The sequence below is a fragment of the Pseudoalteromonas sp. S2721 genome, from assembly GCF_005887425.1.
Taxonomy (GTDB): Bacteria; Pseudomonadota; Gammaproteobacteria; order Enterobacterales; family Alteromonadaceae; genus Pseudoalteromonas; species Pseudoalteromonas simplex.
This window is the reverse complement of the sequence record NZ_PNCZ01000035.1, coordinates 1-57,671: the sequence shown is the minus strand read 5'-3', so window position 1 is coordinate 57,671 and position 57,671 is coordinate 1. Positions and strand designations below refer to the sequence as shown.

At 41.3% G+C, this 57,671-nt stretch carries 55 protein-coding genes (1 of these 55 running past the window's edge); 23 read left to right on the top strand and 32 right to left on the bottom strand.

Translation table 11 applies throughout. The features are described 5' to 3' along the window. A protein-coding gene (locus tag CWC02_RS13735; RefSeq protein WP_054554630.1) for a S9 family peptidase crosses the window boundary here: on the top strand, positions 1-846 show its 3' portion. 1,338 nt of this gene lie to the left of the window's left edge; only the last 846 of its 2,184 coding nucleotides appear in the window; its start codon lies beyond the left edge, outside the window; its stop codon occupies positions 844-846. Between the two features lie 21 nt (positions 847-867). On the opposite strand, the gene CWC02_RS13730 is transcribed toward CWC02_RS13735, so the two are convergent. Genes CWC02_RS13730 through CWC02_RS13715 form a run of 4 tightly spaced genes read right to left on the bottom strand, consistent with a single transcriptional unit; the run spans position 868 to position 4,542 of the window. Then, positions 868-2,343 carry a sensor histidine kinase gene (locus CWC02_RS13730; RefSeq protein WP_138618794.1) on the bottom strand — a complete coding sequence of 492 codons (1,476 nt, stop codon included), beginning with the start codon at positions 2,341-2,343 and terminating at the stop codon, positions 868-870. Next, positions 2,343-3,068 (bottom strand): response regulator transcription factor, encoded by a 726-nt coding sequence (locus CWC02_RS13725; protein WP_138618792.1) that lies wholly within the window; start codon positions 3,066-3,068, stop codon positions 2,343-2,345. Before CWC02_RS13725 ends, CWC02_RS13730 begins: the two co-directional genes overlap by 1 nt. A gap of 58 nt (positions 3,069-3,126) precedes the next feature. Beyond that, positions 3,127-3,831, bottom strand: coding sequence for a spondin domain-containing protein (locus tag CWC02_RS13720; RefSeq protein ID WP_138598945.1), 705 nt, complete (start codon positions 3,829-3,831; stop codon positions 3,127-3,129). A gap of 9 nt (positions 3,832-3,840) precedes the next feature. Then, entirely contained in the window at positions 3,841-4,542 is a 702-nt protein-coding gene (locus CWC02_RS13715) for a spondin domain-containing protein (protein ID WP_138618790.1), read from the bottom strand. Positions 4,543-4,746: 204 nt separating this feature from the next. Here CWC02_RS13715 and CWC02_RS13710 point away from each other — a divergent pair, with 204 nt between their 5' ends. Then, positions 4,747-5,118, top strand: coding sequence for a DUF4870 domain-containing protein (locus CWC02_RS13710; protein ID WP_138598947.1), 372 nt, complete (start codon positions 4,747-4,749; stop codon positions 5,116-5,118). A gap of 57 nt (positions 5,119-5,175) precedes the next feature. After that, the gene (locus CWC02_RS13705) at positions 5,176-5,613 is read left to right on the top strand and encodes a YqaA family protein (RefSeq protein ID WP_138618788.1); all 438 of its coding nucleotides are present in this window, start codon (positions 5,176-5,178) and stop codon (positions 5,611-5,613) included. Here CWC02_RS13705 and folX read toward each other — a convergent pair. The 6 genes from folX to CWC02_RS13675 all read right to left on the bottom strand — a co-directional run bounded on the left by folX (position 5,610) and on the right by CWC02_RS13675 (position 12,421). After that, positions 5,610-5,969 carry a dihydroneopterin triphosphate 2'-epimerase gene (gene folX / locus CWC02_RS13700; protein ID WP_054554637.1) on the bottom strand — a complete coding sequence of 120 codons (360 nt, stop codon included), beginning with the start codon at positions 5,967-5,969 and terminating at the stop codon, positions 5,610-5,612. The genes CWC02_RS13705 and folX overlap by 4 nt on opposite strands. 2 nt (positions 5,970-5,971) lie before the next feature. Next, positions 5,972-6,526: a GTP cyclohydrolase I FolE gene (gene folE / locus CWC02_RS13695; protein WP_054554638.1), complete on the bottom strand. Its 555-nt coding sequence runs from the start codon at positions 6,524-6,526 to the stop codon at positions 5,972-5,974. 18 nt (positions 6,527-6,544) lie between these two features. Continuing rightward, positions 6,545-7,264 carry a dihydromonapterin reductase gene (gene folM, locus CWC02_RS13690; RefSeq protein ID WP_138618786.1) on the bottom strand — a complete coding sequence of 240 codons (720 nt, stop codon included), beginning with the start codon at positions 7,262-7,264 and terminating at the stop codon, positions 6,545-6,547. 246 nt (positions 7,265-7,510) lie between these two features. Continuing rightward, positions 7,511-8,347, bottom strand: coding sequence for an NAD(+) synthase (gene nadE, locus CWC02_RS13685; protein ID WP_138618784.1), 837 nt, complete (start codon positions 8,345-8,347; stop codon positions 7,511-7,513). Between the two features lie 67 nt (positions 8,348-8,414). Continuing rightward, complete coding sequence (locus tag CWC02_RS13680) at positions 8,415-9,041, bottom strand: YceH family protein (RefSeq protein ID WP_054554641.1); 627 nt, start codon at positions 9,039-9,041, stop codon at positions 8,415-8,417. 14 nt (positions 9,042-9,055) lie between these two features. Next, the gene (locus tag CWC02_RS13675; protein ID WP_138618782.1) at positions 9,056-12,421 is read right to left on the bottom strand and encodes an ATP-binding protein; all 3,366 of its coding nucleotides are present in this window, start codon (positions 12,419-12,421) and stop codon (positions 9,056-9,058) included. A 178-nt stretch (positions 12,422-12,599) separates the two neighbouring features. Between CWC02_RS13675 and CWC02_RS13670 the strand changes: the two genes are divergently transcribed. Further along, positions 12,600-14,882: a penicillin acylase family protein gene (locus tag CWC02_RS13670; protein WP_138618780.1), complete on the top strand. Its 2,283-nt coding sequence runs from the start codon at positions 12,600-12,602 to the stop codon at positions 14,880-14,882. On the opposite strand, the gene CWC02_RS13665 is transcribed toward CWC02_RS13670, so the two are convergent. Beyond that, a complete protein-coding gene (locus CWC02_RS13665) occupies positions 14,879-15,970 on the bottom strand; it encodes a GGDEF domain-containing protein (protein ID WP_138618778.1) in 1,092 nt (363 codons plus the stop codon). The genes CWC02_RS13670 and CWC02_RS13665 overlap by 4 nt on opposite strands. A gap of 244 nt (positions 15,971-16,214) precedes the next feature. Between CWC02_RS13665 and CWC02_RS13660 the strand changes: the two genes are divergently transcribed. Together CWC02_RS13660 and CWC02_RS13655 are read left to right on the top strand one after the other, a co-directional pair. Next, positions 16,215-17,747 (top strand): carbon-nitrogen hydrolase family protein, encoded by a 1,533-nt coding sequence (locus CWC02_RS13660; RefSeq protein WP_138618776.1) that lies wholly within the window; start codon positions 16,215-16,217, stop codon positions 17,745-17,747. Continuing rightward, positions 17,747-18,064 (top strand): DMT family transporter, encoded by a 318-nt coding sequence (locus CWC02_RS13655; RefSeq protein ID WP_054554646.1) that lies wholly within the window; start codon positions 17,747-17,749, stop codon positions 18,062-18,064. The genes CWC02_RS13660 and CWC02_RS13655 overlap by 1 nt, the downstream gene beginning before the upstream one ends. Positions 18,065-18,104: 40 nt before the next feature. On the opposite strand, the gene CWC02_RS13650 is transcribed toward CWC02_RS13655, so the two are convergent. Next, positions 18,105-18,983 carry a DMT family transporter gene (locus CWC02_RS13650; protein WP_138598955.1) on the bottom strand — a complete coding sequence of 293 codons (879 nt, stop codon included), beginning with the start codon at positions 18,981-18,983 and terminating at the stop codon, positions 18,105-18,107. Between the two features lie 235 nt (positions 18,984-19,218). Here CWC02_RS13650 and CWC02_RS13645 point away from each other — a divergent pair, with 235 nt between their 5' ends. Further along, entirely contained in the window at positions 19,219-19,602 is a 384-nt protein-coding gene (locus CWC02_RS13645) for an MAPEG family protein (RefSeq protein WP_138618774.1), read from the top strand. Positions 19,603-19,680: 78 nt separating this feature from the next. Here the strand turns inward: CWC02_RS13645 and CWC02_RS13640 are convergent, their stop codons facing one another. The 3 genes from CWC02_RS13640 to CWC02_RS13630 form a co-directional block, all read right to left on the bottom strand. Then, positions 19,681-20,886: a M56 family metallopeptidase gene (locus CWC02_RS13640; RefSeq protein ID WP_138618772.1), complete on the bottom strand. Its 1,206-nt coding sequence runs from the start codon at positions 20,884-20,886 to the stop codon at positions 19,681-19,683. 9 nt (positions 20,887-20,895) lie between these two features. After that, the gene (locus CWC02_RS13635) at positions 20,896-21,270 is read right to left on the bottom strand and encodes a BlaI/MecI/CopY family transcriptional regulator (protein ID WP_054554650.1); all 375 of its coding nucleotides are present in this window, start codon (positions 21,268-21,270) and stop codon (positions 20,896-20,898) included. Between the two features lie 68 nt (positions 21,271-21,338). Continuing rightward, a complete protein-coding gene (locus CWC02_RS13630; RefSeq protein ID WP_054554685.1) occupies positions 21,339-22,025 on the bottom strand; it encodes a pseudouridine synthase in 687 nt (228 codons plus the stop codon). Between the two features lie 80 nt (positions 22,026-22,105). Here CWC02_RS13630 and CWC02_RS13625 point away from each other — a divergent pair, with 80 nt between their 5' ends. Together CWC02_RS13625 and CWC02_RS13620 are read left to right on the top strand one after the other, a co-directional pair. Continuing rightward, complete coding sequence (locus CWC02_RS13625) at positions 22,106-22,411, top strand: DUF6482 family protein (protein ID WP_138618770.1); 306 nt, start codon at positions 22,106-22,108, stop codon at positions 22,409-22,411. A gap of 27 nt (positions 22,412-22,438) precedes the next feature. Then, on the top strand, positions 22,439-22,846 hold the full coding sequence (locus CWC02_RS13620) for a GNAT family N-acetyltransferase (protein WP_138618768.1): 408 nt from the start codon (positions 22,439-22,441) through the stop codon (positions 22,844-22,846). Between the two features lie 14 nt (positions 22,847-22,860). On the opposite strand, the gene CWC02_RS13615 is transcribed toward CWC02_RS13620, so the two are convergent. The 8 genes from CWC02_RS13615 to lptM form a co-directional block, all read right to left on the bottom strand. Then, positions 22,861-23,220 carry a HopJ type III effector protein gene (locus tag CWC02_RS13615; RefSeq protein WP_138618766.1) on the bottom strand — a complete coding sequence of 120 codons (360 nt, stop codon included), beginning with the start codon at positions 23,218-23,220 and terminating at the stop codon, positions 22,861-22,863. 9 nt (positions 23,221-23,229) lie between these two features. Then, entirely contained in the window at positions 23,230-24,342 is a 1,113-nt protein-coding gene (locus CWC02_RS13610) for a retropepsin-like aspartic protease (RefSeq protein WP_138618764.1), read from the bottom strand. A 67-nt stretch (positions 24,343-24,409) separates the two neighbouring features. After that, positions 24,410-25,120, bottom strand: a complete 711-nt coding sequence (locus CWC02_RS13605; RefSeq protein ID WP_138618762.1) for an HAD-IA family hydrolase — start codon at positions 25,118-25,120, stop codon at positions 24,410-24,412. Between the two features lie 12 nt (positions 25,121-25,132). Further along, the gene (locus CWC02_RS13600) at positions 25,133-26,086 is read right to left on the bottom strand and encodes a tyrosine recombinase XerC (protein WP_138618760.1); all 954 of its coding nucleotides are present in this window, start codon (positions 26,084-26,086) and stop codon (positions 25,133-25,135) included. After that, positions 26,083-26,694 carry a DUF484 family protein gene (locus CWC02_RS13595; RefSeq protein ID WP_138618758.1) on the bottom strand — a complete coding sequence of 204 codons (612 nt, stop codon included), beginning with the start codon at positions 26,692-26,694 and terminating at the stop codon, positions 26,083-26,085. Before CWC02_RS13595 ends, CWC02_RS13600 begins: the two co-directional genes overlap by 4 nt. Beyond that, entirely contained in the window at positions 26,691-27,521 is an 831-nt protein-coding gene (gene dapF / locus CWC02_RS13590; RefSeq protein ID WP_138618756.1) for a diaminopimelate epimerase, read from the bottom strand. The genes CWC02_RS13595 and dapF overlap by 4 nt, the downstream gene beginning before the upstream one ends. 64 nt (positions 27,522-27,585) lie before the next feature. After that, complete coding sequence (lysA, locus tag CWC02_RS13585) at positions 27,586-28,839, bottom strand: diaminopimelate decarboxylase (protein ID WP_138618754.1); 1,254 nt, start codon at positions 28,837-28,839, stop codon at positions 27,586-27,588. Further along, on the bottom strand, positions 28,840-29,019 hold the full coding sequence (lptM, locus tag CWC02_RS13580; RefSeq protein ID WP_138598962.1) for an LPS translocon maturation chaperone LptM: 180 nt from the start codon (positions 29,017-29,019) through the stop codon (positions 28,840-28,842). A gap of 148 nt (positions 29,020-29,167) precedes the next feature. Here lptM and cyaY point away from each other — a divergent pair, with 148 nt between their 5' ends. The 8 genes from cyaY to add all read left to right on the top strand — a co-directional run bounded on the left by cyaY (position 29,168) and on the right by add (position 38,789). Further along, the gene (cyaY, locus tag CWC02_RS13575; RefSeq protein ID WP_054554661.1) at positions 29,168-29,491 is read left to right on the top strand and encodes an iron donor protein CyaY; all 324 of its coding nucleotides are present in this window, start codon (positions 29,168-29,170) and stop codon (positions 29,489-29,491) included. Then, a complete protein-coding gene (locus tag CWC02_RS13570) occupies positions 29,488-30,144 on the top strand; it encodes an alpha/beta hydrolase (RefSeq protein ID WP_138618752.1) in 657 nt (218 codons plus the stop codon). The genes cyaY and CWC02_RS13570 overlap by 4 nt, the downstream gene beginning before the upstream one ends. Before the next feature lie 22 nt (positions 30,145-30,166). Then, positions 30,167-31,054, top strand: a complete 888-nt coding sequence (locus tag CWC02_RS13565) for a DUF2914 domain-containing protein (protein WP_138618749.1) — start codon at positions 30,167-30,169, stop codon at positions 31,052-31,054. Between the two features lie 36 nt (positions 31,055-31,090). After that, positions 31,091-32,029: a hydroxymethylbilane synthase gene (gene hemC / locus CWC02_RS13560; RefSeq protein WP_054554664.1), complete on the top strand. Its 939-nt coding sequence runs from the start codon at positions 31,091-31,093 to the stop codon at positions 32,027-32,029. Position 32,030: 1 nt separating this feature from the next. Then, positions 32,031-33,851, top strand: a complete 1,821-nt coding sequence (locus tag CWC02_RS13555; protein ID WP_138618747.1) for a uroporphyrinogen-III synthase — start codon at positions 32,031-32,033, stop codon at positions 33,849-33,851. Beyond that, positions 33,848-34,957, top strand: a complete 1,110-nt coding sequence (locus CWC02_RS13550; protein WP_138618745.1) for a heme biosynthesis HemY N-terminal domain-containing protein — start codon at positions 33,848-33,850, stop codon at positions 34,955-34,957. The genes CWC02_RS13555 and CWC02_RS13550 overlap by 4 nt, the downstream gene beginning before the upstream one ends. A 30-nt stretch (positions 34,958-34,987) precedes the next feature. Beyond that, the gene (locus tag CWC02_RS13545) at positions 34,988-37,684 is read left to right on the top strand and encodes a CHASE domain-containing protein (RefSeq protein WP_138618743.1); all 2,697 of its coding nucleotides are present in this window, start codon (positions 34,988-34,990) and stop codon (positions 37,682-37,684) included. A gap of 103 nt (positions 37,685-37,787) precedes the next feature. Continuing rightward, positions 37,788-38,789, top strand: coding sequence for an adenosine deaminase (gene add / locus CWC02_RS13540; RefSeq protein ID WP_138618741.1), 1,002 nt, complete (start codon positions 37,788-37,790; stop codon positions 38,787-38,789). 9 nt (positions 38,790-38,798) lie between these two features. On the opposite strand, the gene CWC02_RS13535 is transcribed toward add, so the two are convergent. From CWC02_RS13535 to CWC02_RS13520, 4 genes are all read right to left on the bottom strand, one after another. Continuing rightward, positions 38,799-39,215: a CBS domain-containing protein gene (locus CWC02_RS13535; RefSeq protein ID WP_054554669.1), complete on the bottom strand. Its 417-nt coding sequence runs from the start codon at positions 39,213-39,215 to the stop codon at positions 38,799-38,801. A gap of 145 nt (positions 39,216-39,360) precedes the next feature. Next, positions 39,361-40,074, bottom strand: coding sequence for an NAD(P)H-flavin reductase (gene fre, locus CWC02_RS13530; RefSeq protein WP_138618739.1), 714 nt, complete (start codon positions 40,072-40,074; stop codon positions 39,361-39,363). Positions 40,075-40,161: 87 nt separating this feature from the next. Beyond that, complete coding sequence (gene ubiD / locus CWC02_RS13525; protein ID WP_138618737.1) at positions 40,162-41,628, bottom strand: 4-hydroxy-3-polyprenylbenzoate decarboxylase; 1,467 nt, start codon at positions 41,626-41,628, stop codon at positions 40,162-40,164. A gap of 85 nt (positions 41,629-41,713) precedes the next feature. Then, positions 41,714-42,001: an MliC family protein gene (locus CWC02_RS13520; RefSeq protein WP_138618735.1), complete on the bottom strand. Its 288-nt coding sequence runs from the start codon at positions 41,999-42,001 to the stop codon at positions 41,714-41,716. A gap of 113 nt (positions 42,002-42,114) precedes the next feature. On the opposite strand from CWC02_RS13520, the gene CWC02_RS13515 reads away from it, so the two are divergent. Both CWC02_RS13515 and CWC02_RS13510 read left to right on the top strand, forming a co-directional pair. Next, positions 42,115-43,020 (top strand): DUF808 domain-containing protein, encoded by a 906-nt coding sequence (locus CWC02_RS13515; protein ID WP_138618733.1) that lies wholly within the window; start codon positions 42,115-42,117, stop codon positions 43,018-43,020. A gap of 76 nt (positions 43,021-43,096) precedes the next feature. Beyond that, complete coding sequence (locus CWC02_RS13510; RefSeq protein WP_138618731.1) at positions 43,097-45,049, top strand: alpha/beta hydrolase family protein; 1,953 nt, start codon at positions 43,097-43,099, stop codon at positions 45,047-45,049. A 311-nt stretch (positions 45,050-45,360) separates the two neighbouring features. Here the strand turns inward: CWC02_RS13510 and CWC02_RS13505 are convergent, their stop codons facing one another. Beyond that, a complete protein-coding gene (locus CWC02_RS13505; protein WP_138618729.1) occupies positions 45,361-46,317 on the bottom strand; it encodes a tetratricopeptide repeat protein in 957 nt (318 codons plus the stop codon). Between the two features lie 187 nt (positions 46,318-46,504). Between CWC02_RS13505 and dbpA the strand changes: the two genes are divergently transcribed. Next, positions 46,505-47,893, top strand: coding sequence for an ATP-dependent RNA helicase DbpA (dbpA, locus tag CWC02_RS13500; protein WP_138618727.1), 1,389 nt, complete (start codon positions 46,505-46,507; stop codon positions 47,891-47,893). A gap of 9 nt (positions 47,894-47,902) precedes the next feature. Here the strand turns inward: dbpA and CWC02_RS13495 are convergent, their stop codons facing one another. Beyond that, the gene (locus CWC02_RS13495; RefSeq protein ID WP_138618725.1) at positions 47,903-48,484 is read right to left on the bottom strand and encodes a DNA-J related domain-containing protein; all 582 of its coding nucleotides are present in this window, start codon (positions 48,482-48,484) and stop codon (positions 47,903-47,905) included. Positions 48,485-48,703: 219 nt separating this feature from the next. Here CWC02_RS13495 and CWC02_RS13490 point away from each other — a divergent pair, with 219 nt between their 5' ends. Beyond that, a complete protein-coding gene (locus CWC02_RS13490) occupies positions 48,704-51,463 on the top strand; it encodes a tetratricopeptide repeat protein (RefSeq protein ID WP_249364110.1) in 2,760 nt (919 codons plus the stop codon). Here the strand turns inward: CWC02_RS13490 and CWC02_RS21075 are convergent. The 3 genes from CWC02_RS21075 to trxA all read right to left on the bottom strand — a co-directional run bounded on the left by CWC02_RS21075 (position 51,436) and on the right by trxA (position 54,616). Next, a complete protein-coding gene (locus CWC02_RS21075) occupies positions 51,436-52,686 on the bottom strand; it encodes a methyl-accepting chemotaxis protein (protein WP_138618721.1) in 1,251 nt (416 codons plus the stop codon). The genes CWC02_RS13490 and CWC02_RS21075 overlap by 28 nt on opposite strands. Positions 52,687-52,848: 162 nt before the next feature. Continuing rightward, positions 52,849-54,108 (bottom strand): transcription termination factor Rho, encoded by a 1,260-nt coding sequence (gene rho / locus CWC02_RS13480; protein WP_054554678.1) that lies wholly within the window; start codon positions 54,106-54,108, stop codon positions 52,849-52,851. Between the two features lie 181 nt (positions 54,109-54,289). Next, complete coding sequence (gene trxA / locus CWC02_RS13475; RefSeq protein ID WP_054554679.1) at positions 54,290-54,616, bottom strand: thioredoxin TrxA; 327 nt, start codon at positions 54,614-54,616, stop codon at positions 54,290-54,292. Between the two features lie 90 nt (positions 54,617-54,706). Here trxA and rhlB point away from each other — a divergent pair, with 90 nt between their 5' ends. Both rhlB and gppA read left to right on the top strand, forming a co-directional pair. Further along, positions 54,707-55,981, top strand: coding sequence for an ATP-dependent RNA helicase RhlB (gene rhlB, locus CWC02_RS13470; RefSeq protein WP_054554680.1), 1,275 nt, complete (start codon positions 54,707-54,709; stop codon positions 55,979-55,981). A gap of 48 nt (positions 55,982-56,029) precedes the next feature. Next, complete coding sequence (gene gppA / locus CWC02_RS13465; RefSeq protein ID WP_054554681.1) at positions 56,030-57,523, top strand: guanosine-5'-triphosphate,3'-diphosphate diphosphatase; 1,494 nt, start codon at positions 56,030-56,032, stop codon at positions 57,521-57,523. Positions 57,524-57,671 lie beyond the last annotated feature (148 nt).

The following is a 57,671-nucleotide window of genomic DNA, read 5'->3' as shown; positions in this document are numbered from 1 at the left end:
AAACAGCGTACAGTATTGGGTGATTTCAACCCGAGCAATTACACATCTGAACGCATATATGTAACTGCGCGAGATGGTGTTGATGTTCCAGTGAGCCTTGTTTATCGAAAAGATAAGTTTAAAAAAGATGGCTCTAATCCGCTTATGCAATATGGCTATGGTTCGTATGGTGCGACCATGGATCCAAGCTTTTCTAGTTCACGATTAAGCTTACTCGATCGTGGTTTTGTATTTGCAATTGCACATATCCGTGGCTCGCAGATGTTGGGTCGTCCTTGGTACGAAGACGGCAAGTTACTTCATAAACAAAACACCTTTAATGACTTTGTTGATGTGACTAAATCATTGGCTGCTCAAAAATATGCAGATAAAGATAATGTTTTTGCCATGGGTGGCAGTGCGGGTGGCTTACTAATGGGGGCTGTTGTAAATCAAGCGCCTGAACTTTATAAAGGAGTGATTGCGGCAGTGCCTTTTGTTGATGTGGTCACGACTATGCTAGATGACAGCTTACCACTAACAACAAATGAGTATGACGAGTGGGGTAACCCGAACGATAAAGTCTATTACGATTATATGCTGTCGTATTCGCCGTACGACCAAGTTAAGAAACAGGCTTACCCAAATATGTTAGTCACCACCGGCTTGCATGACTCTCAAGTTCAGTATTTTGAGCCAGCAAAATGGGTTGCTAAGCTGCGTGAATATAAAACCGATGATAACCTATTGCTTTTTAAAACTGACATGGAAGCAGGTCATGGCGGTGCTTCTGGGCGCTTTAAGAGCTTACAAGACACCGCTTTATATTACGCATTTATGCTAGATTTAGCGGGTATCGAAAAATAATAACAACACAGGCATCCGTGATTAAGCGGGTGCCTGCATTGCTAAATTAAAACGAAACTCACTGCCTTTTCCTAAGGTACTGCTGACGTTTATTTCACTATCCATTAGGGTGAGCAATTGCTTGCAAATAGCCAGTCCTAAGCCTGTTGAGCCTCGTTTTATGCTATTACGGGCCTGATAATGAGGTTCAAAAATAGCATTGAGTTCATCCTCATGAATACCAACCCCAGTATCAGATACTGCCACGTATAACTGATCACTTTGTTGGCTAACCTTGACGGCAATTTCACCGCCACTTGGGGTGTGTCGAATAGCATTCTCAATTAAGTTTGTTAGTACCCGCTCTAATTTTGCAATGTCTGCCGTCACGGTAAAGTCGCAAATTTCTGGGATAACCCTGAGTGAAATTCCTGCGGATTGTGCAGTGAGTGCAAGCTTTGCCACGCAATCATAAATCAACTCGCCTAAATTAAAGGTCTCTGATTGAATTTTTACTTGGCCGCACTCTAAATTAGCAAGTTCAAAAATTTGTTCGATCAGATGTTTTAATTGCTGGCAGTTATCCATTGCAAGGTTGAGGTAATGACGTTGCTCAGGCTCGTTTAAGTGGCTATCCGGTTTATTGATCACCTCAAGAAGGCCGTGCAGTGAAGATAGCGGCGTACGTAAATCATGTGATAAATGTGTAAGTAACTCACGGCGTTGTTTATCGGCTTGCTGTAATGACTGAAACTGCTCATCAATACGTGCGAGCATGGCATTGACGCCTTTGCTTAAATTGCCAATTTCATCATCAGCAGTGTAGCTTGAGTCCAATGACATTTTGGTTAGGCTGTAGTTAGCCGCTTCTATTTTATTAAGCTCTTTATTGAGTTTTTTTAACGGTAAGGTGAAGAATCTAAATAACAGCAACATCGCAATAAAGAGCGCAACTAAGGCGGCTATAAACCACATTGCGGCAAGCCAAAGGTTATCATTGGCTTTAATGTTTTTAAGGGTTGTATCGTAAGCTTGCCCGCCAATTATCACGTACAAATAGCCTTGCAGTTGTTGCTGATTATAAACTGGTGCGGTCGAAAAAATTTTTACGCCATCCTTGCTACGCGGATCATCACCATAAATTGGCGTGGCAGTGGGGTTGTCGAGTAGCTGCTGTATTGGGCTTAAGTTTATTTGTTGCCTAACAACTTGCCCCGGTTTGGCTGAATAAGTCAGTAAATGACCTTCTGGGTCTACAAAATAAAACTCAAAAGCCGGACCAAGTATCATCAGCGTGTGAAATAAGTTCTCCAGTGCGTCATAGTCATACACACCTTGTTTGATCAGTGGGTTGTCGTGCACTAAATGCTCGGCCAATTGGAGGTGCAAGTTTTGCTGAGCATGATGAACAGAGCTTTGCTCTAGCTGCTTACTCCAATTTAAAACGAGTGCGCACATCAGGCTAAAAATAAGCACCAATGACCAAGCGAGTTTTTGATATAGCGTCATTGATTTCATTAGTTTACACTCAATTGGCTAGGGTTTAATTTATAGCCTACGCCCCAGACTGTTTCGATAAAGGTTGTAGGGTGATGCTGCTCAAATTTACTGCGTAAACGGTTTATATGGGAATTAACCGTATGCTCGTAGCCGCTGTGTTGGTAACCCCACACTTGGTCTAGTAACTGTTGGCGGCTAAAAACATGGTTTGGGTGTTTAGCAAAATAGACTAGTAAATCGAATTCGGTGGCGGTTAAGTTAATTGCTTGGTCAGCTAAAAATGCTTGGTGGCTGGCAAATTCAATATGGAGTTCACCAAGTTGAATGACTGCTTGAGCGCTATCTTCATGATGTGATTGGGCTGCCATAAGTTGTGACCTATGCCGTAATTGTGTTTTTATTCGTGCTTGTAACTCTCTGGCGAAGAACGGCTTGCAAATGTAATCATCAGCGCCCATTTCCAGGCCAATCACTCTGTCCATATCGCTACTGAGTGCAGTTAGTAAAATAACGGCAATGCTTGGGTAGTGCTCTTTAATTTTGCGGCATAAGCTCAAGCCATCCATTTGTGGTAGATTGATATCGAGTAGCACCAAGCCGTAACTTGAGCTGGCAAGCTTCTTTATTGCAGCTTCAGCGCTCGAGGCTTCATCAATATGTAGGTTTAGGCAGTGTAATTGTGTGCTGATAAGTTGGCGTATTGCTCTATCATCTTCGACGATTAATAATTTTTCTTGGCGCATTGCTCACTCCAAATCACAGAGGCACATCCTTATGACCTCGGTGTAAGGAGTGCGATTATTATTGCGTCCGCGTTATCGTGAACCGAGCAACCGGGTTATCAAACTTATGCTGACTGGTGAGCACTGAGTTTGTCAGGCCATCATTTTGGCTGACCACACCTGGGTGCATTGCAACACGGTCAATATCGTCGCGCATTTCGTTGTAACCTTCGCCAGAATCAGCAGGGCCGGGGATTGTCCCAGCTGCTTCAGAGTTAGCTTCGGTGCCTGCATCATAGGCAAAACTAGTACGTGACAGTGACTCATTTACCGCTAACGAAGACACGTCTATAGCATTCAGACCGGTAAACGCGTCATTTGTATTCACCAACATGGTCGCTAAGCTGATTTTTAATGAATCAAGCTGCTCAGTACTCAGCATTAAAGTGACTTGCTCACCAGGAAGAAGTGGGCTTTCAGCTGAGCTTGAATTCATATTAAAATCAGCCGCTAATAATTCACTGTTATCTCCTCCTTCAGCCATTAATTCGAGGGCAGCTGAGGCTGGTTCGCCTATTTGCCAAAGCATACCCTCAGTGTGAGCAATGGCTGCAATCGGTGATAAAGGTTGGGCATTGGTTAAGTTTGTAACATGTACGGTAAATTCATAGCTCATAGCGGGCGTTACAGGATCTGTTACTTCCACCTCGTTATTATCTGAATCCCCACAGGCCGCAAGGCCGGCACTTAATGCGAGGATAATTAAGCTTTTTGAAAAGCGCATAATAACCTCCTATTTAACCGTAACTGTTAGCATCGCAACTGGGTTTAACCATCTGTGTACCGTGTTATCAAGGTCACTCATACCTGCTTCTAAATCGTCGTCACCTAAATTACCCGGATGAATATGCACCATCATATTCGTTTCGCTACTAGTGACGCCGCTGCCATTCATACCCGCATTGCCGCCCGGTGCAGCTGGAATACCTGGCGTGCCCGGCATGCCTGAACCCTCAACAACAAGCTCATCATTGGCTTCGGTACCTGCATCATAGGCATTGAGATAAACAGTGTAGGTACCAGCTTCTGTTGGGATCATCCAACTATCTAAACCCACAAAGCCATCATTGGTAGGCAGCAGCATGGCTGTGAGCGATAAGTAATTATTGCCATCGCTGGTAGATAAGCTCGCCATCGTTGAACTTGCTGGCGCCAATAGGCCTTCAGCTGGGTTAGCAACCATGTCACTGTTTGCAGCTGTGGCTTCACTCATTAATGGCTCGAGATTACCACCCTCAGCCATTGTCTGTAGTGCTGTAGAAGCAGGCATAGCAACGCTAAAGAGTTTACTGTCACTGTTGTGAGCCGTAATGAGAATAGGGGTAAAGTGTAAACCTTGCGTGAGGTTAGTCAGTTTTATATCAAGCTCAGCTGCTTGGCTTGTAAGGCTAGTTACTGCGCATGCAGCGAACAAAGTTAAAGGTAAAGCTTTCATGTGAGATTCCTGTTTTTGATGATTCAAAATCAGTATCGAATAGCAATATCCAAAAACCTTCACGAAGTTATCACATTTTTATCACGGCATTGATTACAGCTTTTTTGCTGGTTGAGAGTTTTAAATTTAATCAATTTAGCTAGGGTAAAATGCTATTAAGGTTTATAGTAAAGAGACAAATAGACCCATAACAAGGAATTTAAAATGGATGATAATCAAAAAGTTGAAATAATTGTGGCAGATAAAGACCAGCGCACTTGGGCAATGTTTTGTCACTTAAGTGCCTTAGCTGGTTTACTTTTTCCGTTTGGCTCAGTGATTGGACCTTTGATTGTTTGGCTTGTAAAAAAAGAAGAAATGCCGCTCGTTGCTGAGCATGGTCGCAAGTCATTAAACTTTCAATTAACCATGATGATTGCTTACATTGTCTGCTTTATGCTGATGTTTGTTGTCGTTGGTGTGATTTTGTTGCCATTGGTAGCGTTATTCTCATTGATTATGGTGGTAGTCTCGGCGATTAAAGCCAACGATGGTAAAGAAGTAAATTACCCAATGGCGATTGAATTTATAAAATAAATTGATTGCCATATAATAAAAGCTCAGCCGTTTGCTGAGCTTTTTTATGTGATGTTTATGGCCTACTTATCGTTATTCTTCAGTGCATTTATTGCAGCTACCCTATTACCTAGCTCTTCAGAATTAGTGATGACCGCTATGGTAGCCTGTGGTGATTATCTACTTTGGCTATTATGGCTAAGTGCAACCGTGGGCAATGTGCTTGGGAGCTGTGTTAATTATTGGCTGGGCACACAAGTCATGCGATTTAAAGACTGTAAATGGTTTCCCGTTTCACAAAAGTCGATAGATAAAGCTGAGCAGCAATTTAATAAGTACGGTATTTACAGTTTGATGTTTGCTTGGCTGCCTATTGTCGGCGACCCGTTAACGGTAGTTGGCGGAATTTTTAGGGTTAAGTTTCCAATCTTTTTGTTACTTGTGACCCTAGGCAAAGGCGCACGTTATTTAGCTGTGCTTGCCTTTGCGGTAGGGCTTGATAAATTCTTATTCTAGCTTTTTTGCCAATCAAGAGTCAGTGATACTGAATCTGCAAAGCGCAGCGCGTGCGGTTTATCAACGCGCACTTTGGCATAGTGAACACTTTGATGCTGGTGGCAAATTGCTAAAATCTCAGCAACCAATTTTTCTAACAGCAAAAAGTGGCCTTCCTCTACAAGGCTGATCACTTCTTTGGTGATAGTCTTGTAGTTTAGCGCTTTATCAACCGCATCAGTTTCACAGGCTTGATCTGCAGGGTAGTGGATTTCTAAGTTAATCACTACATCTTGTTTTTTCTCACGTTCCTCAGGATTAAAACCAATAAAGGTTCGTAGCCTGAGGTTAGTGACATTAATAATTGCGTTGGCCATCATTACCCTCTAACTAGTTGTAAAAACTCGTTACGGGTTTTTGGATCGGCTCTGAAGTTACCTAACATAACTGATGTACGCATGCTTGAATTTTGTTTTTCAACGCCGCGCATCATCATACACATGTGTTTTGCTTCAACGATTACGCCAACACCTTTCGCACCAGTTACTTCTTCAACCGCTTTAGCAATTTGATGAGTTAATTGTTCTTGAATTTGAAAACGACGCGCATACATATCAACAATTCGCGCAAACTTCGATAAACCAAGTACTTTGCCGTTAGGAATATAAGCAATATGACAGCGGCCAACAAACGGTAATAAGTGATGTTCACACATAGAGTAAAGCTCAATGTCTTGGATTAAAACCATATCATCGGCGTCTGAAGTGAATACCGCATTGTTGGTGATCTCGTCTAATGTTTGACGATAACCTTTAGTCAGGTACTCCATTGCTTTTGCAGCGCGCTTTGGTGTGTCGAGTAATCCTTCACGAGCAGGATCTTCACCTACCGCAGTAATTATTTGTTGGTAACTGTTTTTTAAATCATCGTGCATAGCTTTCTCAGTAATTCGTTATTTTAAATGTCTGCCACCATCAACAGGCATAGAACGACCTGTGATGTATTGGCTGCTTAGTATTAGTTCTACGCTGTTAATAATCTCGGCGCAGCCGGGCTCAATGCCCATTAGCGATTTCTTTAATGTTTTGGCTTTGTACTCGTCACTATCGTGCTCGTTAAAAATGATCAGCGAGGGAGCGATAGCATTCACTTTAATGGCCGGTGCAAATTTAGCGGCAAATGACTTTGTTAAATTATCAAGCGCCGCTTTACTTGCTGCATAAGCAAGGTGCTTAGGACTGCCTTTTTCAACAACATAGTCAGTTAAATGAATAATATCTGCGGCTTGGCCACTGTTTTGCTGATAATGCAGTAGCAAGTCAGAGGCTGCTAAATTAATTAAATAGGGCGCTTTGGCATGAATACGCATCATGTTATCAAATAGGTCAGCGTAATCGTGATTATTTGCTTCGCAATCCCAGCTAGATGCATTATGAATAATTGCCTTGAGCTGGTTGGTATGCGCTTTTAATTCTTCAATAAAGTGCCCGATAGCTTGGTCACTATTAAAATCTGCATGGATACAAATAGCGCCTTTGCCTGCAAGCACATCAATTGCTGCATGGCGGGTACGATAAGTGACTATGATTTCTTGCCCTTGCGATAATAAGTGCTCGGCCAGAGCGAGTCCAATACGTTGGCCTGCGCCGGTAATTAAGATGGGCGATGACATAAGCTAATATAAAACCTTAGATTTTTGATTTGAAATATAATGTATTTACTGTAACAACTATAAACCAAATTACAGAACTATTTCATCTTTACTGCAATCATGTTGCTAACTTTTACGTCAGGCATGATGTTCCAGATCATTTTGTGAAGCTGATAATCAGTGATTGAAGGTTCTGAATATTGCTAAGGGGGGCGGGAGGAGTAGAAAAGGGCAATTATTATTGCCCTCGCAATGTTTAAACTACCCTTAAAGCTCGTCGTAAACGGTTGGGATTGCTTGGCGTTTATGTTGAGTACGTAAGTAAATTGCTGTTAGCTTTTCTTCGACTTCATTGCTGACGTCTTTACCTTCTAAGAAATCATCAATTTGATCGTAAGTGAGGCCTAGCGCTTCTTCGTCAGTCAGACCTGGGCGATCACACTCTAAATCGGCCGTTGGGGCTTTATTTACCAGTACTGCTGGTGCTCCCAAATGCTCAGCAAGTGCACGAACTTGACGCTTTGATAAACCAAATAACGGCGCTAAATCACATGCACCGTCACCAAACTTGGTGTAAAAACCCGTGATGTTTTCAGCACTGTGATCGGTACCAACCACTAAGCCTTGGCAGAAACCAGCAATTTCATACTGCGCAACCATGCGCTGGCGTGCCTTCACATTGCCTTTGATAAAGTCAATTTTAGCTTGCTCTGGTAATTCAGCACCACCACCAACAACCGCGGCCATTGCTTGTTCATGCATGCCATCGACAGCCGCTTTAATGTTAACCGTCATACGCTTGCTTGGCTTAATAAAATCAACAGCCATTTGTGCTTCATCTTCATCTGCTTGAACACCATAAGGTAAGCGAACTGCAATAAATTGATATTTGTTGGTGTTGTATTCTTGGTTTAATTCATCAACCGCTAATTGGCATAAGCGGCCACAGGTTGATGAATCAACACCGCCACTGATCCCTAATACAAGTGAGCGAGAGTGCGCAGCAGTAAGTCGGCTTTTAAGAAAGTTAACGCGACGGGTGATTTGTGCTTTTACATCAATAGTTGGTTGGACTTTCATTTCCGCCAGAATGTCGGCACGCATGGTAGAGCTCCTATTTTTCGTTGTGGTTGTCAGCGTTTTTTACATTATGTTATGGGCGCGGTTTTTATTAAAGACCTAAATGCGCTTTTATTTCGTTGACTTGCTGCTTAAGATCTTCGATTTCGCTCAGTAATTGTTGCACTTCACTGTTGTTATCCTGCATCGGCTCACTAGCAGCCATATCCTCAGTGATGCTGTCTGGGTCAACAAATAAGTGCATATAGCGGCTCTCTCGTTTGCCTGGCTCTCGTGCTAAGCGTGCAACATGTTCTTGCTCAATGAGTGCATTTAATGCGGCTTCAACTTCATTGACATTGCTAAACTCAGCGAGGCGGTTGCTGCGCGTTCTTAGTTCTCCCGGTGTTTGTGGGCCGCGTAGCAGCAGTAAACAAATAATGGCGCGTTGCTGCTCAGTAAATTGCAAACTGCCAAATTCTGTATTACAAAAGCGGTGAGCATATTTATTAACCCGCCCTGATAACCCTTCATCAAGAGTTACTAAGCGTGATGCAATAAGCTCATCGAGTGTATCTTGTACTTGCGCCTCAGTGAGAGACAGTACCGGTTCACGGTTAGATTTTTGATTACATGCATTAGTGAGGGAGTTTAAAGATAACGGATAATGTTCGGGTGTTGTACTTTGCTTTTCGAGTAAACAGCCAATAACGCGTTGTTGTATCGATGATAATTGCATGATTTTATTTCTCTTTAATGTGCTGCACTTAGCCAAATTGCTAATTTTTTATTTAATGAGTCAAAGTTAAGGGGTTTTGTTAAATAATCATCCATGCCAGCATCTAAACAGCGTTCTTTGTCACCCTGCATTGCATTGGCAGTTAGTGCAACAATATTGACTTTCTGATGTGCTTCGCCAGCTTTTCCTAATCTTATTGCCTTTGTTGCTTGATAGCCGTCCATTTCTGGCATTTGGCAGTCCATTAGCACTAGTTCGTAAGGGGCATCCTCATTATTTGCTAGTTTTGTTATTGCCTCAAGACCATTTTCAGCAATGTCAAAACTAATACCTGCTTGTTTGAGTAAGGCGCCAGCAACCACTTGGTTAACTTTATTGTCTTCGACTAATAAGACGCGAGATGATGTACTCGAAGCTGGTATGGAAATTTTAGCGATGCTTTGTTCTTTATTTACTTGTTGTTGTTCAATGTACTTTTCGTTAGCCAAAGAGTTAAATAAGTCTGAAGGGGTTAAAGGTTTAAATATAATACTTTGCGCTTCTAAAGTTTGTTTAGATTGCTCTTCAGTTAGGCTCATAGGTGCCATTAAAATACATTTACATGCATTGTTATTATAATATTTTTGGAACGCTCGTTGCTCTGATTGTTCTGCTTGCATATAAAGTTGGTAATCTATAAAAACTGCATCGCAAGGTGGCTCTTGAGAGTGGGCTGCACGGTTAATTAAGCTTGGCATATTGCCAATAACTTCAACTTTTGCTCCCCATAATTGCAATTGTTTTTTAGTAATGCTGCTACTGAGCTTGCAGTTGTCAGCAATTAAAATGCGTTTTTTATCAATTAAGTGACTTGGCTCATGCAGCTGCTTTTGGTAGTCAAATTTTACTTTAATTGAGAAATTGAACGTGCTGCCTTCTCCATAAGAACTGACAACATTTACATCGCCGCCCATTAGAGTACAAAGCTGTTTAACAATGGCAAGACCAAGGCCTGTGCCGCCATATTGCCGGGTAGTTGAAGCATCAGCTTGAGTAAAAGAATCAAAAAGAGTTGCTTGTTTTTCTGGTTTTATGCCTAAGCCATTATCAACAACAGAGCAATTCAGATATAACTCGTTATCAGCAGTTTCAAGTTTGGCTATCACGACTATCTCACCGTCTTTTGTGAATTTAACTGCATTACCTATTAGGTTATTGATGATTTGCCTAATACGATTTGGGTCGCTTATGATAAATTCACGTTTGATATGAGTTGCATCTAGTAACAGTTTGGTATTGTTTTGCTCTGCTTTTATAGCAAATGATTCAATGGTATCGCCTAGAAGTTTAGATATATTAAAACTCACGTTTTCGATATCGAGCTTACCAGCTTCAATTTTTGAAAAGTCTAAAATATCATTGATAATATGCAGCAATGACTCTGCTGATGACTGTGCCAATTCAAGATGATGGCTTTGTTGTTTATCTAATTTTGTTTGTTTAATGATATTAAGCATGCCAATAACCCCATTCATCGGGGTGCGGATTTCATGGCTCATACTTGCTAAAAATTCACCTTTTATTTTTACTGCTTGTTCTGCTGCATTTTTCGCTTGAACTAGCTGATGTTCAGTTTCTATACGCTGTTGGCTTGCATGTAAGCTACCAATAAGTGCCGCAACTGCAATTAAAAAGCTTTCCTCGTTTTTACTCCAATGTCGTCTTGATGCGCTGTTCTCTGCGCACACCACTCCCATACTTTTACTCCCAGTCGGAATGATTGCAGTAAGCATGGAGCGAATATCAGCGCGATCAAAATAATTGCTAGCTAACTCCTTGGTAAACGGGTGGTGATATGCATCACTCGCATTTATAACGGCGTTATTGTTAATGGCATCAAAATAGTTAGGGTGTTCTATTTGCTGTAACGACACTGCCCGACTAAAACGCGATTGATTTTGATCATGACTAGCAAACGAGTTAAGCGTTTGTCGGTCTTCGCTAAATAACCAAATGCTTGCTCGATCAACCTCTAGTGCTTGGCATATCGCTTTTACAATTACATGCTTAGATAAGTTTAAATTACCCGTTAAGACGGCTTCGTGAACAGTTAATGAGGCAAGTATTTCGTTGTGCAAGGCAATTTTATTGTTTTCAAGCTCAACACGTTTGCGAGCATCTATGTTTTGTAATGATCCAAATAGTTTGATACAGCGGCCATTCTTATATTCAGATTCGCCATGCGCTAAAACCCAGATAGCTTCGCCTGATACAGTGATTATTTGCACTTGAGTTTCAAAGCTTTCACCTTCTTTTATCGCTTTTTCGATTAAGTGGCGAATTTTGTCACGGCTGTAACCGGGTTTAAAATAGTCGAGATTGGTTGGCCATTGTGGTTGTTTATTGAGTGGCAACTTAAAGATTTGTTTAGTCATATCTGACCAATAAACAGCTTTGGTCTCGAGATTAAATGACCACGCACCTACTTTTGCTAGGCTACTCATTGTTTCGAGCATTCGCTCGCTTTTGTATTGGCGCTCGAGCATTTTTAAAAAGAACACACAAGCACCCGCAAATAATATACATACGATAATTATGGCGATACGTAACGGCCAAATGGCTGATTTTGGTGGATGCCAACCTGCTTTCGGAACAGCATACATACGCCAATTCCCGCCAGGGAAATTAATGCCAAAATTAAGTGGTGTGTCATTTAAAATAGCGCTATTTCCGTAGAAAAACTCCCCCTCAGCACCTAACCCGTTGCGACCCTGTAACGCTATGTCGTAGTGCTTATTTAAAGCTAGAAGCCCCGAATTGTTATAAACTTTATCAATATCGAGTACGACAGAAAGTAATCCCCAAAAGTGCTGTTCTGGTGGTGTAAAAATAGGCATGCGAGCTATTAAGGCTTGACCGCCTTGTACTAGTTCTAAGGGACCTGCCATGACAATTTTGTTTTCATCGCGCGCCTTAATTGCATCGTCTCGCTGCGCGGCGTTTTCTAGAAAATTGAGACCAATTGATTTCTCATTTCCTTTTAGTGGGTAAGTCATCTGAATGATCATGTTTGGTGCAGCGCCGATATTTCTTAATTCTGAAGAGGTTTCGAATAATGGCGTGGCAATTTGAGAAAAGCGGCTTTGATTTAAATTTGGCTCAGCAGCAACTGCGACGGCAAGGCCGCGAACAAGTTGAATATTAGAGATTAGAGTCGCCTCTAACTTTGCACGGTAAGCGCTAACTCGCGCAATCTCCTGAGCACGGAATGCATCTTTTTCTCGGCTATAGTTTAATTGATCGATGATTAAGCCAATTACAATAACTAGCGCAAGTGAAAACCAAAAGGCTAACTTTAGTTTTTGCAGTTTTTTATTATCGGTTTCAGTTGCTAATGGCATGAGAAAGATTGATTTCTAAACTATTTCCCTACTATAGACAATTTCTGAGGCAATTAACAATCATCAGCTAATCAAGAAAACTAAATTTAAATATTTGGATAGCAACACTATTTTTTCACAAAACTCAGGTTAATATAGCAGGTTAATACAGTGTTACTTTAGCGCAAGGGTAAATGGCATGTTCAAGATAATCAAATGGTTATTAATAGGTTTGTTCGTTGTGGTGTTACTCGCAACAGGGCTTGTTTATGGTGTATTAAATCTAAGTTTACCGGCTCTTGATGGCCGGGGTAAAAGCGACGCTATTTCGCAATCAGTGAAGATTGAACGAGACACTTTAGGGCAGGCTGTTATTCATGCCGAAAACCGTTTAGATGTAGCCTATGCTCTTGGTTTTGCGCATGGTCAGGACCGATTCTTTCAAATGGATTTACTGCGCCGTAATGCCGCAGGTGAGCTTAGTGAATTATTTGGTAAAGCTGCTGTTGGGCTTGATAAAAAAATGCGTTTTCATCAGTTACGCAAACGTAGTCAGATTGCTGTTGCGCAGTTACCAGCAAAAGATAAAGCGCTATTAAAAGCTTACGCGAATGGGGTTAATGAGGGTTATGCGCAAGTAGGTTTCGATAGTTTTGAATATTTACTGACTGGCGCTGAAGCAAAACCTTGGCAAAGTGAAGACAGCTTACTAATCATTTTTAGTATGTATTTAGATTTGCAAACGGCTACCTTTGAACGCGACAAAACACTAATCGAAATCGAAGATCTATACGGTAAGGCGATGATCGACTTTATTACTCAGCCTAGCCTTTATCAAGCGGCGCTCGATAACAGCCTATTAGCACCTTATAACGGCGGTATTCCAAATCTCAAAGACGCTCAATGGGCTATGACTGAGATTGCAGAGCGCAAGGAGCTTGGTAGTAATAACTGGGCAGTTACTGGGCAGTTAACTGAAACTGGTGCTGCAATGTTGTCAGACGATATGCACTTATCATTTGCTGTGCCAATCATTTGGTACCGTGCCCAGCTCAATTATCCACTCAATGGTGAAATGCAGCAAATCACCGGTGTGTCATTACCTGGCGCTCCAGCAATTGTAGTTGGCACCAATAATAAAATAGCGTGGGGATTCACCAATGGTTACCTAGATACAGCCGATTGGATAGCCCTTGAGAGTAAAGAGAAAACGTGGCAGATAGATGAACCCATCTTACTCAATGACGGCAGCATTGAAAATTATGCTTTAACTATGAGTGAATATGGCCCAGTAAAAGAAATTAATGGCAAACCATATGCACTAAGTTGGGTTGCTCACCATGAGTATGCGGTTGATATGGAATTACTTAAGCTTGAGCAAGCAAGTACGGTTGATGATGCACTAGCGCTTGCGGCTGAAGTGGGTATTCCTGTCCAAAACTTGATGGTTGTTGATGATCAAGGTAACGCCGCTTGGAAGAATATGGGAGCCGTTCCAGCCCGTAAAGAGCCCCATCAATTAGCGGTGGCTGAGCAAGCGTATCCTGCAGCGTGGCATGAAAACGAAACGCTGCGTCCATTTGTTAAAAACCCAGACAGTGGCCGATTATGGACGGGCAACTCACGCGTTGTTTCCGCAGAGGATGACCAGCGCTTTGGTAATGGTGCTTATGCCATGGGGGCTCGCTCGGCACAAATTCGCGATCGATTATTTGAAAAGCAACAGTTCAACGAACAAGATTTTTATGACTTACAACATGATAATGAAGCTCGATTCTTAACAGCTTGGCATAAACTGCTGGTCAATCAGCTCAGCAACGCAGGCGATAAATATGCGCTGTATTTAAAAGAGCTAAATAATTGGCAGGCGTGTGCTTGTAGCGATTCAATTGGCTATACCTTAGTAAAGCGTTACCGCAGTGAAGTAATTAATGGTTTATTTAGTCCATTAGAGAACAAGCTAAAAGCCCTCAACAGTAGCTTAAAGCCAGTAAAACGAGACTTAGAGCCTGCTGTTTGGCAACTTATCGAAGCGCAGCCTGAAGCATGGTTAAACCCAGAGTATGCAAACTGGAATCAGCAAATGCTAGCTGCATTTGATCGCGTTATCACTAAACTAACCGAGCAGTACGGTAACAACCCGCACAGCTGGGAGTGGGGTAAGGTCAACGAGTTAGTGATTGAGCACCCATTTGCCAAGCAAATACCGGTACTTAAAAGCTTATTGAATATGCCTACGGCGCCTGGGTTTGGTGATACCTTTATGCCTTCAGTACAAGGGCGTAGTTTTGGTGCTTCGCAGCGCTTTATTGTTCAACCAGGGCATTTAGATAAAGCGATTATGGCTATTCCGGGTGGGCAATCTGGGCATCCATTGTCAGAATTTTATCGTGCCGGGTTTAACGATTATGTCAGTAATGGTTTAACGCCATTATTGCCGCAAGAGATTGCACATAGCATTACTATTGAGGCAATTAATTAATCTTCATTTTCAAAAAATGTACTTTGAGCATGCACTATCGTGGTCTTATTACGGCCAGAGTGCTTGCTCTCATACAGCGCTGAATCTGCATACTGCAGCATTTTTTCTATGGGAGTAAGGGGTTGCCATTCGATTAAACCAAAGCTCATAGTTACTTTTAAATCCGGACAGTCAGGGTGAGCTTCCAATGCTGCTATTTTTGTACGCAAAGCTTCAATTTTTGCAAAGGCTTGGCGTTCATTAGATTGAGTAAGTATTAGTAAAAACTCTTCTCCGCCCCAACGAACTGCAATATCATCCTCGCTCATGAATTCACTGATGAGTCGTGAAATATTCACTAAAATAGTATCACCTTTATCATGCCCGTAATTATCATTGATTCTTTTAAACTGATCGATGTCTGCCATGGCCATGCAAAGAGGGGTGTTATTATTTATGCAATTTTTGCGTGCATTCATAATTAGCTTTTTAGCAAAGCGGCGATTGAAAAGTTTTGTAAGAGGATCCCGGGCTGCCATTTCCGTTAACTCTAGTCGTTGTGAAAGAGTAATCTCTCTAATAAAACCCATACCATAAATCATAGGTAAGCCAGCAATAATTATATTAATTATTTTAATATGGGGAAGCAGCTCAGAGTAAGCAAAAGGGTAGTTTGTATTTGAAAAAAACACATACAACAATGCAAAAGCAATGATCATTAACACGCTATACAAAGAAGCTCGCTTTAGAGTTAGTTGATAGTCGATCATTAACAAGCAAGACACAGTCCATAGATAAAATTGAAATCCTGCATCTAAGCCAAGCATTGCACAAACAATGGTTGAGTGAATAACAACTTCAAGACAAAACACACGAAGAGCTAAGGAGGTTAAACCTTGTTTGATTAGAAAAATTCCCCCAGCCCATGCACACACACTTAGAACATTTACTATTGCCAAAGTAGCTGCACCAATGTGAGCGAAAACGGGAATTAGCACAACGTGGACTGCGAGTGCAAAGTAAGCAATCTTCAAAATAATAAGAAACTTAACATGCTCTATTTCTTGTAACTCTGATTGCTTAGGTTGTTTTAAGAGATGTTTTAGCAACCGGACCTCTTAGACAGCTAGGTGTAAAAACTAGTATAGATTAAAATTTAGGCTGTGAAGAATTAAAGAGATTTCTGTTTCTTTAATTCATTTAATTTAATCGGGGTTAAACACCAGTTCACTTCGTTTTTGCTAAGCTTTAAGCTTGGCAGGACTGTGAATTAATGCCACTCTAATCAAACCATCATTGATATCGGCTTGCCGTTTGCCTTGATAATATTTTCGTGCCTAAAAAGGAGTAGTTATGCCGGCGGAAAAAACGCATTTAGAGATTTGTAATCTAACTAAAGAACAGTACCCACAAATAAAGACCCTCATGGATCAAGCTTACCCAGGGCTTGGAGGTGCTTGGCCAAACCATACTATTTTTAGGCTAATAGACCAGTTTCCGGAAGGGCAAATAGGCATTGTAGACGATGGTGTTTTAGTAGGCATCGCCTTGAGTGTACAGGTTGATTACGCGCGCTTTTCTAACCCACATACCTACGAAGATATTGTTGATGGTCACGACCGTGTATTTAGTGATCCTGAAGGTGATGCACTTTATGGTTTAGATGTGGTGATTTCATCAACTCACCGAGGGATGCGACTGGGTCGTCGCTTATACGATGCGCGTAAAGAGCTGTGCCGTCAGTATAACTTGCGCGCTATTTTAGCGGGTGGACGTATTCCGCGCTATTACAATCACAGTGCAGAGATGTCTCCGATGGAGTACATCGAAAAAGTTGACCACAAAGAGCTGTATGATCCGATTTTAAGCTTTCAGCTATCTAATGATTTCCAAGTTAAACGTTTACTTAAAAAATACCTTCCTGAAGATCAGGAGTCAGTTGGTTATGCCACTTTACTAGAGTGGAATAACATTATGTTTGAGCCGACTGATACGGTACTTGAGTCGACCAAATCAATTGTCCGTGTCGGTGCCGTACAATGGCAAATGCGTTGTGTTGAGTCTGTGGAAGAGCTGCTCAAGCAGGTGGAGTATTTTGTTGATACAGTATCAGATTATAAAAGTGACTTTATTCTGTTTCCGGAATTTTTCAATGCCCCGTTAATGGGTCTCACTGAGCAAAGCAATCAAACGGAAGCCATTCGTTATCTGGCCGAATACACAGAAACCTTCCGTGATGCGATGTCGCGCATGGCGGTTGAATACAATGCCAATATTATCACCGGTTCCATGCCACTCGCTGAAGACGACAAGATTTATAATGTCAGCTATTTGTGCCACCGTAGCGGTAAAATTGATGAGCAGCGTAAAATTCATATTACCCCTCACGAGCAAAATGACTGGGTGATCCAAGGTGGTGACAAAATTGCGGTATTTGAAACCGATGCGGGTCGTGTCGGTATTCAAATTTGTTACGATGTAGAGTTTCCTGAGCTGTCGCGTATTCTCGCTAAGCAAGGATTAGATATTTTGTTCGTGCCATTTTGGACAGATACAAAAAATAGTTACTTACGTGTTCGTCATTGTGCGCAAGCACGTGCAATCGAAAATGAATGTTATGTTGTGATTGCAGGCTCGGTTGGTAACTTACCTGAAGTAGAAAGCTTAGATGTACAGTATTCGCAATCAGCAGTGCTTACCCCTTCAGATTTCTCGTTCCCGCATGATGCAACCTTGAATGAAGCAACGCCAAATACTGAAATGCTGTTATTCAGTGATTTAGATATGGATAAACTTAAAATTCTTCACAGTGAAGGAACGGTAAGAAACTTAAAAGACCGCCGTGAAGATTTATATGATGTAATTTTGAAAAAGCGAGAACAATAATGGCGTGGTTGTATTTAATTGTCGCAGGGCTGTTAGAAATTGGCTGGCCTGTTGGCCTTAAAATGTCTCAACAGGCAGATAGTCGCTGGTTAGGGATTGCTATAGCTGTCGCCTTTATGGTCGCTAGTGGCTTTATGTTGTGGTTGGCGCAAAAGGATATTCCGATGGGGACATCCTATGCAGTATGGACAGGTATTGGTGCTGCTGGCACTTTCTTGGTTGGTATTTTATTTTATGGGGATGCCGCTACATTTGGCCGCATTGCCGGAGTACTGTTGATAATTAGTGGTGTAATAACCCTAAAGATTAGTCATTAAAAAAGCGGCATAGCCGCTTTTTTAATGACTAGGAATAAGCCTAATTGGGTAGCATTACAAGAATGGCAGCCAGTGCAATTAACACAAGCCCCGCCGTGTCTTGGCGTTTTAACGGCTGTTTTAACCAAAGAATCGATACCATAATGGTAAAAAATACTTCTATCTGCCCCAGTGTTTTTACATAAGCAACATGCTGCAAGCTCATGGCGCTAAACCAACCAATAGAACCTAAACAGCTACAAATACTAACAGCGGTCGTGGTGCCTTTGTGTTGCCACATTTTCTTAAAAGTATCGCGCTCTTTGAATGCAATATACACGCATAGCATCAGTGTTTGTAAACTGATTATCAGCACTAACACCCAAGCTGCAGAGTGCGGAAAAGTCAGCCCTGAACTTAAACTTGCTTCACGGATCCATGATGAAGAGAGAGCAAAAGAAGTGCCGCAAGCAAGCCCAAGCAGTGCGGTGCCCAAATTAAAGTGTTTAACATTCGCGATGCCACTTAATAGCAGTACCGCAATTGCACCAATAAATACGCCAACCCAGCCCAGTAACGACAGTGCTGAGCCAAAGAACATGACACCTAAAATGGCCGCCATTAGCGCTTCACTTTTAGCAAGCCCTGCACCGACTGCAAAGTTATTCATTTTAAACAGCTTTACCATTAAACCTGTGGCAACAATTTGGACGATACTGGCGCCAACAATGTAGCCAATAAAAGCCAGATTAAAGTCAGGAAGTGCGGCGTCTTGATATTGATAAAGTGCAAATAAATACAGGGCAGCAATTGGGCTGGCAACGATAAAGCGAGCAAGCGTTACCCCGGCAACACTCACTGTTGCACTGAGTTTACTTTGCAGAGCGTTGCGCCAAGACTGCATAAATGCCGCAAAAATAGTTAAGAAAATCCAAGTCATATTGAAAATAAATTAATGAGGAGAGGCGCTTAGAGTAACAAAACCAAAGTATGAGAGCATCAGCTTATCGACCAACTTGAGAAAAACTCAGCTGTGACAATATGCCGCAGGGCTTTTATGCTGACTTTAGACTATAGTGACAATGATGCTATTGCTGGCCGCTGCTGTTTTAAGTAGCGGCTTTTTTTTGTTTACGCTAGGGTAGGGTATTATAGTTAAAAGATAAGGAAATATAATGACCACACTGATTATCTGCGCACTCATCGCAGTACTCATCCCCTATTTAGCCAAAGCGCCTGTGGCTTTTGCACAAAATAAGTTGGCAGGCTACGACAATAAGCACCCTCGCGAGCAACAAGCTAAACTAACCGGCTTTGGTGCTCGTGCGTTGGCAGCACATCAAAATAGCTTTGAATCGCTGATTATTTTTGCGGTCGCGCTGGCAGTCGTTATAGGTAGCAATAATGTCTATCAGGTAACTGAGACCCTAGCGATTATGCATGTTATTGCCCGTGTGTTGTATTGTCTTTTCTACTACATAAACCAGGATATTTTACGTTCATTAGTTTGGCTTGTTGGCTATGTTTGTGCTGTGGCTATGATTGCTCTTTGTCTTTAGCGATAGAGCTAGTAGTCAAAAACCACAAAGCAAGCGGCTTAAATAAGGCGCTTGCTTTAGGGTCTTAAGTGATTGCTTTTACTTAGAGCTAACTTTAATTTTCTCTATTAAATCCTTTGCTTGGTAGTTTTCGTCTAAGGCAAAATCGAGTTGTACTAATGCGTTTTTAAAGCCGGATTCAGACGGCGCATACTGCCATTTTTTTAAGGCTCTTTTCGCTTCTCGATTGAAAACACCTTCAGGCTCTGCACTTACCACACTTACATTGCTGGTGGCGCCGCTTGGTAAAATATCGTATTTCAAAACGACTGAACCGCTAATACCTTGCTCTGCAGCTTGAATAGGGTATATCGGCTCTACACGCATAACCGCTTGATAGTCTTTTGTCTTTTCAACTGACATCGGCTGTTTTGCAATCGCAAAGCTGCTAAGCATGCCCGCTGTAAAAATAACTAACGCTGTTTTTGCGATAAATGAGCTGTTGTCGATCTGCTTTATTTGGTTTAGACGTTGTAACATGGTGTTTTTATCTCCGTATTGTGAATAAGCCATTAAGCCTGTTCTGCTAAAGCTTGCACAGTGCACTAATGCCTTACTGTATAAAATTCGTTGTTCTGTCGATTTATTTTTGAGTACTTGCTCATCACATGAAAGCTCTTGAATACGGCGCAGACTTGCATAACCAAGCCAAGCGACAGGGTTAAACCACAACAAAATAGTGGCACTTAAAGCGATGACATTAATTAGGTTGTCTTTGCGTTTAATGTGCACTGATTCATGCTCTAAAATAAGCGCTAAAGCATGGTTATCGTAGTGACTTTGATAGTTTGTAGGCAGCACTAGCTTGGTATTTAAAACCCCTACAACCATAGGTGAGCTCACTTGGTTGCTTTGGTATAAGCGCATACTTTGATTGCTGTGATGATCAAGCGTAATTGGCGCTAACTGCAGTTTTGCTAAAAAACGGTAATGAAAATATACGGCAGTGATCAGCAGTGCGGCACTAATAAAGCCATAAATAGCAAACCAAGTGAGCGTAAACTGTGGCATTATTGCTGTGTTTGGCGTGATAGTCAGCTTACTGATAAAGTCGTTTTGAATTGGCTTTAAGTGCTCTGGTAGGTTCGCTAACAATAAACTAATTGGTAAAAGCGCCCACAGTGTATAAACCAAGCGTGCCGATAGCTGGCTTAGTAACTTTCGCTCTAGCAGCAATAAAAACATAATTGCAGATGAGATCAAAAGTTGTTGATCTAACAGCCAATTAAAAAATGCATCTAACATAACAACGCCTTATTTTTGCTGTTTTTCCCAATCATCAATGACCTTTTTCAGCTCATCAATATCATGTTGCGAGAGTTGCTCTGATTTAGCAAAGCCACTCACCAGTGGCGCAATACGGCCATTAAAGAAGCGTTCAATAAAGCTTTGGCTTTCTTTTAATGTGTATTCTTCACGGGCGATGCAAGGAGTGTAGTTATATTGGCGGCCTTGTTTCTCGAAGCTAAGAGCGCCTTTTTTAACTAAACGGCTTAGTAGCGTTTTAATGGTTTTTTCGTGCCATTCTTTATCGTCACTTAAACGCGCAATTACTTCACTAGCTGTGGCTGGGTAGCCAAGCCATACTGCATCTAATACTTCGAATTCAGCTTTAGAAAGTTCAATCATTTTTATGCCTACAGATGTAATCTTTAATTAAAGATTACACGTGTAATCAATTAATGCAAACTTTTTTGTTAGAGAATGTCACTTTTTTTGATACTGACTATTTGTCCTTCGGGCAAATTCAGCGTGGTGAGTGACAGTTTTGCGATATCTGTGCGGTAAAGGTCGATGACTTTGTAGCCACAAAAACGAGCCATTTTACGTATTTGCCGATTTAAACCTTGTTTTAAGACGATGCAAAACTGTGTTTCGCTGACTTGAGTCACCGTGCAAGGGAGGGTTATTTGTTTATCGACAGGCACACCGCCCGCCATTTTTTTACAAAAATCACTATCAAGAGGTTTATCAACGGTGACTAAATAGCGTTTGGGTTGGTGGTAATCAGGGTGGATCAGTTGATTACAAAACTCACCGTCATTGGTCAAAATCAACAAACCTCGGGAGTCTTTGTCGAGCCGGCCAATTGGGTAAACGCGAGTGGTTTTAGGCAGGCTATGAATAAGGCTTGTTGGGTCATCAGCATTTAATTTGCAATCTATACCAACAGGCTTGTGATAAGCAAAGTAGGTGAGTGGTGCCTTAGCTAAAATTTTTTCGCCAAGTACAATCACATCATCGTGCTCATCAACATGATCTATATGATTTGCGGCACGGCCATTTACTGTTACCTCACCTTGATCTATCAAGCGCGATGCTTGCTTTCGAGAGCAAACACCCGCATGGGCAATAAATTTAGCAAGTCGTACTTTTTCTGGCATGAGTGATTTTTGTACAATTAATTTGATCACAGTATATCAAAATCACGTATGAATAGTTCCACCACCAAAGAGGAATGCACATGCCTATCAAATTATCAGAGCTTGCAGCTCACCAACCACTGCAAAAGGTTATCCTTCATTCATTAGAAATGGCATTGTATCAGGTGTCTGTGATGATCAATAACGTTGAGTATTATGTTACTGATGAGCAAGGTGAGTTTATTCGTGATATTAGCCCGTTGCATATTCAAAAGCGTCTTGATCACCTAAGTTATGGCGATATGGTTTTACGCCACACCAGTGCTTATGATGAGATGTGTGGTCAGCCCGAAAAGCTGGCCAGCAACATGCTTGAAGTACCCTATGGCAAGAACCACTTATACTGACTAACGATATAAGCGTATACTGAGTATATGTATCAATTAAAAAGTGATGACTCAGCTGATCTCAACAACCGGCTTAGAGAACATATTGTGGCTTTCAACGCCGCGCATTTTAATGCCGAGCGTATTCCCGTTGGTTTTAAGTTCGTTAATAAACAAAACAGTGTGGTTGCTGGTATTCATGGTCAGGTATTTGGCAATTGGCTGCTTATCAGTTGGCTTTGGTGTGATGAGAATATGCGTGGTAAAGGACTTGCGACACGCTTACTCGCTGAATTAGAGAGTAAAGCTAAAGCACTTGGTGCAAACACCGCACAACTTGATACGCTCGATTTCCAAGCTAAACCCTTTTACGAAAACAACGGCTACCTAGTTAAATATGAAATGCGTAACTACCCACTCGACGGCTGCCGTTATTTTATGGAAAAAAGCCTTTAAATATCAGCTTTTACTCACTTCGCTTTAAGCACGTCTTGCTCGGTAAAAGTAACACCTAAGAAAGGGGTCGCTTCTGGGGCAAGCATAAAGGTGCGGATGTTCATGTGGTCTTGCCCTTCAGGATTGTGTAATACGTCATCACGATAAAACGCGCCAAAGCAATCTAGGGTGTTTTGTTTACTCAATTGATTTAGCTTAGCAAAGGCAAAAATTTTACACGAGCCATTATTTTCATTTGCCGCGCTTAGCAGGCCATGATTGTTAAAACCACTTGGGGTAAAGTCATAATTGTTGTCTATGACCGCCATGGTATCGGTAAACTCAATTTGCTGCGGTGTGCTTGCTAATTTCGAAAGAAATTCGTTAAGAGTCATTGCTTGTCCTTAAAAATTGTTCTTTATCAACTCTAACTCATTCACTTGCTGATTGATATTAAACTTAAAATTCTCTAAAAAGTTCATACCTAGTAAACCATAGCCGGCATGATTTTCTATTACCAGCACTTCAAAATTACGAATACGTTGTTGACCGACTTGAAACGACTCGAGCTGATAACGCTCTGCTTCAACAATTCCATTAGCTGTGTTTACTTGTAAGGTGCCAAGGTAATTGGCTGGGGTGTTAAGCGAGTTTAATAATGTTTGGTTAATTACAGTAAAGCTAGCGCCGGTGTCGATCATCAGCTCGGTTTCGATATCATCGTTGATAATACTGTTCACCAAATAGTGCGAACCTCGAGCAGTTAATTTTATAATTTCAACACCTGCGAGGGCCTGTTGAATCAACTGATGTAATTGCTCAGCTTGCTGTTTATAGTCATGATCTTCGGGTAGTTGATCTAGGGTTATTTGGCTCGCGACATAATCTTCTAAATGGTAGTTAGCTAATGCATTGTTATATAAGTAATGCGCGTTGCCAGGCGCGTAATCAAGCCATTGTTGACTAATATTAAGTAGGGCTTGCCATTGTTGCGTTGCAATAAGTTCATCAATATAGGATTTGCTTAGCTCGTCTATTTGTTTGTTAAGTTGTTGCTTATCATTGCTGTCTAACTGGTTGCTAAGCGCCAGTAAATTGATAATACCTTGTTGGGTATCACCTTGTGCTATTAAACGCTTTGCCTCAAGTTCAAGCATGGTGACATCGTAAGGGTGACTATTTAAAAAGGCCGTTAAAAATTGCTCACTTAAGGTGAATTTTTGATGGGAAAGCCATGTCTCAAGTTGTTGTTGCCAAATTTGTTTAAGTTGCCTTGCATAGTGAGGTTCATTAACAAGCAATTGGGTGTACTCGGCCACCGCTTTGTCGAATAATTGGTTGCTAAATAGCGCAACAGCTTGTTGAAAGTGGGCTGGTAAAACCGCGCTTTTCTTGACTATGGGAGTGGTTGCTACAGTCTCAATTTGTTTTGGCTTCGCGGGGTTAAACAGTTGCCAAATAAAGTATCCGTTTAAGCTAAGAGAGCATAGCAATATTAATTTAAGAAAAGCATTCATCCGTTTTGCCCAATCATTTAATCTTTGTTATTTACTTACTCAGCATAAAACACATTTTTTAAAGTCGTTACTTTTTAACTAAATGATTGAGCGCCATGATATTGCTTATTTCAATATCTGCTAACCCTTGATAACGATATTGTGTTGCTTGGTTATTAAGCCAAACGCTTTGGCAGCCGGCATTATTGGCGCCTTGCACATCAGTATCTAGGCTATCGCCAATGTGCAAAATTTCCTTGTGAGGCACCTTTAAGTGTTTGGCTGCGCTATCAAATAAGGCGCTATGCGGCTTCGCTTTTCCGTGTGGGCCTGCTTGTAAAACTAACTCAAATACACCATTAAGGTTAAACTTTTCTACTTCGACATTACCATTGGTGATGGCGATGAGGCGGTAGTGTTTACTGAGATTATTAAGTAATTCAAGTACTTCATCAGTAACGGTTATTTGACTGCGGGCATCAGCGAATGCCTGATAAGCATTTTCGGCATGCAACTGAGCTTGCTCTGCTGAAAAACCCAGATCGGTCATGGCATAGTGTAATGCTGCTTGTCGCCAGCGCGTAACGTCATCAATTAAAGTCGCATCATGTTTTAAAGCTTTATCGCGGCATGTTAACCAGTAGCTCATGCTATCGGCTGGCCATTGGTCTAATGCCTCGAGGTAATCAGCTTGTGCTTGCAAGGCTGATTTTATGATCGGATGGTTGTTGTAAAGTGTGTCGTCTAAATCAAAACTTAAAACAGAAACTGGCGATAGGGCACGGTTAAATCGGATCATAATGACAAGGGTTTACTCTGATGTTGAGCGCTTTTTAGCGCGTGGGTGGGTGTTATCGTACACTTTAGCTAAATGCTGAAAATCTAAATGCGTATAAACTTGAGTTGCAGACAAACTACTGTGTCCTAACAGTTCTTGTACGGCACGCAGATCCCCTGATGATTCTAAAATATGTGATGCAAATGAGTGGCGCAATTTATGCGGATGCACTTGTGAGCTGATCCCTTGCTTAATGCCCCACTCTTGCATCCGTAAGCGAACTTGGCGTACGGAAATTCGCTTTTTTTGGCTGCTAACAAACACGGCTATTTCATCAGGATGTGCAAATTGAGGGCGAATTTTCAGCCATGCTTTTAATGCACTGAGCGCTTTGCTGCCTACAGGTAATAAGCGTTCTTTGTTACCTTTACCGCGGACTAAAATTTCGCCTTCAGTCGGGTTTATATCTTGTATGTTAGCGCCAACTAATTCGCTAATACGCAAACCCGATGAGTACATTAATTCCATCATGGCTTTGTCGCGAATAGCTAAAGGCTCATCATCTGGCAGTTCGAGTAGTTTAGCCATTTGATCTACGTCTAAATTTTTGGGTAAAGGCTTGGAAAATTTTGGCCCTTTAATGGCTTCTGCCGGATTATGATAATGTGCTTGGTTATCAATTTTTTTGGCTTTTAAGAATTTATATAAACTGCGAATACAGCTCAGCTTTAAACTGATTGTGCGACCACTTAATTGTTTGCTGCGCAACTGCATGCTGTAGCGGCGAATATGCTCACCTTGAACAGCAAACCAGTCTTCACATAGTTTACTAAAGTACAAAGCTGCAAAACCAAGCTGACTCGTATATTGGTTTACTGTGTGCGCTGAGTATTGTTTTTCGTAGCGTAAGTAGTCTGCAAATAGTAGGATGGGTGTTCGCCAAGCATCACTTAATTCATTAATGTCTGGCGTCGTCACATCGCTCATGCAAGTTCCAATAAGCGCAGTTGTAATGAACGCACAAACTCAAGCACAAAAAAGCTGTCTTTTGCCGGTTCGAAGTGGTTTACGTCATCACTACCAAACGCCAAAATTGCCACAGGGTGTTTTGTGTTGCCAATTAAATATAAGGCAGTCGATTGAGTCGTGTCTGAAAACAGTAAGTCTCTTTCTTGCTGATTTACTCGGCCTAAGTAAATACCATCGTTTTGCAGGCGATGGGCAATTAACTCATCAAACTTTTTATCGTACTTAACTAAGTGACACTCGTTAATGGATGGATTAGTGCAGATAATATTGCGCAAATTGCTAGCCAGTGTCGTAAAGTCGTAGTTAGTCCATAACTGACGATGACAGTCGCTAAATAAGCGGTAAATTAACTCGTTTTCTTTTGCTTGTTCAACGAGCTGCTCAATCTTATTTTTTAATAACGTATTGTGTTCACGTAATTGGCGCTGTTGAATATGTACCAAAGACGTTGCTCCCGCCGTTTGTTGTTGTAGTTCAACTTCAGCGAGCACATCCGGGTTTTTGATAAAAAAATCAGGGTGTGCTTTTAAATAGTCAGCAATTTGTTGTTCTGTTAGTTTGCTCATAGTGCCACTTGTCCATCAAAAACATGCTCAGCAGGGCCTGTCATTCGTACAGGGTGGCCTTCGCCTTGCCAACGTACTTGTAAACTGCCGCCGGGTAAGTCAACTTGTACGGTATTAGCAAGTTTACTTTGAATTTGTCCGATCACGACCGCAGCACAAGCACCTGTTCCACAGGCTAAGGTTTCACTAACGCCACGCTCCCATACTCTTAGTTTAATGTGTTCTTGTGAAATGACCTGCATAAAACCAATATTTGCGCGTTGGGGAAAGCGCTCATGATTTTCAAGGAGTGGGCCTAAGGTAGCGACTTCTGCGGTATGAATGTCATCAACTTCTAACACGCAATGCGGGTTACCCATCGATACTGCGCCACTAAATACCGTATGTTCTTCCGTGCGAAGAATATAGGTCAGCTCACGCTTGCTGGCTTTTAATGGGATTTTGTTCGGTTCAAAATTGGGGTGGCCCATATTTACCGTTACTTGACCATCTTTCTCTATATAAAGCGTGAGGTTACCAGATTTTGTTGAAACCGAGATTTTATGCTTATTGGTCAGGCCTTTCATACGTACAAAGCGGGCGAAACAGCGCGCACCGTTGCCGCACTGTTCAACTTCGTTACCATCGGCATTGAAAATACGATAATGAAAATCGAGATCAGGAGAGTAAGGGGCTTCAACCATAAGCAGTTGATCGAAGCCAATGCCGAAATGGCGATCTGCCAGCTTCTTTATTTGATCACGTGATAAAAAAACATTTTGAGTAATGTTATCAATAACGACAAAGTCATTACCTAGGCCGTGCATTTTTGAAAAATTAACTAACATAACGCTCTAATTCGGGTTTGCTCTGAGCTAATCATGCCACAGAGCAGGGCGGTTATAAAAACGTTTATGGTAAAATTTTCTCACCTTGCCAAAGGCTTTCTAAGGTTTCGCGTTGGCGAATTAAATGGCTTTGCTGACCATCCACCATGATTTCTGCAACACGCGGGCGTGAGTTGTAGTTTGAGCTCATAGTGAAACCATATGCGCCAGCGCTGCGCTGCGCTAATAGGTCACCGGCTTGAAGTGCAAGCTCACGGTCTTTGCCTAAAAAGTCGCCGGTTTCACAAACTGGGCCGACAATATCGTAGTTGTGAGTAGGTGTATCATCTGCGCGAGGTTCAACTGGCACAATACTTTGCCAAGCTTGATACAGCGATGGACGCAACATATCGTTCATGCCAGCATCAACAATAGCAAAGAACTTATCTTGGTTTTGTTTAATAAACTCAACTTTAGTAACTAAAATACCTGCGTTGGCTGCAATCGCACGACCAGGTTCAAAAATAAGTTCTAAATCTTGGTAGTCTGCTAATCGAGCGGTAATTTTATCAACATACTCGCTTGGATGAGGAGGCGTTTCGCCATTATAAGGCACGCCAAGACCACCACCGATATCTAGGTGAGTTAGCTTGATGCCAACCGCTTTTAACTCTTCGATAAGAGTCAGTACTTTTTCAAGTGCTGCTAAGAAAGGTTTTATTTCCGTTAGCTGCGAACCGATGTGGCAATCTACACCGGTAATTTTTAAACCGGGTAGTGATGCTGCATGTTGATACACCGTCACTGCTGTTTGAATGTCAATACCAAACTTATTCTCTTTTAAGCCAGTTGAGATATAAGGGTGCGTTTTTGCATCTATATCTGGGTTTACGCGAATCGAAATCGGTGCTACTAAGTTAAGATCCGTTGCCACTTTTGAAATACGCTCAAGTTCAGCCACTGACTCAACGTTAAAACACTTGATCCCCAATTCAAGTGCATAAGCAATTTCGTCAGCGGTTTTTGCAACGCCAGAAAACACAACCTTACTAGCGTCACCGCCTGCTTGAATAACACGTGCCAGTTCACCTTTTGAAACGATGTCAAAACCTGAACCAAGTCGCGCTAAAATGTTCAGCACGGCAATATTTGAGTTGGCTTTTACGGCATAGCACACCAAGCCTTTATGTGACTTAGCAGCGTCTGCAAATGCTAGATAATGACGTTCAAAGGTTTTGCGAGAATAGATATAACAAGGCGTACCATATTGTTCGGCAAGCTCTTTGACAGCGATGTCTTCAGCGAACAGCTGATTATTATTGTAGTTAAAAAAGTCCATCTATTGGTCCTGTTTTTGCTCTGGTTGTTCGGATGGATCAGCTTGTGGCTGAGACTTTGCAGGCGGCTTAGTATCATCTGGCAGATAAAGAGCACCACTTTGTCCGCAACCTGCTAGGGTTACTAGAAGGGCGCTTAGAGGTAAAATGGTTTTTAATTTTTGGCTATGAGTCTCTTTCATTAGATTAATACGGTTGCTGGCTTTATAATCGCAGAGTAACAGAATATTTAAAAAATGCAGCTATTCGCGGATGAATTTATTCCTGTTACACTTGATGTACACAATCTGCCCCCAGATCTAGGCTTAAAGCCAGTTAAAGGACACTAAAATGACTGATCATGAATACCACACACTAGCCGATGCATTAATGCTAACTATTGAAGAGCAAATCGATGAATGTGATGCCGATTTAGACTATGAATCAGCGTCAGGTATTTTAGAAATCATCTTTCCTGATCGCAGTAAAATAGTGATCAACAAGCAAGCACCATTACACCAAGTTTGGGTAGCGACTAAATTTAACGGTCACCATTTTGAACTACGCGACGATAAGTGGATTGATAACCGCTCAGGTGCAGAGTTTTGGCAATTTATGTGTGATGCGGCAACTCGCCAAGCAGGTCAAACAATTGAATGGCGTTCTGAACTATGAGTTTAGAGTTTGTTGAATATCCAGCGCAAGGTGATCACAAAGCAACGGTTATCTGGCTACATGGTTTAGGTGATTCAGGTGATGGTTTTGCGCCCGTTGCACCGCAACTTGCTCTACCAAAAGAGCTTGGTGTGCGTTTTGTGTTTCCACATGCGCCAGTGCAACCGGTCACCTTAAATGGTGGTATGGCAATGCGCTCTTGGTACGATATTAAATCGATGGATTTAGATAAGCGTGCTGATGAGCAAGGAGTGCGTGAATCTGCTGCAAAAGTGGCTGCAATTATTGACCAAGAAATTGCAAAAGGTATCGCTCCTAACAAAATTATTCTTGCCGGTTTTTCGCAAGGGGGTGTGGTATCGCTGCACTTAGCGCCACGTCTAGATTATAAATTAGCGGGTGTAATGGCACTTTCAACCTATATGTGTGTGCCTGCAAAATTTGCTGATGAAGCCAAGCAGCAGGGGTTAAATATTTTTATGGCACATGGTCGATTTGACGATGTGGTACCGCATAGCGCGGGCAGACAAGCATTTGACGTGCTTAGCGCTAACAACATGGAAGTAAGCTGGCAAGACTATCCGATGGCGCACCAAGTTTGTGGTGAAGAACTGATGGCTATTCGAGAGTGGTTAATTGCTCGCTTGAGTTAATTTTTTGGTTTTAGAGGCCAACATGACAAAGAAACTTGTAATTACAGCAAATATGAATGCCGTTGAATCGGCAAGTTCAGCACCGACAGCAGTGACTTATCAATGGCATTGGCGACGCATCTTTATGGTCAGCAGTGTTATCTTAGTTGCGCTGGCTATATTAGTGTATAGCTTTATTGGTGCGGTAAATGCTGAGCAATCACCGCAAGATGAACCGCAAGCAGAGTTTACAAAGGCTGAATTACAAACCTCTTTAAATGACGCTGAGCAAGAGGAGCCAAAAGAAGTTGTTGCTCCGTCAATGAATGAGCAAACACCGTTGGTTGATAACACAGCAACGGCTAAAGCAGAGGTTGTGAGCTCAAACATTGTAGAGCCTGACGTTACATCAGTAGAGGCTGAGATCGACAGTGAAGAGGTTGTTGATGAGCAACAACCTGAAACATTAGCCGTTATTCCTGATGAAGAAGCATCACAAACTGAACAGCAAGTTGAAAATGCAGCAGCACCTGATGCTCAGCAGCAGTTTTCACGGTCAGCACATATTGCCAGTGTCGCAATTGGCGCAAAAATAGACACAGATAAAGTAAGCCGCGCAGTATTAACTACCGATGTTGTTGATCGAGAACCAGTAAACGTTCTTAAAAACGATGTAAAATTAGCGCAAATTAGCAATAGCCTGAGCTTTTTTAGCGAGCTTAGAAATATGCAAGGGCAAACTGTTCGTCATCAATGGTATTACCAAGATCAACAGCTTGCTTCAATTGAATTAGCGGTAAGTAGCCCACGTTTTCGTACTTATTCAACGAAAAACATCATGCCAGAGCAATTGGGTGATTGGCGTGTTGAAGTTATTGACGCAGAGGGCAACTTACTGGCCCAAAAAGAATTTAGAATTTTAGCTGAGTAATATTTAGTATCAGCCTGATAATTAATTGGATTTTTCATGACACAGACAACAAAACTAGTTCGTATCGCTACCCGTAAAAGTGCACTTGCTTTATGGCAGGCAGAATTTGTAAAAGCTCAATTAGAGCACTTCCATGACGACGTAACGGTAGAGTTGGTTCCTATGTCGACGCAAGGCGATATTATCCTTGATACGCCACTGGCAAAGATTGGTGGTAAAGGCTTATTCGTAAAAGAGCTTGAGCAAGCCATGCTAGATGGCCGTGCAGATATTGCGGTGCATTCAATGAAAGATGTGCCTGTTGAGTTTCCTGAAGGCCTAGCATTACACACTATTTGTGAACGTGAAGACCCACGCGATGCGTTTGTATCAAATAACTACAAGAGTTTAGATGAGTTACCACAAGGTGCGATTGTTGGTACATCAAGCTTACGCCGCCAATGCCAAATTCGCGAAGCTCGTCCAGATTTAGACATTCGTGACTTACGCGGTAATGTTAATACGCGTTTAGCAAAACTAGATGATGGTCAATATGATGCAATCATCCTAGCTGCAGCGGGTCTAATTCGTTTAGAAATGCCTGAGCGTATTACAGCTTTTATCGAGCCAGAGGTATCATTACCTGCAAATGGTCAAGGTGCTGTGGGTATTGAGTGCCGTATTGATGATGAAGTAACAAAAGCACTGTTAGCGCCACTTGAACATAATGAAACACGCATTCGTGTTAATGCCGAGCGTGCTATGAATCGCCGTTTAGAAGGTGGCTGCCAGGTACCTATTGGTGCATTTGCATTGGTCGATGGTGAGCAAGTGCATTTACGTGGTTTAGTGGGCGCTATTGATGGTAGCCAAATGCTACGTGATGAAGTGACAGGCCCAGTGGCTGACGCAGAGCAGTTAGGTATTACACTTGCTGAAAAGCTACTTGAGCAAGGTGCTGATAAAATTTTAGCTGAAGTATATAGAGACGCTTAATATGCATATTTTGATAACTCGTCCAGAAGGAAAAGGCACTGAGCTTGCTCTTGAGCTTCAGCAGGCGGGTTATCAAACAACCCTGTGCCCAGTCCTTACCTTAGATTACCTCACAGTAAATAGTAGTGAGCTCGCGCCGCTAGAAAATGCCGATAAAATCATTTTTATCTCGCAAGATGCCGTGCATGCCTTGTTAAAACTCACACCAACCATCAACAAAGCAGCGCAACTTTATGCGGTCGGTCAGCAAACGGCTGATGCGGTTTATGAAGCCTTTGGGCGACGAGCCGCAGTGCCCAAACAGCATGATTCAGAAGGTCTGCTTGAATTAAAAACACTACAAGATGTTGAACTAAGTAACATTGTTTTAGTGAAAGGTGAAGGTGGACGCACGACCATAGCAAAAACGTTAAAACAACGTGGTGCTTTATTAAATCAATTGGTTGTTTACAAGCGAAGCGCAATTGAGAGCGAACCGGGCAAGTGGATGGACCACTGGCAAACAATTGATGTAGAAGGTATAGTCATTACCAGTAATGCAGCGGTGGATGCCATTTTTAATGGTTTAAATGAGCCTCAGCTTGCATGGTTGAAAGAGCGACAATTTTTCGTTGCCAGTGAGCGTATCGCAGACTATTTAAAGCAACAAAATGTCGTAAGAACACAGATATATATTGCTGCAGGGGCGAGCGACAACGCTATGTTCACCTGCATTAATCAGCAAGGTAGCAAAATGAGTGAAGCAGAATCAAAACAACCCGCAAAGCCAGTGACTGCACAGCCAGAGAAAAAAGCGCAAACGGCAAATACTGGGGCAAAAGCGCCTGTACAAGCTAAAAGAGGCATCAGCAAAACAGGTAGCTTAGCGTTACTTATTTCACTTTTAGTGGCTTGTGCAGTTGGCTATGAGTTTTATCTAAAATTAAATAGCGATCAGCAATCGGCTGTGGCATTGACTGAGCTGACAGATGAAAACCTTCGCTTACAGCAGCAAATTGATGCATTAAAAAGTGCCCAACAAACAATGCAGCACTCGCTTTATAGCAGTGAACAAAAGGTCACTGATGCACTAAATGAAAGTGCTGAGCAAACACAGCAGCAATTACAAGCGGCTTTAAAGCGCGCCGAGCAGCAAACTTTCACGCTTAATCCGCAAGAAGTCACAAGCTTGCAGCGTATGGCCGAATTTAAATTGTGGGCAGAGCACGATTACCAAGGGGCTGCTGCTGTGTTATCTCGCTTAGATAGCTTACTTGCAGAACACCCGGGTACAGGCGCTATTCGCCAAGCAATTCACCAAGATTTACAAACCTTGAATGCCATAGAGTCTGTGGCTGTTGAAGCAATTTATTTAAAACTACATGGCATTAATCAAAAAGTGGATGAACTGGTATTTAATGCTATTTCACTCCCTGAAGAGGTCGTCAAAGAAGACCCAAATCAATTAAGTGAAAATGTCAGTGAGTGGCGTCAAAACCTTGCGAAGTCGTGGCAGCAGTTTAAAGACTTCTTTGTTAAAGTGCGCAGACGTGAAGATATGGTTATCGCACCATTTTTAAGTGAGCAAGAGCGTCACCTAGTAAAACAGCGCCTGAGTTTATATTTAGCTCAAGCGCAAGATGCGGTATTAAGTAAACAAAGTAGTGTGTATTTTAGTGCTGTTGATGCTGCTCATAGCTTGGTAAAAGATTACTTTAAACAAGATGATGCGCAAACAAAAGCGGCCTTAAAAAGTCTTGCTGAGCTTTCGAAAGAGCAGCTCGATTTTAGTCCAAAAGTGTCACTACAAAGTACTGAGCAGGTGAAGGAGTGGGCACAATGATCCGCTTTTTATTAATCATTATTGCAATAGCAGTCTGCTTAGGGATTGCCCCTTTTTTTATAGATCAAAAGGGTTATGTACTAATTGCCTTTAATAAAACAACCATTGAAGGGACTATTTGGGGCATCACAGCACTTTTAATATTAGCATTCGCTGCACTGTTTTTACTTTATAAGCTTTGCCGTTACGTAATATCTTTATATAGCCATACACGCCATGGCTTTTTTGCGCGCAGTGAAGAGCGTAAACAAGCGGCTATTGAGCAAGGTGTATGGAGCTTAATTAATAACGATTATGCACAGCTTGAGCTTGCACTTGATAACAATAGTGTTGCAGATAAGTGGAGCGATATACGTTATGCGCTTCTTGCTAAAGCGGCATTAGCTAATAATGAGAGCGAAAAAGCGGTTAGTTATCTTGATAAAATAAGCCAGGATAAGCAGTTAAAAGTGGCTAATTTATGGATTGCTAGCGGTGAAACCAGCACCATTTTTGCTGACCTTAAAGCCTTAGCTGAGCGCAAAAAAGCCACGAGTTTAGAGCTTAAAATGTATGCCCATGTATTGGTAAAAGAGCAAAAGTGGGCGTCATTGAATGACTTTATGCCGCGTTTATTGCGCAAAAAAACACTTTCAGAGCAAGAGTGGCAACAACTTTTTGATAGTTACTTTGCAGCTCAATCAAACGGAGATTTAACTGAGCGTTATGAGCAATTAGCCAAAAACCTGAAACCACATGCTGAGGTAAGCTATTTAACGGCGATGGCGAAGGCAGGTGAGTTAAACAAAATTGAGCTAAGCTTAATTAAAATGATAAAAAAACCGCTGCAACATAAAGACTTAGCACGTATTTTACGTACTAGTAGCGCTGGCGATGCACTCAAGTTGCAATCAAGTTTGCAGGATGTATTAAAAAAAGATACCGAAAATACAGATTTACTATTAGCCCTTGCATGTTTAGCAAATGCGCATGGTGAATATGACTTAGCTGCGCGGGTGTTTGATAAAGCGCTTAATGCTGATAACCGCCATGCCTATTTGCAGCAAGCGGTTCTTAGTTATAGTAAGAGTGCCCAACCAGAAAAAGCATTGGTACTCTATCAATAATTTTACTTCAGCCGGCAAAGGAGCAATGGCTTGAAAAACTTATTTACACTGACAATAAGTATTGCACTTGCTTACTTTCTTACAGGGTATTTAAGTAATTCTTTGCTGGCGATTGATGGTTATGCGGTTGCAGCGTGGCCGCCTGCAGGTATTGCGCTTGCCAGTATCTTACTGCTTCGAAATCGTGCTCTGCTAGGAGTTTTGCTAGGGGCGTTCTTTGTAAACCTTATTCACCTTGATAAAGTCACTGATATTTTTCACTGGCAAATGATGTTGCAAGCTATTGGTGTGACAAGTGCATCAACATTTCAGGCTTGGCTTGCCTATTACATTATAATTCATGTAGTTAAACGCCCGATTGAGTTATCGTCATTAAAGCAAAGTATGATTGGCTTAATGATAGGTGGCCCTTTGTGTAGCTTGATTGCAGCATCAATTGGCACCGGCTTATTGGTCATTAATAATGTTATTCCGAGTTATGCGGCGCTTAATAATTTTATCGCATGGTGGATTGGCGACAGCATTGGGGTGCTGATTTTCACACCATTAATTTTAGCGGCATTTAGTTACCACCACACTCGTCAACGGCTGCAAATCATTGTGCCGTCGTTATTAATTTATGTGGTTATTTGTGTCAGCTTTTATGGTGCAGCCAGTGTAAAAAAAGACAAAGACTTACAGCGCCAGCAAGCAAAAGTCAGTGCAATTCATACTAATCTTGAACACCAAGTTGATGAAATTAAATCGCATTTATCTTTATTAGCAACTTTTTTTGCTAGTAGTGACATGGTTGATTTTGATGAATTTAAGCGTTTTACAACAAGGCAACTACAATATAGCAAAGAAATCCTTGCCCTTGAGTGGGCACCTAAAGTTATTCACTCACAACTAAATAACTATCAAAGTCTACTGCGTGATGAACTGGGTGCTGATTACTACGTGAAAGAAAAAAATGCTGCAGGACAGTGGCAGCCGGTAAGTAAGCGAGCAGTCTATTTTCCGGTGCAATATATTCATCCATTAGTAGGGAACGAACCAGCGCAAGGCTTTGATTTGGCTTCAAGCGAGTTACGTAAACAAGCGTTAACTGACTCTCGGTTAATTAAAAATGTCACCGTCAGTGAGCCTATTACTTTGATGCAAGGTGATGGTAACGAAAAGGGCGTTTTATTCTTCAACCCTGTTTATTCAGACATTAATCATCAGGTCGGCTTTCGGGGTTATGTTGTTGCTGTGGTTAATTTAGAGTTGCTGGCACAAACACTAAATTTTAATCAAAATACTGAGATTGAAACCAGTTTTTTTGATGTTACCGATGGTACTAACCCTGTCGAGATTTACAGCCCAAACCGTGTTGGTACAACCGCTATTGCGAGCTTTAATTTTATTATTGGCGAGCGCGTTTGGCAGGTGAAATTATGGGAGTCAGTAGCGCAGTCGTCATGGCTGCCTTATTGGTTAGCGCAAATAGTCGGTATGCTGTTTGTTTGGTTATTGATCACATTTTTGATTTCAGTAACCGGTACTAATATTCAAATTCGTCAGCAAGTAGCGAAACAAACTCAAAGCCTTCGCGAAGAAAAACTAAAAGCCGATAAAGCCAGCCAAATTAAAAGTGAGTTCTTGGCGAATATGAGCCATGAAATACGCACACCTATTAATGGTATAAAAGGTTTGCATTATTTAGCAATGCAAGAGCCTGACTGGCAACAAGCCCGTGGTTATATTGATCAAGCCGATGGTGCATTGAATGTACTATTACGGGTAATCAATGATGTTTTAGATTTTTCTAAAATAGAAGCGGGGCGATTGGAGCTACATCAAGAACCCATCGATGTGAATGCGTTGGTTAATGAACTGACTAACTTATTGCAGTTTGAACTTAATTCCCGTGCTTTAAAGTTTAAGGTTGAGTTTGATGCATCTGCGCACTTATTGATCCACACCGACCCAATTCGTTTAAAACAAGTATTATTAAACCTGTTAAACAATGCGGTGAAGTTCACTCAAGAAGGCACGATTACATTACGTATTTGGCAGCAGGGTAAATTTACTTACTTTAGTGTTATTGATACTGGCATCGGCATCAGTAAAGAGGCGCAGCAGCGCCTGTTTAAACCATTCTCACAAGCCGATAGCTCAACCTCTCGTCGCTTTGGTGGCACAGGTTTAGGCTTGAGTATTTGCCAAAAACTCATTGTTATGATGGGAGGCGAGATAAGCCTCAGTAGCTCTGAGGGGCAAGGTTCAACGTTTACAATTTCGCTGCCATTTGAGTCCCCTCTTGAAGAGGTGATTCATAGCGACGATGAGTTAGCTGATATCGATGTGACAGCTGTTTCATTTGCTGGCGATACAATTCTATTGGTTGAAGATAACCCATTGAATCAACATGTGGCGAGTTCGATTTTAAAAACTAAAGGTTGCCAACCTGATATCGCTAAAGATGGCCACGAGGCTATTAAGATGATCAGTGAAAAAAGCTATGACCTTGTACTCATGGATATTCAAATGCCGAATATGGATGGCTTACAAGCGACTAAGGTTATTCGCAACGAGTTACTGATCACCGATTTACCGATTATTGGCTTATCGGCAAATGCCCACGATGATGATCTTAAGAAAGGTTTAGCCAGTGGTATGAATGGTTATTTAACTAAACCAATTGATGCTGATAAACTTTTTAAAACCTTGTGGCATTTTTTGCATAATGCTAGCGGCCATTAAAGCAGACATTTGACCTCAAAAAAGTAAATAAAATCATCTAAACTTGAAATATCGCCGTGGGTACGTATGATCCGCGCAAATTTACTGAACCTGAGTGCTAATTATGATCAATAACAAACTCCCTTTGCTTGATATTCACCGTCATCTAGATGGTAATGTTCGCCCACAAACGATCTTAGACCTTGGTCGTCAGTTTAATCTTGAATTACCTGCTGACAACATTGAAGCGCTTATTCCGCACGTACAGGTTATCGACCCTGAACCAAATTTAGTGGCATTTTTACAAAAGCTTGATTGGGGTGTAAAAGTACTGGGTGATTACGATGCTTGTCGTCGTATTGCTATCGAAAACGTTGAAGATGCGATTGCCCAAAACCTCGATTACGTTGAGCTTCGTTTTAGTCCATATTATATGGCGCAAAGCCAAGGCTTACACCCGCAAGGAGTTGTCGAAGCGGTGGTTGATGGTGTAAAAAGTGCGTGCCAAAACGCGCCAATTAAAGCTAACTTAATCGGCATCATGTCGCGTACATATGGCACCAAAATCTGTCAGCAAGAGCTTGATGCGCTACTTGCTTTTAAAAATGATTTAGTGGCGGTTGATCTAGCTGGCGATGAAATTGGTTTCCCGGGTGAGCTATTTGTTGATCACTTTAAACAAGTTCATGATGCATACTTAGCTGCCACGATTCACGCTGGTGAAGCACGCGGTAGCGAAAGCATTTGGCAAGCAATTAACGAGCTTGGTGCAACGCGTATTGGTCATGGTGTAAAAGCAATTGAAGATGCTGGACTAATGGATTACTTACGTGATAAGCGCGTTGGTATTGAGTCTTGCTTAACCAGTAACATTCAAACCAGTACTGTTGCTGAGCTTGCAAAACACCCGCTAAAAACCTTCTTAGACCATGGTATTTTGGCATCGATTAATACTGATGATCCGGCCGTTGAAGGTATTGAAATAGCGTATGAGTATCAAGTAGCAGCACCTGCGGCCGGGTTAAGCCAAGCCGATATGGAAAAAGCGCAAGCTAATGCGCTTGAAATTGCTTATTTAAGCGATGCAGATAAAGCGGCTTTAAAACAGTTAGCTGCTAATCGTTAAGCAGCTAACTTATACTTGGTGCTCTTGGCATGAAACGTAGTTTTCATATAATGCCTTGAGCACGTCACCTCGGCTGATCATGCCAACAACCTTACCACCCTCGATAACTGGGTAATTCTTTGGCTTACCCGTTTTCATGGCATCAGCCAACTCAATGATATTTTGATCGCTACTCACGGTAACAACATCGGTGCGCATGAGTTGTTTTACCTTTACCACGCCATCGCAGAAATAACTGTTTTGCATGAGCGGTTGCAGCAGCTCTTGTTCTGAAATAAAGCCAACTAAACTTTTGTTGTCATCGAATACAGGTGCGCCTAGTAATTTAAACTTTTGCAGCTCGCTAATCGCGGTGGTCATTTCAGTTTCAGGCGTAATGTGTGGCAACTTACGTTGCATAAAGTCTTGTACTTTTGTATTTAGCATTTGGGTCTCTCCCCATCGTTATTCTAAACAGAGTATGGTCAAGGAAATGCAGTTTGTGAAATCGTTTAGACGGATTAAGGCGATAGGTAAAACAAATAAAAAAGGCATCCAATTGGATGCCTTAAAAATAATCTGTATGAGTTAGTTATTTAATGAATGCAAATGCATCGGCGTACATGTTCTCACGTACCGCACCATGGTTAATAAAATCATCGCGAACCACGCCAATCATGTCGAAGCGGCCTGCCATGTAAATATCGTATGGTTCTAAAGACACGATATCTGCCATAACGGCCTTGTGGACGTAACCGGTTTTGCCAGTCCAGCTTTGCGGCGCATTTTCAACCACTGGAATGTATTGGAAATGTGGGTTGCTGTTTGCCCATGCTTGCATTTCATCATGAGCATAAAGCGCAGCTTGCTCACGAACACCCCAGTAAAATAATACAGGGCGCTCACAGCCAATTTCAGCAAGGTGATCAGCCATTGATTTGGCATAAGAAAAACCAGTACCGCCAGCAAGTAGAATAATTGGGCGCTCACCCTCAACTCGCAGCTGTGATACACCTAAACCCACTTCAACATTAACTTGCTGTTGCTCTGTATGTGCTTGACGTAAATGATCAAGCGCTTGCATTGCATACGAATCAGCACCTGCGGCACCAATATGTAGTTCAATTTGGTCAGTTTGCGAAGGGCGGCTTGCAATAGAAAAGGCACGCTTATCTTTTTCGCCTAATACAAGTTGCATATATTGGCCTGCCTCGAATGACACAGGTTGCTGTGGTTTCAAAATGACCTTATGTACGTGGTCTGTAAGCGGGCTGATCGCAACAACGTCAGCGAGTAATGTTTGCATAGTTTACCTTTATAAGCACAGAAGCAAATTCGGTTATGAATCGCACTCATAACCGTTAAATTTTGAGCAGTTTAACATAGTCACAGCCTAGAGAATATCTAAGCTGTCCCATAATTCATCAACACGTTCTTTGATTTTTGGATCCATAACAATGGGCTCACCCCATTCACGATCTGTTTCGCCTGGCCATTTATTGGTTGCATCCATGCCCATTTTTGAGCCAAGGCCCGAAACTGGCGATGCAAAATCTAAATAATCAATTGGCGTGTTTTCGATCATCGTCGTATCGCGAGCAGGGTCCATACGCGTTGTAATGGCCCAGATCACGTCGTTCCAATCACGTGCGTTTACATCATCATCGCAAACAATCACGAACTTGGTATACATGAATTGACGTAAGAAAGACCACACCCCCATCATCACGCGCTTGGCATGACCTGGGTATTGTTTTTTCATCGTGACCACAGCCATACGATAAGAACAGCCTTCAGGTGGTAGATAAAAATCTACAATTTCAGGGAATTGCTTTTGCAGAATTGGTACGAACACTTCGTTCAATGCAACCCCGAGTACTGCTGGCTCATCTGGTGGACGGCCAGTGTAAGTGCTGTGATAAATTGGGTTTTCACGATGTGTAATGTGAGTGACCGTCATCACCGGAAACTCGTCTACTTCGTTGTAGTAACCTGTGTGGTCGCCATAAGGGCCTTCTGGTGCTGTTTCACCTGGCATAATATAACCTTCAAGCACGAACTCTGCGGTAGCAGGCACTTGTAGGTCATTTGAAACCGATTTAACAACTTCAGTTTTACTACCGCGTAGTAAACCAGCAAATGCATATTCGCTTAGGGTGTCTGGTACTGGTGTTACAGCGCCTAAGATTGTCGCAGGATCGGCACCTAATGCGACAGATACAGGGTAAGGTTCGCCTGGGTGCTCTTTACACCATTCACGAAAATCTAATGCGCCACCGCGGTGCGATAGCCAACGCATAATAATTTTGTTTTTACCCAATAGCTGCTGACGGTAAATGCCTAAGTTTTGGCGCTTTTTATAAGGCCCTTTGGTAACCGTTAGACCCCATGTGATCAAGGGAGCAGCATCACCCGGCCAGCAATGTTGGATAGGCAGCTTAGTTAAGTCAACATTATCGCCTTCAAGTATAACTTGCTGACAAGGCGCTTTTTTTACTTCTTTAGCTGGCATATTCAGTACTTGTTTGAATACTGGGATTTGCCCTAGTGCCTCTTTAATGCCTTTTGGTGGCTCAGGCTCTTTTAGAAAAGCTAATAACTTACCAACTTCGCGCAGTTCACTGACATCATCTTGGCCCATACCCATCGCTACACGTTTGGGCGTACCAAAAAGGTTAGCAAGAACGGGAATGGTGTGACCTTTAGGGTTTTCGAATAACAGAGCAGGGCCTTCTGCACGTAACGTACGGTCGGCAATTTCGGTCATTTCAAGGTAAGGATCAATTTCTTGTTTGATTCGTTTTAACTCACCTTTTTGTTCTAATAACTCGATAAATTCGCGAAGATCTTTGTATTTCATTATAGCCGCTTAAACGCTGAATAAACTGTCGCTATTATACTCAAAACCACTGATTAAGCTAATTTAGCCACGAAAGCTTTTGCTATTACTGGGTTAAGCTACATTGGTACTTTTTACCTCTTAAAATCAGCATGGCTTCATCGCCTTTAGACCAAAACAGCACATTATCGGCACTGTATTTAACCCCAGAGCCGCTTACTTGGCGATTGAGTAAATATTCACTCTCCTTAAATGTCAGTCTGGCTTCATCGTCACTGTATTCAACAATACTGGCGCTGAGGGTCTCATCGCACAGATAGTTGCTCGGTGCACTTTGCTCAGCACATGCGCACAAGGTAACTAAAGCGAGCCCCGAGAGAAGTGGTTTAATCATAGAAACACCTCTATTTTTGAATGAGCTATAAGCCTAACAAAGAAAAATTAACCGTTGGTGAAAATGGCAGGATAAGTTATGTTGATAGTGTATTTAATGGGCAAGGAAAAACCATGGCAGGCACAAATTTACTAACCTTACTTGATGATATTACAACACTTTTAGACGACATTGCGACGATGAGTAAAGTCGCAACAAAAAAAACAGCAGGGGTGTTAGGTGATGACCTCGCGCTTAATGCTCAGCAAGTTACAGGGGTAACTGCCGATAGAGAGTTGCCAGTGGTTTGGGCTGTGGCAAAAGGCTCGTTTATCAACAAAGCCATCTTAGTGCCCGCAGCGTTATTGATTAGTGTTTGGTTGCCTTGGTTAATCACTCCGCTGTTAATGGTTGGCGGGCTGTTTTTGTGTTTTGAAGGTGCAGAGAAAATTATCGAAAAGCTGTTTGGTCACGCTCAACAAGAAGATGAAAGTGTGGTTGAACAACAAGACTTACAAGAATACGAAAAGCAAAAAGTAAAAGGGGCGATCCGTACTGATTTTATCCTCTCTGCAGAAATTATAGTGATAACGCTAGGTACGGTTGCTGGCGCAACACTGGTGAATCAAGCTTTAGTGCTCAGTGTAATCGCAATTATTATGACCATTGGCGTGTATGGGTTAGTAGCTGGGATTGTTAAACTTGATGATGCTGGTTTGTATTTACTGCAAAAAGCGCAACAAAGTGGCGGTAAGTTTAAAGAGCTTGTCGGTAAGTTTTTACTTGCAGCTGCACCTAAGTTAATGCGCTTTTTAGCCTTTGCAGGAACGGTTGCTATGTTCTTAGTTGGCGGTGGCATATTGGTACATGGGCTCCCTGTTTTGCATCACGCCAAGCAGGGTAGCACCGAGTTTGTAACGGATTTAGTTGGCAAAATGGGGGAGCTGGCTACGCCGATTTTATTTGATGGTTTATTGGGTGTTTTGGCTGGAGTTTTGATTGTTGTATCTATTAATCTTTACAAGAGGATTTCAAAGTAGTAATTATGCTTGGAGTGTATACCAACTGTTAATTTTTTAGTAATTTATTTAACAAGTTAAATGTAAAAGGAATTTTATGAATAGATTAATAATAGTTTTTTCCTATTTGCTAATTAGTCTCTGTGCTAATGCAAAAACTGAATTACTTGATATTCAAAACTTTAGTAAAGCAAGTGAATTCACAGGTGTTAAAATATCTCCTACTGGTAAGTATTTAGCAGTAATCACACAACCTGAAGGCAAGAATGCTTTAATGATACTGGATACAGATACATTTAAAGTTCTTCATGCCATCCACTTTCCTGGTAATGCGCAAGTCGGTAACTATTACTGGGTAAATGAAGAGCGTATTGTATTAGCTAAAGAGTATCTAAAAGGTTGGAAAGATCATCCTGAATACCATGGTGAGTTGTTTGGTGTAAACGCAGACGGCAGTCAAGGGGAGTATTTGATTGGTTATCAAGGTGAAAGGCAAACAGGGACGAGGATTAAAAAGGCAACTCCTGTATTAGGGACCTCTTATGTACTTGATCCACTGGTAGAAAATAAGCGTAAAATGTTGGTTTTAACCATTCCATGGACAGCTGCTAATGAGCCTCATACAATTGTATATGAAGTAGATGTCTATCGAGGGTCAAGAAAAAGGATTACACGCTCCCCTTCAAGAATGGCTAGTTTTCTAACTGACCATGAAGGCAACGTAAGAGTATCAGCTTCGAATGATGACTATCTTAATCCAAAAATATATATCAGACCTAAGTCAGGTGGTGAGTGGGAAGAGCTCAATTTAAAGGATGTTTCATATAGTGATGTGGGGTTACATACCTTTGATAACACAGATGAAACTGCTTATGTGACGGCTTCTGTTAATGGAGAAGCTAAAGGGCTTTATAAATTAAATCTTAAAACTAAACAATTTGACCTAATTCACAAAGAAAAAAGTGTTTCACCAAAGCAAGTGTGGGTGGATGAAGTATCAAAAGAGCTTTTTGCTGTCGAGCATGAATTAGGCTATCCAACCTATACATTTGTAGGTAATAACTCTAAGAAAAGCCAGCAATTGAAGGCTCTTTTAAAAGTGCTTGAGGGTCAGCAGGTTCAATTAGTTAGCAGTACCGTAAATGGTGACAAGAGCGTCATTTTTGCCTCAAGTGACACTAATCCTGGCAGTTATTACTTATTTGATGCTAAAACTAATAATCTCGGTTTTCTATTCTCATCCAGAAGTTGGATTAAACCTAGTCAAATGGCGATTACAAAGCCTATCAATTTTACAGCACGTGATGGACTAGCTATCTACGGTTACTTAACTATTCCAAATAATGCTGAAGAAAAAAACTTACCATTAGTAGTAATGCCGCATGGGGGTCCTCATGGTCCAAGAGATTGGTGGGGATATGACTCAACAGCTCAGCTTCTTGCGAGTAGAGGAATTGCTGTACTAAAGGTTAACTTTCGTGGCTCAGGTGGCTTTGGACGAAATTTTGAACGTGCCGGCCATCGCAAGTGGGGACAGGAAATACAATACGATATTATAGATGGTGTAAAATATCTTATTTCAAGCGGTATTGCTGATAAAGGTAACATTTGCATTATGGGGGCCAGCTTTGGTGGATATTCCGCGTTACAAAGTGCGATCTTGGAACCTGATATGTTCCAGTGTGCGATTGGAGTTGTAGGTGTATATGATTTACCACTCATGTTTGATGAGGGAGATGTATCTGAGCGTGATAGCGGGCAACGTTTTCTAAAAGTGGTATTAGGCGAGGATGAAGAGCAACTAAAGCGTTTTTCACCAAGCTACAATATAGAAAAGTTAAAAGCTCCAGTATTAATTTTTCATGGTGGGGAAGATCGAAGGGCGCCTATCGAGCAAGCTGAGTCTTTAATTTCGGCTTTTAAAAAAGAGAATCATCCCTATATTTATGAGCTATTAGATGATGAAGGCCACGGTTTTTATAAAGAAGAGCACCGCACTCTTTACTATAAAAAAGTATTGGCTTTTTTAGATGATCATTTAAAGCTTTAATGAAAAGTGCCGGCGAGCAAGCTCGCCGGCAAGGATTTAGCACGGGAACGTAAGCGTGCTAGTGTGCAAGGTCTTCCTTTAAGTTGTACAAACTCAAAAGATGGTTCGTTCATTAAGCAATGAAGCCTAGTTGCAATTTAAAACAGAGCAGGGAGAGTGACTCTGTTATTGCTAATAAGCATTTATAAAACCAACAAAGTAATATAAATACTGTGCCATACAAAAATGTTATAACATAACAAAGTTAAAGTAAATAGCGAGAGTCATATTATTAGGCTGGTTTCTTCTGTGTGATATTTATGGGTAACAGATTATTGAGTATTCAACTTACTACAATCGTAACTCAAGCATAGCTCTGCGAGCTCAACCTTTGCTTTAGGATTCCCTTGTAAGGTGGCTTTGTTGAGCCAGTAAGCTGCTTTTTCGTTATTCACATTTGTCCCTTGGCCATCACGATACATCTGACCCAAGTTTAATTGCCCCCATGAATAACCATCTTCCGCAGACAGGGTAAAACTTTTCAACGCTTCTTCGTATAAGCCATCTTTGAAGTAAGTGATCCCTTCCTGATTATGTTTATCGAGCTTAACGCCCGTATATAAAGGCTTAGGTCTAGGCGGGTGCATAACAAAACCACCAAATAAACTATAAAGCTCAGGTCGCATAATCTTATATATGCTGCCTTCATCATAAAGCTGCTGTATTTGTGATTTACTGAAAGTCAGGGTTTTACTAGAAAAGTAATCATCTTGAACTAGCATGCTGGTTCGCATCGCAATCTCGATGTCTTTATTGTACTTGTAAGTGTAGTTAGCAACTCTAAAAGTCATGCTCTTGTCATCCAATTCAACGAGCTGAGCTACTTTTAGGTTATTAATACGTTTTGGTTTGCCAGTAAACTTATCTGAATAGACAAAATAGGTATCAAACAACTTTGGCTCGTTTAGGTAAGTTTGCTCGTTCTCAGTTTGTTCATTCGCCCCGATTAATGCTTTTGCTAATAGGTAAACGATGATGAATAGGCCAATAAAGTACTTTATAAACGACGCTAACTCTAAGGCGGGCAATGAATACCAAGGTGCAGGAGTAACATAGCCACAGTCATCACATTGTCTTTGATAATTAATAGAAAGTGGCATGATGGGCAAAATAGTAAAGCGCAAAACTTTACTGTGATTGCTTAAAGAATAATGTTCACTATGGCAATGTGGACACGTTTTTTGTTTTTTATAAAAAACATCAGCGGGTGCGGTATTAAATAGAAGCATCGTTTCTTCCTGAATATTGCTATCAATAAACTAGAACAAATGCAGAGAGTTAGAAAGCACCAAACTGTAAGCAAATATGAATTAAATATGCTGAACAATGTTTTCGTTTAGAGAAACAGCACATTCTCTGCTATGATCCACAGCATCTTCGAGGATGTCCCTCAATTATCAAGTTTGGAATATTACTGTGACCGCTACTGCTTTTTCATCTTTGACTTTGCCGCAAGAGTTAACCGATAACTTATCAACTTTAGGTTATACGCAAATGACGCCTGTGCAAGCGCAAAGCTTGCCAGTGATCTTGCAAGGCAAAGATATTATTGCCCAAGCTAAAACCGGGTCGGGTAAAACGGCTGCATTTAGTCTAGGTGTGCTGGCTAAGTTAAATGTGAAACGCTTTCGTATTCAGTCTCTCATTTTATGTCCAACCCGAGAATTAGCAGAGCAGGTAGCGGAAGAAGTTCGTAAGCTAGCCCGTGGTATTCATAACATTAAAGTTTTAACCTTATGTGGCGGTGTGTCTATTGGTCCACAAATTGGCTCATTAGAGCATGGTGCGCATATCATTGTTGGCACGCCAGGTCGTGTTGATGACCATATTCGCAAAGGCACATTGCGCTTAAATGATGTTGAAACCTTGGTGTTAGATGAAGCTGATCAAATGCTAGATATGGGTTTCCAAGATACCCTTGATGCTATTGTTGAGAGTATTCCAAATCAACGCCAAACATTATTGTTTAGTGCGACTTATCCAAAATCAATTGCTGCGATAGCTGAGCGAGTGCTTAGCAACCCTGAAATGATTAAGGTAGAAGAAGAGCAAACAAAAAGCACAATCAAGCAATACTTTTATAAGCTAGATAACAACAAACAGCGCTTTAATACATTGAAGCTGTTGTTATTAAAGTTCCAACCAGAAAGCTGTGTGGTTTTTTGTAACACCAAGGTTGAAACTCAACAGATTTGTGATGACCTTTATGCTGAAGGGTTTAGTGCGGTTGCCTTACACGGTGATTTAGATCAACGTGAACGTGAGCGCACTTTAATTCGCTTTGCTAATAAAAGTGCCTGTATTCTGGTTGCAACGGATGTTGCTGCGCGTGGCTTAGATATCAACGATATGGACATGGTAGTGAACTACCACCTCGCGCATGACCCTCAAACCCATGTACACCGTGTTGGTCGTACTGGTCGAGCAGGTAAAAAGGGTATTGCATGTTCTATTTATGGTGAAGCAGAGCAATTTAAAGTGGCACAAATTGGCGACCACTATGAGCGCGACTTTGACCCTGAACCAATTCCGCCATTTAGCTTGCTCGAAAAGCCTGCTTATAAGCCAACCATGGCTACCATTATGATTGATGCCGGCAAGAAGCAAAAAATTCGTGCCGGTGATATTTTAGGTGCATTAACTGGTAAAGAGGGAATTGCCGGTCATCAGGTAGGTAAAATTAACGTACTTGATAATGTGGCCTTTATTGCTGTTGAGCGAGCAGCTGCAAAACCTGCATTACGCAAATTGACCGAAGGTAATATTAAAAAGCGCAAGATCCGTGCGCGACGTTTGAGTCGGTAATCTGGTTAATTATGAGCAGCTAGCTTTAAGCTGCTCATATTCGAGTTGTATTTTCTTAAACTCAATTGCACAGCCTTGGCGGTCTGGGTGGTGTTTTAGCGCCAGTTGTCGCCAACGCTTTTGTAACTGTTTTTCCGAAAAATCAGTAGGTAGCTGCCACGCTTGTTGTAATTGTAATAGCTGCTGCTGAGGTAATGAGTGAATCCCCTTCTTTGTGCTAAATGAAGAAAAGCGCTGCCAAAAATCAGTTAACAACGCATCAATTTCATCGCTTGTTGTATCAAAGTTTTGCCAATCTAAATAATAACCCCGTAGCGGGTCATGACTTTCTAATGCGTTACTTGTTTGCTTACTAATAAGTTCAATATGTAAAGAGGCAATCTCTAGCTGTTGCTCTGGCGCAAGTTGTGCTTGCAGTTGATACAAGCCATTCATAACTAAAAAGTTGCGTTTAAACAGATCTTTTTGTGGGTCTGCGTCTAATGATTCTATTTTTCCAGATTCACTAAGTGCGCTGGCAAGCGTATGAACCTTCCAAACAGGCTGTTCCAAAAGGAGGTAAAAAATCTCATCAATCAGTGGGTTAACCATTGTTCGCAGGCCTGACTTTGGTGTAATCTAAATGTATGTACGCTATCACAGCTAAACAATTGAAACTACAAAGTTGCTCTGAGATAAATATTTAGCATTATAAAATTAGCATAAAAAGCCAAGTATAAGATTAGGGATATTAAATATATGCTCGCACCTACACGTTTAAGCATACTTTGTTCAGCGTTTTTTTGCTGTTTTTTCGTTATGCCCTTCAATTTGGCTGCAAATTCATTATTTGAGCAATTCACACAACAAGAACAATGGGAAGATAAGCATCAACTAGGGTTACAGTTAATTTCACAAGGTTCACTGAGTAATGAGCAAACTCTTGAAGTTTATATGCAATTAGCCGATTTAGCATTAGAGAAAGATTTATTTTCTAAAGCAATTGAAAATTACCAAAAAGTTGAGTTATCTACATCATTTGATACCAATCCGGAGCGTTTCTTTCGTGCAATAAAAATGCAAGGAGTGACCTACTATTATCAAGGTTTGATGCAACAGGCGCTAATAGCGTACTTAAAAGCGATACCTTTTGCTGAAAAAATGCCTGACCCACTAGCTAAAGCCAATTTAATGAGCAACATTGGTCTCGCTTATTTTGATATGTTTAATTTGAATCAAGCTTTAAATTACTACAAACAGGCCAAAGATATTTATGAGCAACATGGTAGTGAGCAAGATAAAGCTGATATTTTGCATAACATTGCCGGAATATATATTCGACTTTCAAGTTACGAAGTTGCTCTTGAAATGTACAGAGAAACATTAAATATATTCCAAAGTTTAGGTGATATGGATGGTGTCGCTCAATCCTATGGAAATATGGGGGTAGCTTATTCTGAGCTTGGACAGTATCAACTCTCTTTGCATTATTATCAGCGTGCTTTGCGCTATTATCAAGAAACAAATAACGCCTATTTCTTGTCTTCTCGCCATGGCAACATTGCTAATGTTTATTTGCGCACGGGTGATTTAGAGCTTGCCTTAAGCCATGCCGAAAAAGCGATTGAGTTTGCAAAAAAAATTGACAACAAAGCCTTAGAGTTGGCCGGCGTGTTGTCACAAGCAAAAATTGAATTGTTACAGAATAAATTAACAAAAGCTGAATCCACTTTAACTACTTCAGTACAGATGGCAAAGGAGTACAAAGACGATTTACGTGTTCAAGATGGTATGGGAATGATGGCTTTAATTAAAGCAGGTCAAGGTGATTTTGCTACAGCCGTTGCGAATTTTGATAAGTTTGTTCGTTCATTTAACTCTGTTCAAAATGCCAAATTATTAAAGTCGATGGGAGAGTTACAAAGCCAGATACAAGCAACTCAGCTCAATCAAGAAATAATCGAACTAAAGCAACGTCAACAAGTACAAGATCTCGAAATGTCCAAACAACGACAGTTGGGCATTATGCTATTCATCTTATTCGTTATGCTGGTGGTAACAGGTATTACTGTATACCGTCGTAGTATTGAAAAAGGCGCTAAAGAGCAGCTTTCTTTAATGGTGGCAAAACGAACAAAAGAACTTGAAGAAACAGCAGAAAAATTGCGCAGAGCTAACGAAATAAAGAGTCAATTTTTAGCAAATATTAGTCATGAAATTCGTACGCCGCTAACTGCAATTTTAGGGCAAACAGATAATTTAATTAATGGTTATTATAAACCAGAGCACTTAAATGATGAACTTGCTGTTATCCAAAAACAAAGTGATCATTTAAAAGAGCTAATAAATGACGTGCTAGATATCAGTAAAATTGAAGCTAACAAGCTAGAGCTTAGCCTAAAAGAGGGGGATTTAGTTCGGTTGCTTACTGATGTCCATTCTATGCTTAGTGGTCAGGCTAAAGATAAAGGGTTGAACTTTGCATTTCATAATGAACTTGGTGAGCAATATTATAGCTTGCTCGACTTTACCCGCATTAAACAAATCCTTATTAACCTGTGTGCAAATGCAATTAAGTTTACAAACCAAGGCGAAGTTGAGTTAAAGGTTTCGCGTGTTGAGCAAGGTGTGTGGTTTTATGTCACCGACACTGGTATTGGCATGAATGCCGAGCAACTGAAGCAAATATTTGACTGCTTTAGCCAAGGTGACAATAGTATTAGTCGCCGTTTCGGTGGTACTGGACTTGGATTAAGTTTATCGCAACAGCTTGCAATGATGATGGGTGGTTATATAAGTGTTGAAAGTGAGCTGAACCAAGGTAGCGTGTTCTCATTTTACTTACCTTGTAAAGAGTATATACCAAGCTCTGACATCATTGAGCCTGCAAAACTCGAACAACATGCTGCCAATGGCTTATCTGGCAAAGTGCTGCTAGCTGAAGATCATCCAGATAACCGCCGTTTAATTTCTCGCTATTTAGAATCTATGGGACTTGAGGTGATTGCTGTAGAAAATGGTGAGCAAGCCGTTGAGCAGTGTTTAAAGGAGTTTCCCGATGTCGTGTTGCTTGATATTCAGATGCCAGTGCTTGATGGTTTAAGTGCGCTTAAACTATTACATGAATGTGGGTTTACACAGCCTGTATATGCGTTAACGGCTAATGCTATTAGTCACGAAATCGACGGTTATCTTCAAGCGGGATTTACAGGTTATCTTGCTAAGCCAATTGATAAAAAGGTGTTTTACACGCAACTTGCTAAGCATTGTAAGAAGGACGCCGTTACAATTAAGTCTCAGCATGATATGAGCGACTTAGTCGCTAGTTTTATTGCAAGTTTCGAGCACGAAAGCGCCTTAATACAACAACACTTTGCTGCTGATAAATACTTCGATTTGCAGCAGGATGCGCACCGCATTGGTGGTGCTGCAAAAATGTTTGCGTTAGATGAGGTGGCAGTGAGTGCAATGGCGCTTGAGTCTGCACTAAAACAGCAAAAATTATCAGGCTTAACTAGCCTAGTTGCTCAGTTGCTTGAGCAGCTACATTGTGCTGCTGTAAGTCAAAATAACTCAATCTCTCCATCTTGATGATTTTTAGAAGAGTCGCTAGTTTGGATACGATCGCGATTTATACGCTGATTAGTATCGATATCTGGGTGAGCAATATGAAACAAAGACAGTTTGTCATCTATAGCGTGAGCTAAGCTAACTAAATCCTTACTGGACACAGCTTGAATTTGCGAACTTGAAAGTGCGTCTGAGTTTAATTCTACCATTGCATCAATACTAGCCTGGGCTTCGTCAGACATAGTACTTTGTATTGCGACTTGCTCATGAACGCCCTCTGAGTAGTTGCTGATAGCTAACATAGCCTGCTCTATTTTATTTGTTTCTTTTGTCGTTGCATCAGATAACTGTACTGTATTTTCAGCTTCCTTGAGAGCTGTTTGCATCAGTTGATTTGCAAGTTTGGTGCTGTGTTGAATTTTAGCTACCATTTCACGCACTTCTTGGGTCGATTTACTCGTTCGTGCAGCTAAGTTTCTTACTTCATCTGCGACAACTGCAAAGCCTCGACCTTGCTCACCAGCGCGGGCTGCTTCAATTGCCGCGTTTAATGCCAAGAGGTTAGTTTGATCTGCGATGCCATTTATTACATCAATAATTGAGCCTATGGCATCACTGTCTTGTTTCAGTAATAAAATTTGTTCGCTTGTGAGATTTATATTATCAGCAAGTTTAATAAGGCTTGCTTGGCTTTTATCTGAATCAGAACGAGTTTGTTGAACTGATTCTGTCGCAGCCAAAACCGACTGAAAGATTTCTTTCAAGCTATGATCAAGCTTTCTTGACACTTCAATCGTTCGATTTATTGTATTGGCTAAATCAATTCCATGTGCATTTTGTATTGTGGCTTTTTGAGTCATTGAGGCATAGGTGTCTCGCAGAGCATCTGCCATAGGAAGAAGCCGCGCAGATGAAGCCGAAACTTCACTAAGTAAATGCTCGACCATGGTTAGACTTGCATTTAATGCGTGACAGACCTCAGGTAATTGGCTGTCACTTTCATTAAACCGAAAAGTGAAGTCGATGCCATCTTTCGTTGTTATACAAGATACAAAATATTTAAGGTAGTCCTTTTGTTTGTCATTATTTTTATGTAGATAAATGATTAATAGCGACCAAGGAATGGCTGAAACTAAGCCAAAAATGACTATTTCTTTAATAGATGAGTTGAAAATGATAAAGCTGGTAATACTGCCAATTAAGCTAACTACAAATAGAATAATTGCAATTTTTAAATGCGACATAGAGGATCCTTACCTTTATATCTAATCATTTATAGAACAATTATTCTTCAAATACCAATAAACTTATTCTGTAAAAGTATAACTTTTAAAGTGTTATGTGCTTAGTTTTAGGCAAAAAAAATGCCTGTATTAAACAGGCACTTTTTAAAAACTTAGTAATCGTTACTGTCGTTTCATTGAGTCAAAGAATTCATCATTGGTTTTGCTCATCGAAAGCTTATCAATTAAGAATTCCATTGCGTCAATTTCTGACATCTCATGAACGATCTTACGTAAGATCCACATCTTCTGTAGTTCATCAGGTTTAGTAAGTAACTCTTCGCGACGCGTACCAGAGCGGTTAAAGTCAATCGCTGGGAATACACGCTTTTCGGCAATCTTACGATTTAAGTGTAATTCCATGTTACCTGTACCTTTGAACTCCTCGTAGATAACTTCGTCCATCTTCGAACCAGTATCGATAAGAGCCGTTGCGATAATTGTTAAGCTACCGCCTTCTTCTACGTTACGAGCTGCACCAAAGAAACGCTTTGGTTTGTGTAATGCGTTTGCATCAACACCACCGGTTAATACCTTACCAGATGAAGGGATCACCGTATTGTAGGCACGAGCAAGACGTGTGATTGAATCAAGTAAGATAACCACGTCTTTTTTATGCTCAACAAGGCGTTTTGCTTTTTCAATTACCATCTCGGCAACTTGAACGTGACGACTCGCCGGTTCATCGAACGTTGAGGCAACTACTTCACCTTTTACAAGGCGCTGCATCTCTGTAACTTCCTCTGGACGTTCGTCGATAAGAAGAACCATCAGTTCACAATCAGGCTGGTTGTAGCTGATCGATTGCGCAATGTTTTGCAGTAGCATGGTTTTACCCGCTTTCGGCGGAGCAACGATAAGCGCACGTTGACCTTTACCAATTGGTGATGCTAAATCAAGTACACGTGCTGTGATGTCTTCAGTGCTACCGTTACCACGCTCCATACGTAAACGTTCGTTTGCGTGTAGTGGGGTAAGGTTTTCAAATAGGATTTTTGTGCGAGAGTTTTCAGGTTTGTCGAAGTTTACTTCATTTACTTTTAATAGTGCGAAGTAACGTTCGCCGTCTTTAGGTGGACGAATAAGGCCTGAAATTGAGTCACCAGTACGCATGCTGAATCGACGGATTTGACTCGGTGATACATAAATATCATCTGGGCCGGCTAAGTAAGATGCTTCTGATGATCTTAAGAAACCAAAACCATCTTGTAAGATCTCTAGTACACCGCCGCCATAGATGTTTTCACCGCTTTTAGCGTGCGCTTTAAGGATGGCGAAAATGATGTCTTGTTTTCTTAAACGGGCTACGTTTTCGAGCCCCATGGACTCAGCTAAGTTTACAAGCTCTTTTATAGACTTGTCTTTTAATTCGCGTAAATGCATATTGGTGGGTTCTTTATTACAATTGTCATACTCAAAATCATCGTTTGATACATGAGTGAGGTTTGTTGGTATAACTAAGGATTAGTTGGCTTTATAAACTAGCAGGTCACTAGCAAGGCGTCCAGTCTTTAAACAAAATAAAGCTAAAAAAAGGGCAAAAAGCCCTTTTTTTATATTTTCATTAGATGTTGTTTTCTAAAAACTCTACTAATTGAGTCTTAGAAAGAGCACCAACTTTAGTTGCTGCAACTTGGCCATCTTTGAAAAGAAGTAATGTAGGGATACCACGGATACCGAACTTTGGTGGTGTGCCTGCATTCTGGTCGATGTTAAGTTTACCAACGGTAACTCGGCCATCAAACTCGCCAGCTACTTCGTCAAGAATAGGGGCGATCATTTTACAAGGTCCGCACCATTCAGCCCAAAAATCAACAAGTACAGGTTTGTCTGATTGTAGTACGTCAGCTTCAAAGCTATCGTCAGTTAATTGAATAATTTTCTCGCTCATTGCGATCTCCGATTAGTTAGGCGAAATATTTAATGCGTATTTAAACACTCTTGTTTCTTATTGCAAGTTTAAACGTTATGCTTAAACGCTATGACTAAGACACATTTGACCGATAAAAAGTTTTCAGACTTTGCTATCGCACCGGAAGTGGTTGCCGGTTTAACCGAAAATGGGTTTGAATATTGCACACCCATTCAAGCAAAATGCCTACCTTTTATTTGTGAAGGCCGCGATATTGCGGGCCAAGCGCAAACAGGTACGGGCAAAACGTTGGCGTTTTTAACCGCCACGTGCCATCGGTTATTACAATCTAGCAAAGCATCTAGTAAACATCCAAGAGCCCTGATCATGGCCCCAACAAGGGAGCTGGCGATTCAGATACACAAAGATGCAAAAATTTTAGCGCCACACTGTAATCTTAACTTAGGATTAGTATATGGTGGCGAAGATTACGAAAAACAACGTGCACAACTAGAAAAAGGCGTTGATATTTTAATTGGGACTACTGGACGCCTTATCGATTTATACAAGCAGGGCTGTTATACCCTCAATGAAATCGAGGTTGTAGTGCTTGATGAAGCAGATCGTATGTTCGATTTAGGCTTTATAAAAGATATTCGTTATATGTTTAGACGTATGCCAGAAACGTCTGAGCGATTAAACCTATTATTCTCTGCAACCTTGTCATATCGTGTGCAGGAATTAGCGTTTGAACATATGACTAATCCAGAGCATGTACAAGTTGAACCTGATGTAAAAACAGGTAAACGTATTCAAGAAGAGCTATTCCATCCATCGCAAGATGACAAAATTAAGTTACTGTTAACTTTAATTGAAGAAGAATGGCCAGATAAAGCGATTGTGTTTGCAAATACGAAACACAGTTGTGAGAATGTTTATGCATGGATGAAAGCCGATGGTCACCGAGTTGGATTATTAACCGGTGATGTAAACCAGAAAAAGCGTCAATCAATTTTGGCTCAATTTACCAAAGGCGATTTAGACTTTTTAGTAGCAACAGACGTTGCAGCTCGTGGTTTGCACATCCCAGAAGTAAGTCATGTATTTAATTTTGATTTGCCAGATGATTGTGAAGACTATGTACACCGTATTGGTCGTACCGGACGTGCAGGTGCATCAGGACACGCTATTAGCTTTGCCTGTGAACAGTACGCCTATAATCTCCACGAAATTGAGCAATACATAGAACACAGCATTCCATTATCACATTATGATAAAAGTGCATTGCTTGATGATTTAACTAAGCCTACTATTCAGAAAAAGCGGAACTATTCTACAGGCCCACGTAATCGTAATAACAACGGACGTCGACCAAATAATAGTTACCAGAAATCGCGGTCGTGATAAACGGCCGTTATTGAAGACTTAGTAGTAACTAGAGGTTTTTGAACGGTGGGGCAACTTCAACCGCAAAAAAATGTGTATGCAGTAATCGACTTAGGATCAAATAGCTTTCATATGCTGATCGCTAAATCGATTGCTGGCGGTCTGCAAACGATCGGTCGAGTAAAACGTAAAGTAAGGCTTGCTGCAGGGCTTGATGAAAACAACGTCCTTAGCACTGAAGCCATGCAACGAGGTTGGGAATGCCTAGCCTTGTTTGCTGAACGTCTACAAGACATACCAAAGAAAAACATCACAATTGTTGCGACCGCAACATTACGTCTTGCTACTAATGCTGATGTATTCAAGCATAAAGCTGAACAGATCCTTGGTCATAAAATCAATGTTATCAGCGGTGAACTAGAAGCTAAGACAATCTATAAAGGCGTGGCGCACACCTCTGCTTGTAGCGGTAAACAACTGGTTATCGATATTGGCGGAGCCAGTACCGAAGTTGTTATCGGTCAGGGTTTTGATGCACTGCATTATAAAAGTCTACACATGGGCTGTGTTACCTTCCTAGAACGCTACTTCAAAGATCAAAAGCTCAGTAACGAAAACTTTGCTGCTGCAATTAAAGCTGCAAGTGAAGTGGTTGCAGAAATTGTCGATGAATACCAAGCAACCGGATGGCAAATTGCGAGCGGTGCGTCAGGCACAGTGCAAGCGATCCAAGAAATCATGGTTGCACAAAACCAAGATGAGCTTTTAACGCTTGATAAACTTCTCGCTATTAAAGAGCAATCAGTGCAATTTGAAACGATTGCTGATCTTGAGCTTGCTGGCTTGAGTGAAGAGCGCCGCCTAGTGTTTGTTTCTGGCCTCGCTATATTAATCGCCTTGTTTCAATCGCTAGATATAAAACAAATGGGTCTTGCGCGCGGTGCATTGCGTGAAGGTGTTTTATATAGCATGGTGCCAGAGCTTCATAACCACGACATCCGCAAACGTACAGTTGATGGTTTAATGAATCGCTATCATGTAGATCAAAAACAGGCTTGTCGTGTTGCGCAACTTGCGGAGCAGTTGGCTAAAAGCGTGATGGGGCAATGGCAATCGATCGATGAAAATGCAATTGCATTGCTAAGGACAGTAGCAAAATTGCACGAGATAGGCTTACTCATAGAGTATAAGCTTTATCATAAGCACACGGCTTACATTATAGAAAACACAGATATGCCAGGATTCTCGCAATCTGAGCATAAACTGATTACTGCTGTTGCTAGTGAGCATCGCGCTGATCTTGTTAAAAACAGTTTTGCTCACTTGGGCTGTCATCAAGTACTCGCAGAATGCTTAACAAGAGTTGTGCGGATCGCTGTGATCTTATCAATGCGTCGCCAAGATGATGTACTACCAGCGATTGATCTCAGTGTTAATGAAAACACCCTTACACTGACATTTGATGGTGATTGGTTAAAATATCACCCATTAATGGCCAGTGAGCTGCAACTAGAGTCCAAGCTACAAGCAAAAGTAGGTTGGAAGCTCATAGTAAAATAACGTTAAAAGGCCCTTCGGGGCCTTTTTTAGTGCTATTTTTACCCGTTTCGTTCGTATTTTGCGCGAACAGTCATTTTTTTCATAAAAACTTCAAAAAACAGTTGATCTCAATTCGGATCTCCCTATAATGCGCATCCTCGTACAACGC

What these genes read in the sequence shown, in the direction of transcription:
- CWC02_RS13730 (WP_138618794.1), bottom strand. Translation starts at nt 2,343, where the DNA reads ATGAAATCAATGACGCTATATCAAAAACTCGCTTGGTCATTGGTGCTT.
- CWC02_RS13725 (WP_138618792.1), bottom strand. Translation starts at nt 3,068, where the DNA reads ATGCGCCAAGAAAAATTATTAATCGTCGAAGATGATAGAGCAATACGC.
- CWC02_RS13720 (WP_138598945.1), bottom strand. Translation starts at nt 3,831, where the DNA reads ATGCGCTTTTCAAAAAGCTTAATTATCCTCGCATTAAGTGCCGGCCTT.
- CWC02_RS13715 (WP_138618790.1), bottom strand. Translation starts at nt 4,542, where the DNA reads ATGAAAGCTTTACCTTTAACTTTGTTCGCTGCATGCGCAGTAACTAGC.
- CWC02_RS13710 (WP_138598947.1), top strand. Translation starts at nt 4,747, where the DNA reads ATGGATGATAATCAAAAAGTTGAAATAATTGTGGCAGATAAAGACCAG.
- CWC02_RS13705 (WP_138618788.1), top strand. Translation starts at nt 5,176, where the DNA reads ATGGCCTACTTATCGTTATTCTTCAGTGCATTTATTGCAGCTACCCTA.
- folX (WP_054554637.1), bottom strand. Translation starts at nt 5,969, where the DNA reads ATGGCCAACGCAATTATTAATGTCACTAACCTCAGGCTACGAACCTTT.
- folE (WP_054554638.1), bottom strand. Translation starts at nt 6,526, where the DNA reads ATGCACGATGATTTAAAAAACAGTTACCAACAAATAATTACTGCGGTA.
- folM (WP_138618786.1), bottom strand. Translation starts at nt 7,264, where the DNA reads ATGTCATCGCCCATCTTAATTACCGGCGCAGGCCAACGTATTGGACTC.
- nadE (WP_138618784.1), bottom strand. Translation starts at nt 8,347, where the DNA reads ATGCGTGCCGACATTCTGGCGGAAATGAAAGTCCAACCAACTATTGAT.
- CWC02_RS13680 (WP_054554641.1), bottom strand. Translation starts at nt 9,041, where the DNA reads ATGCAATTATCATCGATACAACAACGCGTTATTGGCTGTTTACTCGAA.
- CWC02_RS13675 (WP_138618782.1), bottom strand. Translation starts at nt 12,421, where the DNA reads ATGCCATTAGCAACTGAAACCGATAATAAAAAACTGCAAAAACTAAAG.
- CWC02_RS13670 (WP_138618780.1), top strand. Translation starts at nt 12,600, where the DNA reads ATGTTCAAGATAATCAAATGGTTATTAATAGGTTTGTTCGTTGTGGTG.
- CWC02_RS13660 (WP_138618776.1), top strand. Translation starts at nt 16,215, where the DNA reads ATGCCGGCGGAAAAAACGCATTTAGAGATTTGTAATCTAACTAAAGAA.
- CWC02_RS13655 (WP_054554646.1), top strand. Translation starts at nt 17,747, where the DNA reads ATGGCGTGGTTGTATTTAATTGTCGCAGGGCTGTTAGAAATTGGCTGG.
- CWC02_RS13650 (WP_138598955.1), bottom strand. Translation starts at nt 18,983, where the DNA reads ATGACTTGGATTTTCTTAACTATTTTTGCGGCATTTATGCAGTCTTGG.
- CWC02_RS13645 (WP_138618774.1), top strand. Translation starts at nt 19,219, where the DNA reads ATGACCACACTGATTATCTGCGCACTCATCGCAGTACTCATCCCCTAT.
- CWC02_RS13640 (WP_138618772.1), bottom strand. Translation starts at nt 20,886, where the DNA reads ATGTTAGATGCATTTTTTAATTGGCTGTTAGATCAACAACTTTTGATC.
- CWC02_RS13635 (WP_054554650.1), bottom strand. Translation starts at nt 21,270, where the DNA reads ATGATTGAACTTTCTAAAGCTGAATTCGAAGTATTAGATGCAGTATGG.
- CWC02_RS13630 (WP_054554685.1), bottom strand. Translation starts at nt 22,025, where the DNA reads ATGCCAGAAAAAGTACGACTTGCTAAATTTATTGCCCATGCGGGTGTT.
- CWC02_RS13625 (WP_138618770.1), top strand. Translation starts at nt 22,106, where the DNA reads ATGCCTATCAAATTATCAGAGCTTGCAGCTCACCAACCACTGCAAAAG.
- CWC02_RS13620 (WP_138618768.1), top strand. Translation starts at nt 22,439, where the DNA reads ATGTATCAATTAAAAAGTGATGACTCAGCTGATCTCAACAACCGGCTT.
- CWC02_RS13615 (WP_138618766.1), bottom strand. Translation starts at nt 23,220, where the DNA reads ATGACTCTTAACGAATTTCTTTCGAAATTAGCAAGCACACCGCAGCAA.
- CWC02_RS13610 (WP_138618764.1), bottom strand. Translation starts at nt 24,342, where the DNA reads ATGAATGCTTTTCTTAAATTAATATTGCTATGCTCTCTTAGCTTAAAC.
- CWC02_RS13605 (WP_138618762.1), bottom strand. Translation starts at nt 25,120, where the DNA reads ATGATCCGATTTAACCGTGCCCTATCGCCAGTTTCTGTTTTAAGTTTT.
- CWC02_RS13600 (WP_138618760.1), bottom strand. Translation starts at nt 26,086, where the DNA reads ATGAGCGATGTGACGACGCCAGACATTAATGAATTAAGTGATGCTTGG.
- CWC02_RS13595 (WP_138618758.1), bottom strand. Translation starts at nt 26,694, where the DNA reads ATGAGCAAACTAACAGAACAACAAATTGCTGACTATTTAAAAGCACAC.
- dapF (WP_138618756.1), bottom strand. Translation starts at nt 27,521, where the DNA reads ATGTTAGTTAATTTTTCAAAAATGCACGGCCTAGGTAATGACTTTGTC.
- lysA (WP_138618754.1), bottom strand. Translation starts at nt 28,839, where the DNA reads ATGGACTTTTTTAACTACAATAATAATCAGCTGTTCGCTGAAGACATC.
- lptM (WP_138598962.1), bottom strand. Translation starts at nt 29,019, where the DNA reads ATGAAAGAGACTCATAGCCAAAAATTAAAAACCATTTTACCTCTAAGC.
- cyaY (WP_054554661.1), top strand. Translation starts at nt 29,168, where the DNA reads ATGACTGATCATGAATACCACACACTAGCCGATGCATTAATGCTAACT.
- CWC02_RS13570 (WP_138618752.1), top strand. Translation starts at nt 29,488, where the DNA reads ATGAGTTTAGAGTTTGTTGAATATCCAGCGCAAGGTGATCACAAAGCA.
- CWC02_RS13565 (WP_138618749.1), top strand. Translation starts at nt 30,167, where the DNA reads ATGACAAAGAAACTTGTAATTACAGCAAATATGAATGCCGTTGAATCG.
- hemC (WP_054554664.1), top strand. Translation starts at nt 31,091, where the DNA reads ATGACACAGACAACAAAACTAGTTCGTATCGCTACCCGTAAAAGTGCA.
- CWC02_RS13555 (WP_138618747.1), top strand. Translation starts at nt 32,031, where the DNA reads ATGCATATTTTGATAACTCGTCCAGAAGGAAAAGGCACTGAGCTTGCT.
- CWC02_RS13550 (WP_138618745.1), top strand. Translation starts at nt 33,848, where the DNA reads ATGATCCGCTTTTTATTAATCATTATTGCAATAGCAGTCTGCTTAGGG.
- add (WP_138618741.1), top strand. Translation starts at nt 37,788, where the DNA reads ATGATCAATAACAAACTCCCTTTGCTTGATATTCACCGTCATCTAGAT.
- CWC02_RS13535 (WP_054554669.1), bottom strand. Translation starts at nt 39,215, where the DNA reads ATGCTAAATACAAAAGTACAAGACTTTATGCAACGTAAGTTGCCACAC.
- fre (WP_138618739.1), bottom strand. Translation starts at nt 40,074, where the DNA reads ATGCAAACATTACTCGCTGACGTTGTTGCGATCAGCCCGCTTACAGAC.
- ubiD (WP_138618737.1), bottom strand. Translation starts at nt 41,628, where the DNA reads ATGAAATACAAAGATCTTCGCGAATTTATCGAGTTATTAGAACAAAAA.
- CWC02_RS13520 (WP_138618735.1), bottom strand. Translation starts at nt 42,001, where the DNA reads ATGATTAAACCACTTCTCTCGGGGCTCGCTTTAGTTACCTTGTGCGCA.
- CWC02_RS13515 (WP_138618733.1), top strand. Translation starts at nt 42,115, where the DNA reads ATGGCAGGCACAAATTTACTAACCTTACTTGATGATATTACAACACTT.
- CWC02_RS13510 (WP_138618731.1), top strand. Translation starts at nt 43,097, where the DNA reads ATGAATAGATTAATAATAGTTTTTTCCTATTTGCTAATTAGTCTCTGT.
- CWC02_RS13505 (WP_138618729.1), bottom strand. Translation starts at nt 46,317, where the DNA reads ATGCTTCTATTTAATACCGCACCCGCTGATGTTTTTTATAAAAAACAA.
- CWC02_RS13495 (WP_138618725.1), bottom strand. Translation starts at nt 48,484, where the DNA reads ATGGTTAACCCACTGATTGATGAGATTTTTTACCTCCTTTTGGAACAG.
- CWC02_RS21075 (WP_138618721.1), bottom strand. Translation starts at nt 52,686, where the DNA reads ATGTCGCATTTAAAAATTGCAATTATTCTATTTGTAGTTAGCTTAATT.
- rho (WP_054554678.1), bottom strand. Translation starts at nt 54,108, where the DNA reads ATGCATTTACGCGAATTAAAAGACAAGTCTATAAAAGAGCTTGTAAAC.
- trxA (WP_054554679.1), bottom strand. Translation starts at nt 54,616, where the DNA reads ATGAGCGAGAAAATTATTCAATTAACTGACGATAGCTTTGAAGCTGAC.
- rhlB (WP_054554680.1), top strand. Translation starts at nt 54,707, where the DNA reads ATGACTAAGACACATTTGACCGATAAAAAGTTTTCAGACTTTGCTATC.